This window comes from Bradyrhizobium oligotrophicum S58, assembly GCF_000344805.1.
GTDB lineage: Bacteria > Pseudomonadota > Alphaproteobacteria > Rhizobiales > Xanthobacteraceae > Bradyrhizobium > Bradyrhizobium oligotrophicum.
Window position 1 is genome coordinate 1,891,073 of record NC_020453.1, and the last position, 55,176, is coordinate 1,946,248.

General features: G+C 61.3%; 63 protein-coding genes (1 of these 63 running past the window's edge). 43 read left to right on the top strand and 20 right to left on the bottom strand.

Annotated elements, in window-relative coordinates:
* Positions 1–205: 205 nt before the first annotated feature.
* The 6 genes from S58_RS08010 to S58_RS08030 all read right to left on the bottom strand — a co-directional run bounded on the left by S58_RS08010 (position 206) and on the right by S58_RS08030 (position 4,294).
* Complete coding sequence (locus tag S58_RS08010; protein ID WP_377811992.1) at positions 206–1,345, bottom strand: tyrosine-type recombinase/integrase; 1,140 nt, start codon at positions 1,343–1,345, stop codon at positions 206–208.
* Positions 1,252–1,683, bottom strand: a complete 432-nt coding sequence (locus tag S58_RS39455) for a helix-turn-helix domain-containing protein (RefSeq protein ID WP_144058276.1) — start codon at positions 1,681–1,683, stop codon at positions 1,252–1,254. Before S58_RS39455 ends, S58_RS08010 begins: the two co-directional genes overlap by 94 nt.
* On the bottom strand, positions 1,680–1,883 hold the full coding sequence (locus S58_RS08015; protein ID WP_015664767.1) for a hypothetical protein: 204 nt from the start codon (positions 1,881–1,883) through the stop codon (positions 1,680–1,682). Before S58_RS08015 ends, S58_RS39455 begins: the two co-directional genes overlap by 4 nt.
* Positions 1,870–2,319 carry a hypothetical protein gene (locus S58_RS08020; protein WP_144058277.1) on the bottom strand — a complete coding sequence of 150 codons (450 nt, stop codon included), beginning with the start codon at positions 2,317–2,319 and terminating at the stop codon, positions 1,870–1,872. Before S58_RS08020 ends, S58_RS08015 begins: the two co-directional genes overlap by 14 nt.
* Before the next feature lie 37 nt (positions 2,320–2,356).
* Positions 2,357–3,511 carry a DNA polymerase III subunit beta gene (locus tag S58_RS08025; RefSeq protein ID WP_015664769.1) on the bottom strand — a complete coding sequence of 385 codons (1,155 nt, stop codon included), beginning with the start codon at positions 3,509–3,511 and terminating at the stop codon, positions 2,357–2,359.
* A gap of 99 nt (positions 3,512–3,610) precedes the next feature.
* Complete coding sequence (locus S58_RS08030; protein ID WP_144058278.1) at positions 3,611–4,294, bottom strand: LexA family transcriptional regulator; 684 nt, start codon at positions 4,292–4,294, stop codon at positions 3,611–3,613.
* Between the two features lie 280 nt (positions 4,295–4,574).
* On the opposite strand from S58_RS08030, the gene S58_RS08035 reads away from it, so the two are divergent.
* The 9 genes from S58_RS08035 (at position 4,575) to S58_RS08075 (ending at position 12,991) form a co-directional block, all read left to right on the top strand.
* Positions 4,575–4,949 (top strand): helix-turn-helix domain-containing protein, encoded by a 375-nt coding sequence (locus S58_RS08035; RefSeq protein WP_015664771.1) that lies wholly within the window; start codon positions 4,575–4,577, stop codon positions 4,947–4,949.
* Between the two features lie 57 nt (positions 4,950–5,006).
* Entirely contained in the window at positions 5,007–5,738 is a 732-nt protein-coding gene (locus S58_RS08040) for an ATP-binding protein (protein ID WP_244440728.1), read from the top strand.
* 41 nt (positions 5,739–5,779) lie between these two features.
* On the top strand, positions 5,780–6,406 hold the full coding sequence (locus S58_RS08045; protein WP_015664773.1) for a hypothetical protein: 627 nt from the start codon (positions 5,780–5,782) through the stop codon (positions 6,404–6,406).
* A gap of 111 nt (positions 6,407–6,517) precedes the next feature.
* A complete protein-coding gene (locus S58_RS08050) occupies positions 6,518–7,642 on the top strand; it encodes a hypothetical protein (protein WP_015664774.1) in 1,125 nt (374 codons plus the stop codon).
* A gap of 73 nt (positions 7,643–7,715) precedes the next feature.
* Positions 7,716–7,913, top strand: coding sequence for a hypothetical protein (locus S58_RS08055; RefSeq protein WP_144058279.1), 198 nt, complete (start codon positions 7,716–7,718; stop codon positions 7,911–7,913).
* Positions 7,913–9,856 (top strand): DEAD/DEAH box helicase, encoded by a 1,944-nt coding sequence (locus S58_RS08060; RefSeq protein WP_015664776.1) that lies wholly within the window; start codon positions 7,913–7,915, stop codon positions 9,854–9,856. Before S58_RS08055 ends, S58_RS08060 begins: the two co-directional genes overlap by 1 nt.
* A 12-nt stretch (positions 9,857–9,868) precedes the next feature.
* Positions 9,869–10,135, top strand: coding sequence for a hypothetical protein (locus S58_RS08065; RefSeq protein ID WP_015664777.1), 267 nt, complete (start codon positions 9,869–9,871; stop codon positions 10,133–10,135).
* A gap of 133 nt (positions 10,136–10,268) precedes the next feature.
* Positions 10,269–10,472 (top strand): DUF6511 domain-containing protein, encoded by a 204-nt coding sequence (locus S58_RS08070; protein ID WP_144058280.1) that lies wholly within the window; start codon positions 10,269–10,271, stop codon positions 10,470–10,472.
* Positions 10,473–10,483: 11 nt separating this feature from the next.
* Entirely contained in the window at positions 10,484–12,991 is a 2,508-nt protein-coding gene (locus S58_RS08075; RefSeq protein WP_015664779.1) for a bifunctional DNA primase/polymerase, read from the top strand.
* Positions 12,992–13,237: 246 nt separating this feature from the next.
* Here the strand turns inward: S58_RS08075 and S58_RS08080 are convergent, their stop codons facing one another.
* The 7 genes from S58_RS08080 to S58_RS08110 form a co-directional block, all read right to left on the bottom strand.
* Entirely contained in the window at positions 13,238–15,190 is a 1,953-nt protein-coding gene (locus tag S58_RS08080; RefSeq protein ID WP_042338973.1) for an AAA family ATPase, read from the bottom strand.
* A 388-nt stretch (positions 15,191–15,578) separates the two neighbouring features.
* Entirely contained in the window at positions 15,579–15,977 is a 399-nt protein-coding gene (locus tag S58_RS08085) for a hypothetical protein (RefSeq protein WP_015664782.1), read from the bottom strand.
* Between the two features lie 202 nt (positions 15,978–16,179).
* Positions 16,180–16,662: a transglycosylase SLT domain-containing protein gene (locus tag S58_RS35775; RefSeq protein WP_015664783.1), complete on the bottom strand. Its 483-nt coding sequence runs from the start codon at positions 16,660–16,662 to the stop codon at positions 16,180–16,182.
* Between the two features lie 11 nt (positions 16,663–16,673).
* Positions 16,674–17,021: an HNH endonuclease signature motif containing protein gene (locus S58_RS08095; RefSeq protein ID WP_015664784.1), complete on the bottom strand. Its 348-nt coding sequence runs from the start codon at positions 17,019–17,021 to the stop codon at positions 16,674–16,676.
* Positions 17,018–17,245: a hypothetical protein gene (locus tag S58_RS08100; RefSeq protein WP_015664785.1), complete on the bottom strand. Its 228-nt coding sequence runs from the start codon at positions 17,243–17,245 to the stop codon at positions 17,018–17,020. The genes S58_RS08095 and S58_RS08100 overlap by 4 nt, the downstream gene beginning before the upstream one ends.
* Positions 17,246–17,247: 2 nt before the next feature.
* Complete coding sequence (locus S58_RS08105) at positions 17,248–17,487, bottom strand: hypothetical protein (RefSeq protein ID WP_015664786.1); 240 nt, start codon at positions 17,485–17,487, stop codon at positions 17,248–17,250.
* A gap of 11 nt (positions 17,488–17,498) precedes the next feature.
* A complete protein-coding gene (locus S58_RS08110) occupies positions 17,499–17,909 on the bottom strand; it encodes a hypothetical protein (protein WP_015664787.1) in 411 nt (136 codons plus the stop codon).
* A 455-nt stretch (positions 17,910–18,364) separates the two neighbouring features.
* On the opposite strand from S58_RS08110, the gene S58_RS35780 reads away from it, so the two are divergent.
* Positions 18,365–19,219, top strand: a complete 855-nt coding sequence (locus S58_RS35780) for a hypothetical protein (protein ID WP_144058281.1) — start codon at positions 18,365–18,367, stop codon at positions 19,217–19,219.
* Between the two features lie 22 nt (positions 19,220–19,241).
* Here the strand turns inward: S58_RS35780 and S58_RS08125 are convergent, their stop codons facing one another.
* Positions 19,242–20,228, bottom strand: a complete 987-nt coding sequence (locus tag S58_RS08125; protein ID WP_015664789.1) for a hypothetical protein — start codon at positions 20,226–20,228, stop codon at positions 19,242–19,244.
* Positions 20,229–20,362: 134 nt separating this feature from the next.
* Here S58_RS08125 and S58_RS08130 point away from each other — a divergent pair, with 134 nt between their 5' ends.
* The 3 genes from S58_RS08130 (at position 20,363) to S58_RS08140 (ending at position 22,527) form a co-directional block, all read left to right on the top strand.
* The gene (locus S58_RS08130) at positions 20,363–20,740 is read left to right on the top strand and encodes a hypothetical protein (protein WP_015664790.1); all 378 of its coding nucleotides are present in this window, start codon (positions 20,363–20,365) and stop codon (positions 20,738–20,740) included.
* Positions 20,740–21,390 carry a hypothetical protein gene (locus S58_RS08135; RefSeq protein ID WP_015664791.1) on the top strand — a complete coding sequence of 217 codons (651 nt, stop codon included), beginning with the start codon at positions 20,740–20,742 and terminating at the stop codon, positions 21,388–21,390. Before S58_RS08130 ends, S58_RS08135 begins: the two co-directional genes overlap by 1 nt.
* A gap of 225 nt (positions 21,391–21,615) precedes the next feature.
* A complete protein-coding gene (locus S58_RS08140) occupies positions 21,616–22,527 on the top strand; it encodes a hypothetical protein (protein ID WP_042338979.1) in 912 nt (303 codons plus the stop codon).
* Between the two features lie 1,312 nt (positions 22,528–23,839).
* Here S58_RS08140 and S58_RS08145 read toward each other — a convergent pair.
* From S58_RS08145 to S58_RS08160, 5 genes are read right to left on the bottom strand one after another with little or no spacing between them, the layout of a single operon-like run.
* The gene (locus S58_RS08145; RefSeq protein WP_015664793.1) at positions 23,840–24,106 is read right to left on the bottom strand and encodes a hypothetical protein; all 267 of its coding nucleotides are present in this window, start codon (positions 24,104–24,106) and stop codon (positions 23,840–23,842) included.
* On the bottom strand, positions 24,103–24,609 hold the full coding sequence (locus S58_RS08150) for a hypothetical protein (protein ID WP_015664794.1): 507 nt from the start codon (positions 24,607–24,609) through the stop codon (positions 24,103–24,105). Before S58_RS08150 ends, S58_RS08145 begins: the two co-directional genes overlap by 4 nt.
* 15 nt (positions 24,610–24,624) lie before the next feature.
* The gene (locus S58_RS08155; protein ID WP_015664795.1) at positions 24,625–25,185 is read right to left on the bottom strand and encodes an antirestriction protein ArdA; all 561 of its coding nucleotides are present in this window, start codon (positions 25,183–25,185) and stop codon (positions 24,625–24,627) included.
* Between the two features lie 16 nt (positions 25,186–25,201).
* Positions 25,202–25,435: a hypothetical protein gene (locus S58_RS37360; RefSeq protein ID WP_015664796.1), complete on the bottom strand. Its 234-nt coding sequence runs from the start codon at positions 25,433–25,435 to the stop codon at positions 25,202–25,204.
* 3 nt (positions 25,436–25,438) lie between these two features.
* Entirely contained in the window at positions 25,439–26,170 is a 732-nt protein-coding gene (locus S58_RS08160) for a hypothetical protein (protein ID WP_244440729.1), read from the bottom strand.
* Positions 26,171–26,890: 720 nt separating this feature from the next.
* Between S58_RS08160 and S58_RS08165 the strand changes: the two genes are divergently transcribed.
* From S58_RS08165 to S58_RS08180, 4 genes are all read left to right on the top strand, one after another.
* Positions 26,891–27,490: a P-loop NTPase family protein gene (locus S58_RS08165; protein WP_015664798.1), complete on the top strand. Its 600-nt coding sequence runs from the start codon at positions 26,891–26,893 to the stop codon at positions 27,488–27,490.
* A gap of 3 nt (positions 27,491–27,493) precedes the next feature.
* A complete protein-coding gene (locus S58_RS08170; protein ID WP_015664799.1) occupies positions 27,494–28,066 on the top strand; it encodes a terminase small subunit in 573 nt (190 codons plus the stop codon).
* Positions 28,067–28,233: 167 nt separating this feature from the next.
* The gene (locus S58_RS08175) at positions 28,234–30,180 is read left to right on the top strand and encodes a phage terminase large subunit family protein (protein ID WP_015664801.1); all 1,947 of its coding nucleotides are present in this window, start codon (positions 28,234–28,236) and stop codon (positions 30,178–30,180) included.
* A 3-nt stretch (positions 30,181–30,183) separates the two neighbouring features.
* Entirely contained in the window at positions 30,184–30,414 is a 231-nt protein-coding gene (locus S58_RS08180) for a hypothetical protein (RefSeq protein WP_015664802.1), read from the top strand.
* Between the two features lie 189 nt (positions 30,415–30,603).
* Here S58_RS08180 and S58_RS36245 read toward each other — a convergent pair whose 3' ends face one another.
* On the bottom strand, positions 30,604–31,827 hold the full coding sequence (locus tag S58_RS36245; protein ID WP_083938534.1) for a GcrA family cell cycle regulator: 1,224 nt from the start codon (positions 31,825–31,827) through the stop codon (positions 30,604–30,606).
* A 365-nt stretch (positions 31,828–32,192) separates the two neighbouring features.
* Here S58_RS36245 and S58_RS08185 point away from each other — a divergent pair, with 365 nt between their 5' ends.
* The 26 genes from S58_RS08185 to S58_RS08305 all read left to right on the top strand — a co-directional run.
* Entirely contained in the window at positions 32,193–32,399 is a 207-nt protein-coding gene (locus S58_RS08185; protein WP_015664804.1) for a hypothetical protein, read from the top strand.
* Positions 32,399–34,018 (top strand): phage portal protein, encoded by a 1,620-nt coding sequence (locus tag S58_RS08190; RefSeq protein WP_015664805.1) that lies wholly within the window; start codon positions 32,399–32,401, stop codon positions 34,016–34,018. Before S58_RS08185 ends, S58_RS08190 begins: the two co-directional genes overlap by 1 nt.
* Complete coding sequence (locus S58_RS08195) at positions 34,015–35,310, top strand: S49 family peptidase (protein ID WP_015664806.1); 1,296 nt, start codon at positions 34,015–34,017, stop codon at positions 35,308–35,310. Before S58_RS08190 ends, S58_RS08195 begins: the two co-directional genes overlap by 4 nt.
* A 12-nt stretch (positions 35,311–35,322) precedes the next feature.
* Entirely contained in the window at positions 35,323–35,685 is a 363-nt protein-coding gene (locus S58_RS08200) for a head decoration protein (protein ID WP_015664807.1), read from the top strand.
* 38 nt (positions 35,686–35,723) lie between these two features.
* The gene (locus S58_RS08205) at positions 35,724–36,782 is read left to right on the top strand and encodes a major capsid protein (RefSeq protein WP_015664808.1); all 1,059 of its coding nucleotides are present in this window, start codon (positions 35,724–35,726) and stop codon (positions 36,780–36,782) included.
* A gap of 3 nt (positions 36,783–36,785) precedes the next feature.
* Complete coding sequence (locus S58_RS08210; protein ID WP_015664809.1) at positions 36,786–37,226, top strand: hypothetical protein; 441 nt, start codon at positions 36,786–36,788, stop codon at positions 37,224–37,226.
* Entirely contained in the window at positions 37,226–37,576 is a 351-nt protein-coding gene (locus S58_RS08215) for a head-tail joining protein (protein WP_015664810.1), read from the top strand. Before S58_RS08210 ends, S58_RS08215 begins: the two co-directional genes overlap by 1 nt.
* A gap of 1 nt (position 37,577) precedes the next feature.
* Positions 37,578–38,105, top strand: a complete 528-nt coding sequence (locus S58_RS08220) for a hypothetical protein (protein WP_015664811.1) — start codon at positions 37,578–37,580, stop codon at positions 38,103–38,105.
* Between the two features lies 1 nt (position 38,106).
* Positions 38,107–38,817, top strand: a complete 711-nt coding sequence (locus S58_RS08225; RefSeq protein WP_015664812.1) for a phage baseplate assembly protein V — start codon at positions 38,107–38,109, stop codon at positions 38,815–38,817.
* 54 nt (positions 38,818–38,871) lie between these two features.
* A complete protein-coding gene (locus tag S58_RS08230) occupies positions 38,872–39,285 on the top strand; it encodes a GPW/gp25 family protein (RefSeq protein ID WP_015664813.1) in 414 nt (137 codons plus the stop codon).
* Positions 39,285–40,145, top strand: coding sequence for a baseplate J/gp47 family protein (locus S58_RS08235; RefSeq protein ID WP_015664814.1), 861 nt, complete (start codon positions 39,285–39,287; stop codon positions 40,143–40,145). Before S58_RS08230 ends, S58_RS08235 begins: the two co-directional genes overlap by 1 nt.
* Positions 40,145–40,990, top strand: coding sequence for a hypothetical protein (locus S58_RS08240; RefSeq protein ID WP_015664815.1), 846 nt, complete (start codon positions 40,145–40,147; stop codon positions 40,988–40,990). The genes S58_RS08235 and S58_RS08240 overlap by 1 nt, the downstream gene beginning before the upstream one ends.
* The gene (locus S58_RS08245) at positions 40,974–41,672 is read left to right on the top strand and encodes a hypothetical protein (protein WP_015664816.1); all 699 of its coding nucleotides are present in this window, start codon (positions 40,974–40,976) and stop codon (positions 41,670–41,672) included. The genes S58_RS08240 and S58_RS08245 overlap by 17 nt, the downstream gene beginning before the upstream one ends.
* Complete coding sequence (locus S58_RS08250; RefSeq protein ID WP_015664817.1) at positions 41,672–44,890, top strand: DUF4815 domain-containing protein; 3,219 nt, start codon at positions 41,672–41,674, stop codon at positions 44,888–44,890. The genes S58_RS08245 and S58_RS08250 overlap by 1 nt, the downstream gene beginning before the upstream one ends.
* 4 nt (positions 44,891–44,894) lie before the next feature.
* Positions 44,895–46,010 (top strand): hypothetical protein, encoded by a 1,116-nt coding sequence (locus S58_RS08255; protein ID WP_015664818.1) that lies wholly within the window; start codon positions 44,895–44,897, stop codon positions 46,008–46,010.
* A 10-nt stretch (positions 46,011–46,020) separates the two neighbouring features.
* Positions 46,021–46,593, top strand: a complete 573-nt coding sequence (locus S58_RS08260; RefSeq protein WP_015664819.1) for a hypothetical protein — start codon at positions 46,021–46,023, stop codon at positions 46,591–46,593.
* A 90-nt stretch (positions 46,594–46,683) separates the two neighbouring features.
* Entirely contained in the window at positions 46,684–48,093 is a 1,410-nt protein-coding gene (locus S58_RS08265; RefSeq protein WP_015664820.1) for a phage tail sheath C-terminal domain-containing protein, read from the top strand.
* Between the two features lie 11 nt (positions 48,094–48,104).
* Positions 48,105–48,608: a phage major tail tube protein gene (locus S58_RS08270; protein WP_015664821.1), complete on the top strand. Its 504-nt coding sequence runs from the start codon at positions 48,105–48,107 to the stop codon at positions 48,606–48,608.
* A 77-nt stretch (positions 48,609–48,685) separates the two neighbouring features.
* Entirely contained in the window at positions 48,686–48,979 is a 294-nt protein-coding gene (locus S58_RS08275; RefSeq protein WP_015664822.1) for a phage tail assembly protein, read from the top strand.
* 17 nt (positions 48,980–48,996) lie between these two features.
* On the top strand, positions 48,997–49,137 hold the full coding sequence (locus S58_RS38375) for a hypothetical protein (protein ID WP_015664823.1): 141 nt from the start codon (positions 48,997–48,999) through the stop codon (positions 49,135–49,137).
* A gap of 1 nt (position 49,138) precedes the next feature.
* A complete protein-coding gene (locus S58_RS08280; RefSeq protein WP_015664824.1) occupies positions 49,139–51,736 on the top strand; it encodes a phage tail tape measure protein in 2,598 nt (865 codons plus the stop codon).
* 2 nt (positions 51,737–51,738) lie between these two features.
* A complete protein-coding gene (locus tag S58_RS08285) occupies positions 51,739–52,125 on the top strand; it encodes a phage tail protein (protein ID WP_042338985.1) in 387 nt (128 codons plus the stop codon).
* Positions 52,125–52,334: a tail protein X gene (locus tag S58_RS08290; RefSeq protein WP_015664826.1), complete on the top strand. Its 210-nt coding sequence runs from the start codon at positions 52,125–52,127 to the stop codon at positions 52,332–52,334. Before S58_RS08285 ends, S58_RS08290 begins: the two co-directional genes overlap by 1 nt.
* A gap of 68 nt (positions 52,335–52,402) precedes the next feature.
* Entirely contained in the window at positions 52,403–53,428 is a 1,026-nt protein-coding gene (locus S58_RS08295) for a phage late control D family protein (protein ID WP_144058491.1), read from the top strand.
* A 453-nt stretch (positions 53,429–53,881) separates the two neighbouring features.
* Positions 53,882–54,883, top strand: coding sequence for an N-acetylmuramoyl-L-alanine amidase (locus S58_RS08300; protein WP_015664828.1), 1,002 nt, complete (start codon positions 53,882–53,884; stop codon positions 54,881–54,883).
* On the top strand, positions 54,873–55,176 hold the 5' portion of the coding sequence (locus tag S58_RS08305; protein WP_015664829.1) for a hypothetical protein. The gene runs 203 nt beyond the window's last position; 304 of the gene's 507 nt are visible here — the first part of the coding sequence; its start codon is at positions 54,873–54,875; the stop codon falls past the right edge of the window. Before S58_RS08300 ends, S58_RS08305 begins: the two co-directional genes overlap by 11 nt.

A 55,176-nucleotide genomic window follows, 5' to 3' on the forward strand; every position in this document is an offset into this window, starting at 1 on the left:
AAGTACGGGGCGGGCCGTACGGCACGCCCGATACAAGACTTCCCGTTGAACCGAGCCTCCTCGCGAGATACCTCCGGGGAACAGAAGTGTAATCCGAATTTTTCGAATGAAAACAATGCACGGCGCGACCTTCACACGGTAGAGGCCCAAAGTTGATCCTGGGTGCCGACCACGACGAGTCGGGTGATTTATCTTTTCCTCGCCGCTACGCCGCTCGACGCGCCCGCCACTCATCATACGCACGTTCGCCCGCCACCCGCTCGGCCTCCTTCAGGGTCTTCGCTCGGCGGCCGACGAGCTTCACCGGCTCGCGCATCCAATCCTGATCGAGCCATTCTTGAATGGTCGGCAGCTTGTTAATGGCCTCGATCAACGGGGCCTGGGGGACGTGCGTGTAGTGTCGGCTCATATCGTCGGCGGCGTGGCCGAGAATCTGATCCTTCTTGTGCGGGTGGACGCCCTCGACCACTAGCTGGGTCGAGACGGTGTGCCGCGCGGTGTAGGGGGCCACGTCGAAGACATGGGTCCGCAGCCGGGCGGCGGCTATCCCCTTCTTCATCTGCCCGCCGTTATCGTCATAGACGGTGAACGGCTCGTTTTCCCAAGTCCGTACCAGCCGCCCTGGCCGGTTCTCGACCATATCGGTCAGCATCGGGACAAGCGCCTGGTGGATCGGGACGCCGCGCGGTTCCCCGATCTTGGACTTCGGCAGCGTGATCCAGCGGTCCGCCACATTGACCTGTGACGTATTCATTGTGAAAAGTTCGATCGGCCGCATGCCGGTGTAGAACAGAATCGTGAACACGGTCGCGTTGGCGACACCCAATCCCCTGATGAACTCCCAGGCGGTCCCGTAGGGCACTGGATAGGAGCCGACGCGCTTCGGTCCGAAGCTCACGACGTTTGTCCCCTTCGGCTTCTTCGGCCTGATCCAGCGCTTCGGCTGTGCCCACTCCATCCGCTCGGCATGCGACCAAATTGCGATGAAGGGTGTCCATAGCTGGCGGTTGAGTGTGTCGGGCCGGACGTTCGGATAGAGCGTCTTGCCGATCTCATTCATCTGCGCCTGCGTGATGTTCTTCAGCGGAACGCCTATGAGGTGCGACATGAGGCCGGACCATTTTCCGGTCTCTTCATCGAAGGTGCCAAGGAAGCGCGGCGACCCACCGTTCTCCAAATAGGACTCCGCAGCCGCATCGAACGTCACCACGGCCTTCTTACCGTGAACCTGTTCGTCGAGCAGTTCCTTCTCTAGTTTGACGCGGAGACCTTCGGCCGCCGCTTTGTTAGTAGTTTTTGTAGATTGCCGGATTTCGTTGCCTTGGGCGTCCGTCCCCCGGATGATCCAACTGTGGTGATCCTCCCGCCGCCACAAGTAGAGTCGCATGATGACCTCATTCTATTGAAGATAGTGACGATGTCCGCTTCGATGAACCGATAGTCGCGGCCGACGCGCGCAGCGTTCGGCAGATGCTTGGCAACCAAGCCGTAGAGCGTCTTGCGTGAGACACGCAGCCGGACCATCACGTCAGCAGTCGTAAGGACGGTCTCGAGTGGCGTATTGTCGTTGGCGTGCTTCACTGGGGAGGCGCTCAGACTTCGGACTGACGGCAAGCTTTCTAGCGAATGTATCCGTCGAGTCAACGGATAAGACTGACAAAAAACTGATGCTTCTCGGGTCACGCAACATCCAAAGTCGGGACGGTGAAGGTGGCGCGCACCTTGCGCACACCGGCGATCACGTCGTCGAGGCGCATGGTGATCTCGAAGGAGCGGAAGCGCGCATCAAGCAGAGCGTAGGACACCGAGTCTGCGTCGGGCTTCGCGCCGCGCGAGACGGCAGCGGTGATCATCTGCGCGGTGGTCGGATCAATGGACGACATCTGTGGGCAATTCCTGCAAGAGAGCGTGTTGATCAGGATGGACGGCGGGCCGTTCCTTCCGCCGCGACTTGAACCGAACCTGCTTGATCGCGGAGGGGTCGCGGAGGAAGGGGAAGCGCTCGTGGATGCCGGTGACGATCTCGATCAGCGCTGTGACCGTCTGCGGCATCGTGAGGCCGAGCTTGTCGGCAATGGGCTGAAGCTCGGCGCGGACTTCCTCGGGCAGAGCCTTCGCGCGGGGCACCGCGACGAAGTCCCAGCCCAGAAAGCCCAGAACGGCTTCGAGCGACTCCAGACCTGGCTTGTTCTTGCGACGCCACGCCTTGATTGATGCACGGCGAACGCCCGAGCCCTCCTCGGTCTCGTCATAGGTGAAGCGGAGGCGAGCCATCTCCGCGAACACCAACTTCACATGCGGGCCGACGCGGTCGGGCATGGTGACCGTACGCCGGTTAGCCCGATCGCGCCGGTGACTAGTCATGCTTCGGACCCGCAGCCATCTCGGTCGAGGTGTTCATCATGCCGATCGCGCCGATCAGCTCGGGCTCCTCTTCGGCTTGGAAGAGCACACGGCGATTCGTATGGTCAGGGTGGAGGGCGACGGTGGCGACCTTGAACGCGCCCAGCATCGTCTTCAGGTACTGACCGTTGAGGCCGAAGGACGCCACCTCGCCGTTGATGTCAGCCTCGACCACATCAACGCCGCCGCCGGTCTGACCGCCGACCGCCACGACGAACCCTTCGTCAGACCCGGCGCACTGAAGACGGTAGCCTTGATCCTTCAGCGCAAATGGTTCGAGCAGGGCGACCGCGCTGGCGCACGCGTCACGCTCCAGCTTGATACGCGTCTCGCTCGGGTTAGATACGAGCGGCGTGTAGTTGGGATAGGTGCCGAGCAGCAACGAAGAGCAGAAGCGCGTCGTGTCGGTCGAGACGAAGATCGAATGCTCGTTGATGACGACTTGAACGTCTTCGGCGGCGCGGAACAAACGGATGATCTGCGACACGGTCTCGGCACTCAAGATAATGCCGGGCCGACCGCTGCTATCCACGGGCATACCTTCGGCCCCCTCTGGGGCCGGGATCGAGGTCATGATCAGGATCATGCCAGTGGTGCCAACGGCCGCAAGGCGCTTGCCGGTGATATGAAAGAACACGCCCTGCATCGGCGAGCTGGGGACGGTTGATAGTTCGGTGGCGGTGTGACCGAACAGCTTGACGAAATCCGATCCGTCGATTTTGAAGGTCGCGCCTTCCTCCCGATACTGCCGGGCAGGCCAGTCCTTGGCGGGCAGGGTCGGGAAGCTCGTGCGGGAGCGGCCTGCCTTGACGATCATCTCGTGCTTGGAATCGTCATAGTCGATCGTGACCTCGACGCCCTTCGGCAACCGGTCCACGACCATCTTCAGCTTACCAGCGTCAACGGTGGTCGAGCCTGCGCGCTCTATGGCGCACTCGCCTGACGCCTCGACTTGCATGCTGAAGTCGGTGGTGGCGACGTGCAGCATGCCGTCGCGTACGATAATGCGCGCGTTGTTCGCAATGACGGCGGGCGAGTTCTTCGGCGCGCTGGATACGCCGCGTGTCACGATCTCCGCGAGCTTGTCCCGATTGATCTTCAGTTTCATTGGCGACATGGTCCGTTGCCCCTCCCGTGAGCTGTAACGGACCGTATTTATTTATATCCGTTAAGTCAACGGATATATTAGGACGCTCAGGGCTGCTGCCTAGCCCAGCTCGCAGCTTCCTATGATGCGATCCAGTGCCTTCACTTGGGAGCGAGGCAAGTCGACGACTGTGCCGTCGCCCAGCATGCGGACGGTGATCTTGTCGATCGAGATCGTCACCACCTCGCGGATCGCGACCCGGCCGTCCGTTTGATGCACCACGGCAAAGCCTCCGTGCCCAACTTGCTTGTTGGGGTTGACGATCACCACCTCGCCAACTCTGAAGCGAGGAGCCATGGTATCGTCGGGCACCGCGATGCAATACACGTCATTGCTCAGCGGCATAACGAAGGGCGCTCTTCGCGAATCATTCAAAGCGAAGAAGCCATCGGGATCGGTGAGGCCTGTCTGGTAGAGCGTGATGGACTTCATCACCAGGGTGACGGGCTCAACGTTCTGAGGAAGTACGCCAGTTGCTGCAGTTCTCGGGGTGTCCTGCTCGCCGACTAGGTACGCATAGTCGCAATCCAAGACCGGAGCCAACTTCGTAAGTCCCTCTCTAGTTGGGTTGAGGGACTTCCCGGAAAGCAGATCATTCAAATAAGAAAGACCGAGCCCAGCTCTACGGGAAAGTTCATTCCGTGAAGTCTTCAGGCCCAAAACGCGCTCTTCAACGCGCTCTTTTATGGTTTCGAGTTTTGGATGCACCCGATGCTTTCGGCCGGGCTGCACAGCCTTCGCCATAGTTCCATTCCCCGTACGACCGAAGCTCAATACCATATTCGCGGTCCTCATCACTTGTAGACATCGCCTGCCAATATCCAAAACAATTTCAAAGACTAACGTCGCCGGATCGTTCGCCGCTTTGTCGAACGTCGCAATTCACGGTGTTTTATCCGTTTTATCCGTTGACTATCTGAGTTGCGTCCGTTAGACAAAGTTCAGCCGCATCAGCGGAAACTCTCAATCGATTCGGCATAGAGCCGGAAAATCGACGGATGTCAAGCGGCGGCGACGGACATAAATGACCGAACTATCGAAGCAGGAGCTTGTGGTTAAGGTTGCCGCACTCACTGCCACCATCGAAGACATGCGTCGCTCCATGGTCCTCGCGGCATCCCTGCCGGCGGGGTGGAGGCTGACTCCCAAAGAGCGCGACCTGTTCCTGGCCCTGATCTCGAACGAGACGGTCACGAAGCCCATGGCGATGGTCATCCTCTACGGAGCCAATCAGGACGGCCGCGAAACTCATTCCGTTGATGTCTTCATCTCGCGCATCCGTCGCAAGACTGAGGACCACTCCGTCACCATCGAGACCATTAATCGGACCGGCTACCGGCTGGTCGACCGGCTCGTATGGGCGAAGACCTTGAAGCTCGACACTTGCGTCGCGCACTAACCGGGGAGCCTAATGGCAATCTCACTCAAGAGCATCAAAAAGAAGACCGCTGCCGAGTTGCAGCCGATCTTCACGATTTACGGCGTTCCGAAGGTGGGCAAGTCGTCGCTCGCCTCTGAGTTTCCGCGACCGATCTTTATCCAGACCGCCGAAGGGGAGAGCGTTCCTGCGGGTGTCGTCGCCGAAACGCTCGAGGTCCGCAACTACGCCGAGTTGTGCGAGGCGATCACGGTGCTCGTCTCGGACGAACACAACTACGGAACCGCAATCTTCGACTCGACGACCGGCCTGGAGAACATCATCCGCGCAGAGGCTTGCGCTCGCAACGGTTGGAAGAACATCGAGGACCCCGGCTACGGCAAGGGCTACAAGATCGCCGCAGGCATTTTCCTCGAATACATCGACGGCATCATGACCCTGCGTCGTGAGCGCAACATGTCGATCGTGCAGCTCGGGCACTGCGATATCTCGCGCTTCGACTCGCCCTCGACTGACCCATATTCGCGCTATCGCATCAACCTCCACAAGGATGCCGCCGACATCGTCGAGGCGAACAGCGACGTGATCGCGTTCGTCAACTTCAAGGCCAGCATCAAGAAGGTCGATGCGGGCTTCAACAAGCAACTCACGCACGCCGAGGGCGGTGGCACCCGTTGGATGTTCCTCGAAGAGCGTCCCAGCCACATTGCGGGCAACCGCTTCGGCATGCCCCATGAACTCCAGTACCGCAAGGGTGAGGGATACAAGGCGCTCGCCAAGTACCTGCCGCCGGCACGGGAAGCCGCCTAGCACCCATTCCATCAGCGCCATAGCATCCAAGGGAGCATCAAGTGGCAGACTTCGGCGTAAACCTCAACGACGTGGACGCGGCGAATAGCAACGCGTCGGGCGGTGGCGGTCCCATCATCCCGCGCGGTCGCTACGGCTTCCAGATCGTCGAGGGCGAGATCAAGCAAAACTCGAAGAAGAATGGCGACAATTACGCGTTCAAGGCCGAGTGCACCGACGAAGGCCCGTTCTTCAAGTCCTTCGTCTACGGCACGATCGTCCTGTCGAACCCGAGCGCCTGGGCGCAGAACAACGGCCACGCGCAGTTGCAGGCGCTCGGCATGGCAATGGGCTTCGGCAAGGGCGAGTTCACCAACACGGACATGGCGCTCTATCAGCCGTTCGTCGCTGACATCGACATCGAGATCTACAAGAAGGACGGCCAGGACAAGGAACGGAACGTCTTCGCTGCGTTCATCCATGAGGGTAACGCCAACACCGAGCCGCCGTCCGAGAAGGCGCCGGCGGCGCCCGCTGGGAACGACAACAGCCGCGCGCAGACCAGCGCGGCGAACACCAGCCAGCCCAACCCCTCGACCGCACGCCAGACGCAGAACGGCGGTTCGGCTCCAACCACGGGTGGCGGTGCCGCTGGCGGACGTGCAATGCCTTGGAAGCGCTCCGCTTAAGGTGCGCTGACCCTTAGCCGGGGCTTCGGTCCCGGCTTCTACATCTCCCTTTCCCAACAGACTGCAGTCTGCCCAACGCGCCCTTCGGCGCGAACGATAGAGGCTTGCCCGATGGCCGAGTTCCCGGTCCTCCACAATCCGACGACGGCCGCGATCTATGAGGCGTATGCGAAGTCCCGCGCCCAGGCTTGGGACTCGATGGGCATCTCGATCTCGCTGCTCGGCGAAGAGTGCGAGCGAGCCCTTTGGTACGCGTTCCGCTGGGCGTCGAAGCCTGAAGTCATCGACGGCCTGAAGGCGATCACCTTCGAGACCGGCGAGATCGAAGAGACGCGTCTGCTCAACGCGCTGCGCATGATCGGCTGCGAGGTGGACGAAGTCGATAGCCGAGGGAAGCAGTATCGCGCCAGCGCGATCGCCGGTCACGTTCGCGGCAAGATGGACGGCAAGGTGCTCGGTCTCCCTGAAGCGCCAAAGACTTGGCATGTCGTCGAGTGCAAGTCGATGAAGGATACCTATTGGGAGAAGGTGAAGAAGCACGGCGTTCGCGAGGGCTACTTCTCGCATTGGGTCCAGCTCAACACCTATTGTCATCTCTTCGGCTTCGAGCGCGGCCTTTACATCTGCCGGAACAAGAACACCGGCGAGGTCTACAGCGAGCGCATCCACACCGACCACGCGGAGGCAATCCGTCTGCTTCAGCGCGCAGAGCGGATCGTCAACTTCGCGAACCCGCCGATGAAGCTGCACAACGATCCGAAGACTAAGGCCGCCTTCAAGTGTCGGGCCATGTGTAGCCACAAGGCGATCTGCCAAGACGGCGAGTTCGCACGCGTGTCGTGCCGCTCGTGCCTGCACGCAACGCCCGAGCACTTCGGCGATGCCGCGTGGTCCTGCTCACGGTGGGGAAAACCGCTCACGCTCGTAGAGCAGAAGGCCGGATGTCCGGCGCATCTCTTCGTCCCGACGCTCGTACCCGGCGAGGTCGTCGATTCCGACGAAGAGGAGGAATGGGTTCTTTACACGCTGCGCGATGGCCGTGAATGGCGCGACGGCTCCAAGCCGGCGACGCGCTACTGGCACCATGCCGAAAGCTGCTCGGTCTTTGCGACGCAATCAGACGAGCCAGACCCCCGGGAATGCGGCGGCGCTGACGCGATGCTGGTCGAGGAAATCACGGCCGAGCAGTTCGAACAACTCAAAGTTCACTACGCAACCGGGGAAAACCATGGCTGACTTTTCGCATCGCGTTCGCTTCGTCGACGCAACTCATCGCGACTGCAAGTTCTTCCTGCCAGGGGAGTCGGGCATGTTCGGCTTTGTCTGCGGCGCGCCGTGCGGCGAGGGTGAATCGTTCTGCGAGTGTCACTACCGGCAATGCTTCAAAACGCTCACGCCGGCCAGCCGCACGATCGCCCGGTACGATGACGTGATAGTCTGCGAGATGCAGATCGACGACTCCGAGCTGGAGCTGACGGAGCTGGTCTCCGGCGGGGCCATGCACTGATGCCCGTCGACCTCCGCGATTATCAACGCAAGGCGTGTGACGCGCCTTATGAGTACTGGTCCGAGAAGCCCAGGGGTAACCCGCTGATCGTGGTCCCGACCGGCGGCGGCAAATCCATGATCTTGGGCACGATCTGCGAAGAGTTCATCGGCTTCGAGCCGACGACGCGCATGATCATGGCAACGCACGTCAAGGAGTTGGTGCAGCAAAATTTCGAGGAGTTGCTTGGCATCTGGCCGTTCGCACCGGCCGGCGTCTACGCGGCTTCGCTGAAGCGCAAAGAGGTGCACAATCAGATCACCTTCGGCAGCATCCAGTCGATGTTCCGCGTGGCCGAGAAGTTCGGCCGCATCGACGTGCTGCTGATCGACGAAGCGCATCTCGTGCCGCCGGACGAAGCGGCCATGTACGGCAAATTCATAAAGGCGCTGCGCGCGGTCAATCCCGACATGCTGATATTGGGGCTGACCGCCACGCCTTACCGGCTCAACTCGGGCATGCTCACCGAAGGCGACGACGCGCTGTTCGATGACATCATCTATGAAATCTCGATCAAAGAGCTGATCGACATGGGCTACCTCTGTCCGCTCGTCTCGAAGGCGACGCAGACGGTGTTCGATCTGAAGGGCGTCGGCCGGGCTGGGGGTGACTTCAAGATCGGTGCGCTCCAGGCTGCCGTGGATAAGCACCCGGTCACGGAGGCGGCAGTCAAGGAGGTGATCGCGTTCGCGAGGAGCAACGAGCATCCGCGCAAGTCGTGGCTGTTCTTCTGCTCGGGCGTCGATCATGCCCTGCATGTCCGCGACGAAATCCGGCGACACGGCTATTCATGCGAGGCGATCCACGGCGACACCGATGACGGAGATCGTGACCGGTGGATTAAGGAGTTCAAGGCGGGCAAGATCACGGCGCTCACCAACGCGAACGTGCTCACGACCGGCTTCAACGCGCCGCGCACTGATCTGCTCGCGATGCTGCGACCGACCGAGTCGACGGCGCTGTACGTGCAGATGGTCGGCCGTGGCACGCGCTGCATGGGCAAGAACATCCACGAGTCGATCCGCAACGGAAAATCTGACTGCCTGGTTCTCGACTTCGCGGGCAACGTCCGGCGGCATGGTCCGGTGGATCAGGTGAAGGTGCGGAAGCCTGGTAAGGGCGGCGGCGAAGCCCCGGTCAAGGAATGTCCGGAGTGTCACTCGCTGATATTTGCGGGCCTGCGCGAGTGCCCGGATTGCGGCCACGCCTTCGAGCGCGATGTCGAGAAGAACATCAAGCAAACCGCCGACGCGGTGCCGATCCTGTCCACATCGAAGCCCAATTGGGTGAAGGTCAACCGGCGCACGTTCTATCGCCACGACAAGCCGGGCGGCACCCCCAGCGTCCGCGTCGAGTATGTGTGCGGCTTCACGGTGCACAAGGAATGGATTTGCCCGGAGCACAAGGGCTTCGCGCGCGTCAAGTTCGAGAAGTGGTGGAAGGAGCACGGTGGTGGCGACGATGCGCCGTTCACGATCAACGACACGCTCTCGGCGGCAGGCAAGAAGGTGCTGCGCGAGACGACGGAGATCATGATCCGCGCCAACGGGCGGCACTATGAGGTGATCGGCCGCAAGCTGGGAGCGCCCGGCGAGTTGACGCAGGACAACTTCGTCTCGGTCCAGCCCTCGCGTGAGGAGATCGTCGCGCAAAACTATGAACTCAACGGGAAGCCGGAAGAGGCGGCCCGCTACCGCGCCCAGGTCGCGGCCAGAGCGACCGCGAACGACAACCAGCGCCCGGCGATGCCCGGCACGAGCCGCGTACCGGCGGCAAAGGCGTCGATGCCAGGGCATGCGAAGCCGGTGACGCAGCTCCGTACGAGCGGGGAGCCCAAGGCCGACAGGGACGTGTTCGCCGGCACATGGGGCAAGCAAGACCTCGACGATGACATTCCATTCTGAGGAGACGGGGAAATGAGCGCACCGAAACCAAAGCGGCTGCTTCGCCGCAATGAAATCTATCAGAAGCTCTCGACGTACTGCGAGGCGCAGGGCTACCGCTACGAGCCCCTGATCGGCGGTAAGCATCATTACATTGAGGTCTACATCGGTGACGGCAGGCGCGTGCGAATGATCTTTTCAGCAAGCGCCAGCGACCATCGCGCTGCGAACAATGCCCTCACGGTGCTGAAGCGTCTCATTCGCGAACGTCAGGCGAGCAATGACAACAACAAGGTTTGATCCAGAGCCCGTGTGCTGTGGCGTCTGTCGCCGGCTTGCGGTGGGGATCGGCTATGCGCCTAAGCAAGGCAAGCCGGTGCTTTGGCTCTGCACGGACCCGACGTGCATTTCTTTGGGGGAGAGTGTTTTCAAGATGGCACCGAAGACTCTTAGTGCTCACGAGCTGTTCGCGCTTGACGAAGCTGGCGAGGTTGCGGGGGCTTACCTCGAACGCATCGGCAAGTTCGACTTGACGCAGTTGTCTGAGGCCGAGTGGATGGAGTTCCTGAAGACGGTCCTCAATACCTACGGCGAGCGGATGCGCGCTCGCTTGCTCGATCACGCCGCTCCGTTCTGAAGGCCGTCGTTATGTCCGAATCTCCGTTCGCCCAGGTTGGCCCGATCCTGTTCGAAAAGGGCTACTCGCCGATTCCGATCATGCCCGGCAATAAGGTGCCAGGCCTCATGGTTGGTGACGAATGGCGCATGTTCAAGGGCTGGAATGAGTTCTGCGTTGAGCGACCGTCGCAATTTCAGATCAACCAGTGGGCCAAATGGCAGGACGCGGGCGTCGGCATCGCCTGCGGCCGTGGCTTGATCTGCATCGACATCGATCAGGAAGAGATCATCGAGCCGTTGCTTGCGATCCTGCCGGTGTCCTACGTGCAGAAGAAGGGCCGGAAGGGCATCTCGCTCTTCTACCAGGGCAACACGGACGCCATCCGCTCGAAGAACTACCGGACGCCCGATCGTGTCGGCCTTGTCGATCTCTTGGCCGAAGGTAAGCAAACGGTGCTGCCGCCCTCGATCCATCCGGATACTGGCGAACCCTATTATTGGTGGACCGACGAAACGCTGCTCGATGTCGGCCTCGCGGCGCTGAACGAGCTGCCGAACGACATCGCCGACCAGATCGGCGAGGTGCTGCGCGCGTTCGGCTATGACCCGGACGGCGACCGGGCAGCCGACCCGGCCGGTTCGGATCACCCGGACACGTTGAGCAGCCACACCTCGAACTTCTTCCGCAAGCTCAACGAAGACGCGCTGGCCCGGATCGAGGCATGGGCACCGAAGCTCAAACTCCCTAAGGGGCGGTTCCTTGGCCGTGTCTATCGTGCGGTGGCTCCGTGGCGCGCCTCGGGCTCGGGCCGTGCCATGAGCCGCCGCTCGGCGAACCTCTCGATCTCTCCGGGCGGCGTTGAGGACTTCGGCACCGGCGAGAGCTTCACCGCGCTCAACGTCGTGATGAAGACGTTGCAGATCCCCGACTCCGAGTTGGACGCGGCCGTGCAGTGGCTTGGCGGCTGCCTTGCCTATGACTTTTCGCCGAACATCACCCTGACCATGGGGCCGAAGACGCTGGCGATCCTGGCCGAGCGCGAGGCCCGTGAGCGCGGCGAAGAGCCGCCGGTGCGCTCTGCGGTCGAGGAGGCGTTGACGCCCCCGCCGCACCCCGAATGGCATCCTACGCCCACCCCGGCGGTCGCAGAAAGGCCGACCGGCGGCGACCTCACCGCCTACGCCGCCGCACAGCCCAGCGCGCCGGCTGCGGCTCCTGCGGAGGCCACTGTTGGGCTGGTGGAGGAAGAGGAGGTCAACGCACCGGCGACGCCCCCAGCGCCATCTATGGCCGAGCTGGAGGCCCTTTGCCGTGGCATCCCCGGATTGGTCGGCGAGCTGGTCGAATGGATGGCGTGCTCGTCATCGAGCCCGTCGCGGCCGTGCGCCCTCGGGCCTGCACTGCTTTGGGTCGGGACGATCGCCGGCCGCCATCAGGCAGGGCCGACCGATCTGCGCACCAACCTCAACGTGGTGACCCTGGCACCGCCCGGCTACGGCAAAGACCACGCGCGCCAGGCGCTCTATCGGCTGGCGACGAAGACGGGACTGTTCCGCTTCATGGCCCCGGAGAACTTCCTGTCGGACTCCGCGCTCCGCAAGACGATCGAGCAGAACCCGGTCATGATGTCGATGATGGACGAGTTCGGCGGCTTCATCGGCAAGATCATGGATCGTCGCGCTGGCGCGCATCAGTCGAACCTGCGTCACATGATCCTCCAGCTCTTCACGACCTCCAACAGCGTCTATACCGGCGCCGCAGCCGCCCAGGAGCAGGCGACGCCGATACATCAGCCGTGCTTCTCGATCTATGGAACGACGACGCCGCATGACTTCTGGCCGTCGATGTCCGGCCGGGGCGTCGGTGACGGCTTCTTGCCGCGTTGGCTAGTGCTGCCGATCTCGGGCAAGCCGTTGCTCGACCAGCCGGTGACGCAGCCGTATCAGCCGCCGGACCGGATCGTCGAGGCAAGCCGTGCCGTGTTCAAGCTCTCGCGCCGTGGTGCCAACCTGCCGGACATGGCGTCGCAGCCGGTGGTCAATCCGATCGTCGCCGAGTGGGGCGAGGACGGCTTCGAAGCCTTCAGGTGGTATCGCGGGCACTTCGCGAAGTGCTCCGAGGAGGCGAGCGAGGACAGCAAAGTTCTGTGGACCCGCTCTATCGAGATCATGCTGCGGATCGGCCATATCGTCGCGATCGGCATCAACCCCGAGCGGCCGATGCTCACGGACGAGCTGGTCGATTGGGCGGGGCGGCTCACCGAGCTTTCGACCAAGTCTTGCATTGTCGAGATGAAGGACCGGCTGGCATCGAACGATAAGCAGGCGGAATATCTGTTCGTGCGGCGGCTGATCAAGGAAGCTGGTCAGGCCGGGATTACCACGGTGGCGCTGAAGCAACAGATCAACGGGCTCTTCGACAACGCGCGTTACGAGTCGATCATCAAGCAGCTTCAGGACGCCAATCAGGTGAGCGGCCGCATGGGAACCGGGCCTCGCGGTGGCCGTCCAACGTTTCGCTACTACGCTGCCGCCTAGGCGGTGACCCCATAAACCTGCAGGGGGCGGATGGTTTGCCAAAGTCCGCTTTGCGCCGTTCGCGACCAATTCCTGCAGCGCATCTGAATGACCCGATGGTCAACAATGCACCTCGCGTCGAAGTCCGAGAATGTCCCCTAAGAGCGACGAGCTGACATCACAAGGCGGTCCAATCAACCATTGTCAATAGTGCGATCTGAGCGCGATGCGGTAGATAGTGGCGACATACAGAGCCCGTATGGAACGTCAAGGTGGCGGCAGGAAAATGTCCTCCAGCAAATCGAATGCCTCGACTAAACGTTGATAGTCGACCTCGGGCATATCCTTTGCGTGCGCGTCTATCCTATAGTTATTGACGGCGTTTAAGGCGTCTGAAATCTGGGTAGATCGATCGTGCTGACTACGTCGTACAAACTTTAGCAGCTCAATTAGATATAGCGGGCTGTTGTTCCTTGAAAAGGCTTGCCGTCTATTTAGCGAACCAAGTTTGATTTGCCTGTCTTCTGAGAGGCATGCCTCCACACTTTTTGTCCATTCGCTAGGCTCTAGCTTCTCAGCCCAACGGTAGAGCCAGCTTCTGATCTCTTGCTCGAGGTTGTTTCGACGTTTACTTATATACGCCCATTTCTGCTCACGAGTCGCAGAGTTTGCATGGTTTAGACTCTTTCGAACGGTGTCAGCAACGGCGTCGAATGCAAATTCATAGTCGTCTTGGCGTCGAATAACCAGTCCGTAGCCGATCAGATGTTCGACGTATTCGGGGGAGTATCCCACCATTTCCTTGAAGGTGGAGACCTCGCCGCGCGCGAGGTATTCAAGCATTGCATACTCGTCCGGGTAAAACGCATTCAGATTGCTCAGAATCTCCTTCATATAATTCTGAAGGTCTGAGCCGGCTTCTTGCTCGGCCTCATTGCATGCAACGATCGAAACCGTTCGTGGTCGGCTTGTTGGTGTCCTCTTGTGGATTTGGCTGCATAATTGGCGTGTAAAAAAGGGATGACCTCCAAATCGCTGATAAATATGCGAGAGAACGCTCGCATCAAAATCCAATCCCATAAAGTAGCCGAGTCGCGTTATCATTTCCCTCGTGTCTGCTTGAGTGAGCATGGGAATAAACGTCTTTGGTGCGAACAGGTAGACCGGGTTTGCTATTCCATTGAGCTTGGGCAATTCGAATAGGTGCGGGTTGGTGCCGACGAAGCAAAATGTCATCTTTCTTTTTTTTGCGTTCTGGAAGAACGATCTGGCTATTTGCCAAAAAAGCAACGCATCTTCTTCCGTTCGCCAATGCGCGGACGCGGCTGTCTTCGGTGAGATATTTTCTATCTCATCAAAAATGAGAAGTACGTCGTTTCCCGCAGCATTCAGCGCGTCATTCAGGTGGCGTTGGAACCCTGCAGAGATTTGGTCGGGTGTGTTGCCCAACGAGATATTTATCTTCTTGAGGTTGAGCTGCTGGCGTACGTCTGCCACAATTTGTTCGAGCAGTGCTCCATAGCGCTTTGCATGAACCGCTGGGTCCTGGCAATCGATCACGATGGTCTGGCAACTAGATGCTCCCGATCGCCTTTGAATGGCGTAGATCGTTGAAGTCTTGCCGCTCTTTCTTAAGCCAAAGAGCGCGCTGTTTTGTCCAGACTTGTGTAAATCGATCACATTGTCGACGATAGCCTTTCGTCCGAAGAAAAAATACTCGTGCTTGAGCGGGGATTGATATCCGAATAAATCTCGGATGAGATAGTTTCGCCGAATTGCGTTGAATAGAAAGTCGTCAGTTGCGGAATGAAAATCGTCGTAACGGTATGGGATGACGACGGGGTATTCGATGTCTTGAAGGAGATAGTGCCTAATGCTGTTCTCTATGTCGCGGTCACGGCTGATGAGAAATCGGAAAGAGCGGTCGACCCGGACATCATCAAACTGGTCGCACGTTAGGTCAAACGCGCGTAACGTTCGGGCTTCAAAGGTCTCGTAATCGGCGAACAGAACCACAATCTCACGTTCCACATTCAACGCGGCGGAGACGCCCTGGGCGGGTCTCATGAGGAAGGCTCGGTAGTTGCTATTTCCGACCTGCGTCGGCGCGGCGGCACGTGTGATGTAAAAGTGGCCCGCCAGTCTCATTATGATCTGGCGTTCTGCTAGGGTGAATGCGCTCAGTTCAAAGTTGGAATTGACGCCCGGATAGGTGGGCATTTGACGCGCCTCCCCAAAACTTCACTATTATACCACTATATGTTGTGATATTGAAGCAATGAAACTCCGGCGGCAAGAGCGGAGATTGGTAGTCAACAGCTCCAACTATTCGGACTCCCTTGGTTGGGGAGGCGTGGCCGATGTCCGCTGGGGGGGGCTGAATTTAGACGCCGGTGACTCAGTCGCAAAGGCCGGCCTTGGGTCATTCGCTGCCTCCTTCAGCCATTGGCAAGTCCGGCGACGTCCGCGTTGCTCTGAAGGTAGGGGTAGGTCAGCGAACGAGGGTCTCATAGTAAACACGCTCCTGAGGGTCCGGTGGCGCCCGATCTGTATGCGCTGAGAAGAGAAGCCCGCTGAGGCGGGCTCTCAAGTACCTTGTGGAGTAGGATCAGCCGTCTTCATCGGTCGCGGCCGCTACGGCGGACTGGACCTCAATACTGCTCGGCAGGCCGTCGAAAGTAAGCCTCCCGGCCTCGGTTGGCCCGGGCGCATCGAGCCACAAGTGCGGGATGGGCGCAGCATTTTCAAAGGCAATCGCCTTTGACGTAGAAGTGCCTTTCACGGCCGAAATCACCGGCGCTTCATAAGTGAGGGCGGACGCTCCCATCAACACGGCGCAGACCAGGGCAATAAGCTGTGTAAGGTGGAGAAGCCTCGACCGGCTCCCCTCTCTCGCATAGTGGCGTAGTGCGGTGGCGCAAATCTGACTGTCTGTCGGCCCCAGCAACGTCTCTTCAGAACTACTAAGCGCAATGGCCAAGGCCAGTGCGTCGCCCTTGCTAGTCACTTTAGATCGTCTCCTTGAGCCGACTTTCGGTCGGCGTGCCCACGGTGGCCAATGCCCCAGATGATTGTCGAAGTATAATAATACCGTGATGTATTTCCGTCGAACGACTGCCCGTCAATTAGAAACCCACGGAATTGGTTGGGAAGGTTATGGAAACGTGTCGGCGCAACTCGGGTGCCTCACAGTGCAGCCCACGTGAGGGTCAACGAGGGGTGGAATGCAGCCGCGGCTGTTCGGGTTGCCTTCCAGTCTCCGCTGCACCACTCGAACGCAGGTTGGCCGCACGCAGAACCTTGCGACCATAGGCAGTGCAGACCGGCCGCCCATAGACGCCGCGCTGGTAGAGGCTGATGCCGGCGCACCCAACGCCGCCACGACTGATAGCGATCCTTAGATAGCGAAGCCCCGCGCGCAGGCCGGTGCTGCAATCGTACAGATCCCCTGTGACGCCAACGGACCGCGCGGTGGCCGGCTTGACCTGCATGATCCCGCGCTCACCGGCGCGGCCAGTGAGGCGGCAGTTATAGTTGCTCTCCACGCGGATGACAGCATGCACGAGGCTGGGCGCGAGCCCGTGCTGGTCTGCGGCGGAATTGATCAACTCGTGCAGTCCAGACCCGGCGAATGCAGGCATGGTGGTGGCGATCACGCTCGCGGCAGCGAGCGCGCTGATAAGGCGCTTCATTCCCAGTTCTCCTAAGCCGCGATCTCTTCGCAAGCGAAGCGACGGGCCTCGTCGCGGCGACGCTGATTTTGCTTGTGCGTCACCATTTCCAGATGATCCGGGTTCACGCAGCGGCGTGTCCGGCAGCGATGATCGAGTTGCTTGCGGGGAGGGATGGGACCATGCTCGATGACGTACATCACGATATGGACGGCCATGGTGCCGCCATCGAGACACATCCTCGGATAGTCTTTTCCCCGCCCGTTGCTCCCCGACGTAGGCCCCGTCCAGATGTGGCAGGGTGTATCGAGCACCGTCCCTTGAACGACCTCGAGGCGAGACATCACCTTGTCTCGGATGCGTTCGCGGCGCGTGCTCATTTGGATAACCCCAAATGCGCCTCCTGCCGCGCCTGCCGTTGCTTGAACACCTGAATGTGGTAGGCGCGATTGCCCGGCGTATCGGCCGTCGCGTGGTTGACGCGCGAGAGCGCCATGCGGGGCAGGCCGTCTTCGGTCCACGTATGGAGCAGTTCGGTGAAGGGATGGCCGTTAACGGCCAGCCGTGGAACGATCTTCACGTCTACGTTGGTGAGCACGCGCATGATCAGGCGGCTTCCCGATTGCTGGTGACGCCCAGGGCGGCCAGCTTCTCGTCCACGACCGCGATCTGCTGCTCGAAGACCAGCCTCATGTCGGGCAGCATGCGCTCCGTAAGATCGGGCCGAATGTCGTTGCTCTCGATCCTGACGCGGGGGCGGGAGCCACGCGTAACGGAGGCGAGGCTGGACAGGTAGGCGCGTTCCTTGATCAGCTCCGCGACGGCGGCGAAGTCACTCAGTTTCATCGGTGCCACCCTCAACCGAACAAGACGTTCTGATCGGCGTGGACAGCGGGAGCACGCTTGATGCGGCTGACTCCCCGCGTGGCGGACTTGGAGGGCTTCAGACCTGGCTCGACGGCGGGCAGAGCCACCTCGGTCTCGCGATCCTTGTGGCGCAGAAGGTGAGCTGCCATGCCGCTGGCGTTCGGACGGCGATCCTTGGTCTTGACCAGCACACCGGACTTGACCAGCTCCGTGCAGCGGGGGTGGATCGCGAAGGGCGTCTCGCGCAATCGATCGGCGATCTCATCAGCGGTCATCCTATAGCCGGAGAGCATCAGGTTCTCGATCGAGGCGCGTAGCATCTTGGCGCGCCCGGCGATCTTCTTCCCGGCATCCTTGGATGCCCCGCCGCCCTTCGATCCAGGCGTAGTCGGATAGGTCATAGGCAAAGTTCTCCCGTTCGCGCAGAAGGCGCGCTTCCAGACCAGCGATGTTTGGGTGGTGTCCCTACCTGCCACCGAGTCGGCGGCTTCCACTGCCAAGACGTATATCCGTTATATCCGTCAGGAAAGAACTTTGTGATGGATGTAGCAACGTCAAGCCGTGGATAAAACGGGGGAGGGCGTTCCGGGTGACCTTCAAAAGGTCCGTTATAGGAAATGCCAAAAGTCGCAAATTATAGGAATAGGTTTCGCGGAAAACCTCGGGGGTTTCCGGCGAAACCTTCCGCTATAGGGGTCGCAGAAAAGGGGTTTTTGAGGTTTCGGGTTCATGATGTAAGAATCTAGTATTCTTGTAACTTACTTATATCCGTTGAAGTCTCAATAAGGGTGGAGTTATAACGTAGAAACCCGAAACCCCGGAAACCCCTCCGCGACGGACATAAGAACGGATGAAATTGAAGGACGAGACGGCGCTGTGGGTGACCGCGATGGGCGGCATGGCGTTGCCAGCGGAGGGGATGACGTTGAGCGCCTTCGGCGCGGCCCTGCGGGTCTCACCAGATCGGGCCGAGAAGGCAGCTCGGTATCTGCACCGCAAACGGCTGGTCTTCGTCTCGAGGCGGCTCGGCCATGTCCGCGTCCTGCCGGTGTCGGCCAAGCGGCTCCGTGGTCGGCCGAGCGGCGTGATCCCGGTGGGACCGAAGCTCGACCTCCGGCTTGTCGGGCTCCTCACCGAAGCGCATCCGATCTTCCTGTCGGTGAAGGAGATGCGCCGGGACATGCCGAGCGACTGGAGGGATCGCCCCGAGCTGCGTGCCGAGCTGTCGGACGGCATCGCGGGACAGAGCGATCGGATCATGAAGCTCTGCCGTCGCTTCTTGGCCGTCCACGGGACGCACCTAGCGGGGCTCCGTGAGGCGCTGTGGCTCGATCAGGCGGACATCATGCCCCTGATCGCGCAACGGCACCCAGCGCTCGCCCTGGGCGGCCCTGATGCCCTTCCGGCTCCCGTGGTGGACAGCCAGGCCAAGCGGGTCTCGAAGAACCTGAGCCATCAAGATCGCGTCCTGGCGTATGTCCGCGGAGCGGGGAAGAATGGCATCACGGTTTCCGACATCAGCTTCAACTTCGGCAACCGGCTGAAGCGCCCGGTGCTGAACGACATCGTGGCGACCCTGGAGAGCGTCGGGCAGGTGATCGTGGTCGAGTGTCGCACGGCATCGCGCGGTCGCATGGGCGTCCGCCTGTTCGATCCGGCGCACGGGGAGCCCGTGGTGCTGCCGAACGGTCGGCTGGTCGCGGTCGAGTGAAATCTCTCTCCGATTGTGATGCCTATCGCTTTGTCAGCGAGATAAGGCTGGATGGATCAAATTCCCAATAGCTAGTCTCGTCAGTCTGCATGATGTCATAATAAGATCGGTCTCCAATTAGAACCGGATACATCCACCATGCTGGAGGGCCCAGACAGGACGCGACGAGATAGGTTTCGTCAGGGCGGTCGGTCCTCTCCTTTACCAGCGGCAGATATGTATCCGTGATGAGGTTGATATTCGTGATCTGAATGTCGTTCTGCTCCAGTACTAAGATGGTTTTCGCGCCTTCATTGGCCTTCCAGGCGGCCAGTTTGGGGAACTTCTTATCGATGGCGACTTGCATGCGCGCCGCGCGACGCTTCTCCATGTCGTCTACCAAATGTCTAATCTCGAAGTATTTGCCCGGGAATATGGGTGGCTCGTACCGGATCAATACTACATCACATGGTACGCCGGTCGGTTTCGTAGGACCCGCGATATTCCCACTATGATCGGGAAATGTTGGTTTCGGGATGGTCGGCGCGGTCTCTTTCACCCAAGTGACAATAGACTGTTGAACACGCGCCAGCTCAGCGGGTTTGAGACCATCGAGCGTATTGATCGGCATGTTCAATTGAAAAAGGGCGTCGGTTCCGAGGGAGTCCTTTAGCGCATTTGATATTGGCGCAAATAGCGTCTCGGTCTGGGCTTCCATGCGTATATGGCCGTCGAAAGGCTCGACGACAGTATGTTCGAGGGCATATAACTGATCGCCCAGCGTGAATGCTAGATCGACGGGATGCTTGTGATTTTCCGTTTCAGGCCAGCGAAGATTGTCACGCGTGCGACCTTCGCGCTCTTCGAGACGTTTGACCATCGCGTCGCAAACTTCGCCTTCGTAGCGAGTAAGCAAAGGACTCGGTTTACGAGGTTTCTCCAATTGCGATCGAAGCATCGCAGCGAGGGTGTTCGACTCGCTAATTGTCAATTTCTCAAGTTGATCCACAATTTTCGATAGATCTCGCATCGGCCAATAATTCCTTCTCCCAAAATCCGCAGTGATTTCCAACGATAGCGCACGGTTAGGTAGTTGTCAGGTCAAGTGTGGACGGTTGCCGGATTGATCTCGTCCGGTCCGATGATCTGCGCGATGCTCGGGCGATGGAAACCCGTATCGTCAACAGCATCCCCGAGTGGCGCTATCAGGCAGCCGTCATTGCCCGCCTCCACGACCTGGAGGACCGTGGCTTGCCCTTCACATGCGCCGGTGACATGAACCGCGCGAAGCGCGGCCGTCGCGAACGTATGGAGGCCAAGGTCACCGGCATGACCGCCGGTGAGGCCGACGTGCGGGTCTACATGTTCGGCGGCCGTCTGCTGTCGTTCGAGCTGAAGACACCCACCGGCTCGCGCTCGAAGGCGCAGAAGGATCGGCACAAGAAGCTGATCGCGCTCGGCTTCACTATCGTCACGCTGAAGGCTGACACCCCTGAAGAGATGGCCGACACGGTCGAGCAGATCGTGCGGGACCACATCTGATGCAGCTCACACTGAAGCTCGACGACGCGGAGTGGCGCAAGCGCATCGAGCAGTTGCGCACGAGCAGCGTCAACACGGCAACGGCGAAGGCCCTCACGTTCACCGCGAAGGACGCCCAGGCTGCCTTGAAGGCCGAAGTGCCCGGCCTCTTCGTGCTTCGCCGCAACTGGATTCTCACGGGCATCCGCATCCGGCCTGCCAACGGCAATAAGCTCACCGCCGTCGTCGGCTCGATCGACAAGTACATAGAGCGCCATGTTGTCGGCGCTGGCGCGGACAAGCACCCCGACAACAAGCTGTTGATCCGCAGCAGGCGAGACCCATCAACCGGACGACTCGCCACCGGCGGCATTCTGATCAAGCCCTATGGCTCGATCGCGAGCGCGCCGATCCATACGGTGGTGCGCCGCCAGTTGAAGCGCATGGATGGGCAGAAGAGGAAAACGTTTCAGGTGAAAGGCAAGGACGGGAAAGTGTTCATCGTCCGCCGCAAGGGGAGCGCAAAGAAGCCGCTCCAGACCCTGGCCGTGCTCCAGAACGAAGCGAAGGTCGCGAAGGTGTGGGACTTCAGGGGCACCGTGTCCGGCGTTGTCCAGGCACGCTTCCCGCGTCACTTCTTCCGCGCAATCCTCGGCGCATCGAAGCGCTAGCGACGGGAGCTGGCAAGGCTCTTCAGAGGAAGAAGTCAAAACCACACCAAACATCGGATCGGCGCAAGCCGTGTCCGACCTTTGGCTTCATCCAAAAGTAGGCGAAGGCCTGGCCAATCCGTAGGAGCGATTTTGCCCAACAGGTTGTCGGCCCTGCCGAGTGCCTTCGAAAACATTGTGCCGTCCCCACAACAAAGGTTAAGATTGCCGAAGTGGGTGGGAAGCATGGAAGCACACATACCATCTCTCGGAGAGTCTATCACGCAATTGATGGTGACGCTGCTTGCGTCCGCAGCAGTGTTGTCGGTCCTCGTGTTCTCGCTGATCATCTTACGTAGAAAGGGTTGTGTCGCTGAAATAAATGTTATTTGGTATGCGTTTTCGCTTGTCTTCTTACTGTGGTGGTGTCTCCAGTTGGCTTTTCATCTCGATATTTTGCAGCAGCCATTCGATGATGAGTTAGGAGCGCAGTATAATGCGACAATGGTAGAAATAAAACAGCTTCCTGACATAGAAAAAAACAAGTATGACTCCCAGGAGCAGATGCGCTTGGCGGGGCAGCCGGTTGACGATGAGTTCAAAAGAAGAAGGCAGCTTGAGCAGAAACTTGCGGATCTCGGGCGCAGATTAGCCGACGGTGAACCTTGGACGGTACGCTATGTCCATCTAAAGGTGAGGGAGTATCTAACGGACACTCGCGCCGAAATCGGCGCTGTTGCCATATTCCTTATAGTCACCGTAGGGCCTCAATTGATGAACTATATTCTATCAGGTCTATCTGGGTGCGCAGCGACGCCGCGATACGTTTGGCAGTTTGAAAAAATTGCGATCTGGAGTCTAATTAAATTCTTGGCGGCATTCGGTGGTCTACTTGTTGCAGACGCGCTGAGTTTTTACCAAGTAACCTTGTTTCGCGATGCAAGGGCCAAGTTGATAATCTTCATCGACTATGTCAGCCACTTACCCTGGGGGCTAGGCGCCGTTGCGCTAGCGTTTGTAACTGCTGTGTGTCAAGTCTACACATTGGAGGCCGCTCAGGCGCTCGGGAGTGCTTGGCAACAAAAGCCGGGCTCGCTGCCAATTCGGCTTCATAGGTTTTTCACAAGAAATGTCTCACAGACAAGAAACAAGTACTGAAGAGACATTGGCCCGGCACACTTCTTGGAAAGGCTGACGCGCGCTCACCGAAAAAGTTCGCCGCCCCCTCCGTTGCGCGACATCGTTTCGCGTGAACCGCGCGGGATCCACTTAGAAGCGTTCTCGCGCGGGGAAAAATTTTTTTCGCAGGTGCTTCTCGCGGGAGATCGACTCCCCCGATTCCTCGATCCGGCAACTTCGATCGCTGGCACATGCCCGGCAACATTACTACGGCCGGATCGGGCTGAAAAATCCTTCTTACACGTCCAAGGGGTCGTCGGACCATGGGCGCTTTGGACGCCTCGCGCCGCGCCAGCGCGCGCCGCCTAGCGCGGTCCCGACAAACGGCCGCTACTACGGACCCCGCAACGGGACACGCGCCAGCGGCCTCCTAATGACTTCCTGCCCGTGGTCGCAAATCTCGCGCGGGACAGCGTCACAGCGCCCTAGCGGTTGCTGATTAGTCGCCATGGTGCGACGCCTTGTCACAGCCTTACGAACACGCGCGCGCGTTCGATCGCGCCGCAAACCGCACGGCGGACCGTCGCGCGCGCCGCTATGGCCGCGCGTCATCGGCTGATTCCCTCCTATCGATCGCCCAAAGGCGCATAGCGAAACGGCCGCACAATCGAGGCGCGGCCGTTCTTCCTATTCGCTAGCTAGATCCTGCATGCGGCTGATAGCGGGAGTCCGCGTTTGAGCATGACAAAGAACGGGGCTTGTTCGTCCGGACGGCGGACTAAGAGCGCGTCAAATCCCGCGCGAACCGCTGGCATGCGAGAAAGCAGGTAAGCAGGCTTTCCCCAAACGCAAAACGTGGTCCCGATATCTTCGGACGGTGCCGCATAGGCGGGACAGGCGAGCGCGACCAATGCCGCGCAAACGAGATGCTTCATTCCGGTGTCCTCTCGACTAGGCCGCGCCGTGCGGCCTTCCCAACGCCTTAAGGCGGGTAAGCTTGCGCTACCCGCCATAAAGCCGAGTTAGGATCGTGCGAGCCATGTTTGCGTCGGCTTGCGGCAAACCTTCGGGCTTCGCTAGGCGAGTACCAAAAGATCATGCCGAACGTTCCGCGCCACGCGCGACCGGCTGACACCGCGTCGTCTTCAGCCTTCCGAAGTGCCGCGCTCGTTTGGGTATCAGCCGATAGCAGCCGCAAGCCTTCCGGCTCATTGGCTAGGGCAGTCTCTAAATCCGAGCGGCGAACGTTGCCGTAGCCGTTCGCAATGGCCCAATCGCAGAGCGCCTTAGACGCCGCATCCCATTTCTCGCGCGCGCGCTCGCAAAGCTTGCGGTGTGACAGTCCCATGGTTCAGCCTTTCACGCCATGCGCGTAAATGATCGTCAGGTTACGGCCGTGCCTGTCTCGAATGCAGACATGCGCGTTGTCACCATCGAACCACCATGCACTACCCGCACGATCGAACGCCTTCCTCCAGCGATACGGCAGAGCAGCGCGGACCGCGTCGTTATCGGGGCGATACGGGATTCCCGTGTCATAGAAGCCGACCAAACCGGCTTCTTTGGCGGGTACGGTGCAGCCCTTGAAGCCTGCACCATTGATCCGAAAGCTGATCATGCCAGATACACCTTTCCATCGTCGCCAATGTAGGAGTCGCGTTCGGGGAAAGGATGCGCGCTAGCGCGGCTTTTCCAGCCGCAAGCGTTGCTCAAAGCGTCGCCGATATCGCCGAGTCCACGGTCCCAAAAGCCGACACCGTGACCGTTGCGCGAATACCAAAAGTCGTTACCCGCGCGCTCGGAGTCATAGCTGCCACGTTCCCCGCCATGTTCATAAGCGGCGTCTAACAAATCAGCGTGCACGCGCTGGAAAGCCTCGCAATCGGCAATGATTGCGGCGAGCGTTTCGGGCGCTAAATCATCAAAGCCTGGTGAATCCCCGCCAACAAACCGCGGCTCCATGGTCGCGGTGTCGATAGCGACGGACGGCATGTCGCGGTCGCTTTCGTCACAAAGCTGCTCCTCATCCGTAAAGAAGAGCGCTTCAATATATCCGCGCGTGAACGCGTCAAGCTTCTGAAAGGCGCGGTAGTCGTTCACGTTCAAGACAAATTCTGGCATCGGTCCACGTCCTAATTAGTGGTTCCAAAAAATGTAAAGGTCGCCGCCGTCATTGCGGATTCCGCTGAGGTCGCCGCAAGTTTCAAATTCGCGCGCGATGCTGTCCCAATCGATATGCGCTTGCAGCCATTCGGGAATGGCGCGCATATCTTGAGTTTCTTCTGTGAACTGCTCTGCGAAGTCGCGCCAAGTATCGTATTTTCCGCGATAGCGGTCTGATATGAAGCTTTCCGCGTCGCTTGCGTTCGCGTCGCTCATTGCCTCGCGAAGAACGGCAAGCGGAATGTCGTGTTCTTCGGCAACTTCATTGATTGCGAAGATTTCCGCGATTTCGGCGAGTCCCGTGTATTCCTCTAGCTTGCCGAATCCCTCATGATCATGAATCGCCCATTCTTCAGCGCTCAGAACAAATTCGCCTGTTTCGGGATGCTTCACTTTGACATTTGGGAAAGGCGAGGCGCGCAACATGGCGTTAATTGCATCCTGCATTGCGTCGATATCGTCCGACGCATCAACCCAAACGCCATGCAAGCGGCCGTTGTTATAGGAGGCGAGGCAAGCGGCATAGAATCGCATTGGTGGAGTCCTTATTTCAAAAAATCGGGCGGGATTGATCAGGCGAAACCTCGCAAGAGACGACGCGAAACACCGCGAGTCCCTTGCCGTGTAGTTCCGTGATTTTTGCGCGTGTCAGCTTGCAGGCGAGGCGCGCGCGGTTGGTTGCGCGCTCGCATGCCTTTTCCGCGTCGGCTGCAAACAGCGTAATGTGCCAGTCTGTGCCCGTGGAAAGACGGCGGACCGTGACGTTAAAGCGAGTGTTAGGCATGGCTTAGGACTCCCATGCCGGATGCGAGCCGAACGCGTCGAAAATGCCAGCGCGCTCTTGCCGTGCTTGCCCGATGCTTTCGAGCAAATCAGCAACCGCACCGCGCAACGCTTTGCACGTTGCGGGACCAAACGAGCGCATACGGGGCTTTAGTTCTGCGATCAAAGCGAGGCATTGCTTACGCTCGCCGCTGATATGGTCCGCCAATTCGTCGAAACGAGCGCGCGCGCTAGTGACGCGCTGATAGTCGCGTTCGGCAGCCGCGTAACGGTCCGCCAGATGGTCCGCCCAAATCGCGGCCGTGGTTTCGTCTTCTGTCGCCTCAAACGACACAATGGCGGGACCATTGTTGTACGGGTCCGCGATGCCAGCCACTAGCAGCGCGCGGCCGTTGCGGGAGGGCAGGCGGAACACAACACCGCGCGCCTTTTCGCCCATGCCTTCGTCATCAAGAAACCATCCCGTATGACGGACTGAACGCGGCGCGATGTTGTCAGCGAAGCCGACAAAGCGGAGTCCGTATTGGTCGGGAGTCTCAATCCAGCGGCAGAAATCCCCGCCAACCTTGAAAGGCGCGCCAATGGTCGCGGCGGGGATGAAAGAGGGATAGCCAATTCCCCATGCCTTGCCGCTGGCGACATTGGCGCGCGCCCAATGCAGCGCGAAGCCGCAATCACGAGTCGGATAAGCGAGGCGCATTCTGCGGTATTCGTTCAAGAGCGCTGAATCGAGCATTAGGCTTCCGTCCGTTGGCTTGGCGGGACTGTCCCGCCGTTGTCCGTCATTGGCCATACAATTCAGCGGACCGTCAAACGGAGTTAAGGGACAAAAACGGCCGCTACCGGCCTTGGACCGGATTACGAGGGCAAGGGCACCCATAAAGCGAGCGCGCGGGCAAAAAAAGCGTATGATAATCAGTAGGTTATGGATGATTTGCTGCGCGTTTAGCGCCTCGCGATCTTTGGCGCGCTAGCGTCGCGCTTTGCTGTCGCCGTAATGAGCTAAGTCATTGGACGAGCGTCATAATCTGGAGTCTATCATCGGCTTTTCAACAGCCCGATTGGCGACGATCCGCAACCGGTGGTAGCGGCGATTTCATCGCTTCTTACGTCCGGACAGTAGATTTGTCCTTTTTGGTTGGTACTTAAGAGAAGATTGTTCTTTTGAGCGGTGCAGAGAGGGTATTTGGGTCCTTCCAGGGCGGCCCCCAGGGCGGGTGACGCGCGACCTCGACACACCTCTAGGTGCAAAGTTTCAAAAGGCGGTTGTTGTTCCTGGGGCGTCGTCGTCAGTAGGATCCACCGGCGCGCTGCCGACCTTCCATTTTTACGACTTTCCGGCGGATAAAAGTCCAAGTCGCCAGTTTTTTGTCCGCCGCGACGAGACGGATACTAAAACAACCTCGAAGGAAGGTTTCTGGTCTGAGACCGTATGCCCCCAACGGAGCATCGCGTCATGATCGTCATCGGCATCAAGGGATTGATCGGGTCCGGCAAGACCACTGCGGCTCGGTATCTCATTGAGCAACACGGCTTCGTGCGCGGCCGGTTCGCTGGCGCGCTGAAGGACATGCTGCGCGCCTATCTGGCCTATCGCGGCTGTGATCCGGCGACGATCGACCGCATGGTCGACGGCGACCTGAAGGGAAAGCCCAGCCGTTGGCTGGGCGGGCAAACGCCCCGGCACGCCATGGAATGGCTTGGAGGCTCGGGCCGCGACTCCATGGGCGAGGGCTTCTGGATCGGTGCGGAGGCGGACAAGCTTCAGGCCAATAGCCCGACCCGTGTCGTCGTCGAGGATGTCCGGCATGCCAATGAAGGCGTTTGGATCGGCGAGCAGGGCGGCGTCGTGGTCGAGGTGGTCCGGCCTGGCCAGCAGCCCCAGGATCACCGCACCGAGCGCGCCCAGGCCGCGGTGAGGGCGGATCTCGCCATCATGAACTATGACGGCGACCTCGCCTCGACCGAGCGGCAGATCGACACCGTGGTCCGCGACCTCATTGCGAAGGGCGTTGGGCCCGGCTTGCCCCCGATGCAGACACAGCCGGTGCGGTAACGCATGGGCACGATCGTCAATCGTCAAGAACTGGCGGACATTCTCGGCTACTCGCTTCCGACCATCAGCGCGTGGACGGAAGACGGCATGCCGGTGAAGTCCCAGGGCAGCCGTGGCAAGCAATTCGAATATGACACGGCAGAATGCGTGAAGTGGCTGCTCGCTCGCGCGCGCGGGGAGGCCAAGGCGAAGACGGCCGCGACGCTGCATGACGCGGGTGAAGACATCACCATGGACAAGGCGCGGCTCCGCAACGAGATCGCGAAGGCGAAGCTGTCCGAGCTTGAGCTAGCCCAGGAGATGGGCCTGGTCCGGCCGATCGACATGATCGTGAAGGTGCTGAGCAACGAGATCGCGAACGCTCGCGCTCGGCTGCTCGGCATCCCGTCAAAGCTACGGCCTGCGATCCAGCTCGAAGTCGGCTCGCCCGAAGGGACGAAGACTCTCGTGAACGAGGTCGAGCGGCTGATCCTCGAAGCTCTCAACGAAATCAAGTCTTACGCCGATGTGCCGCTCGAAGAAGAGCCGCATGCCGAGCCGCAAGACGAACCAGAAGTGACCACCGATGACGAGTAGCGAGTTCAAGCCTTCTTGGATGCGGTGGCCGCCGAATAGTTGTGAGGTCTGCACCGGCTGGGAGAAGCAGGACGACTGGATCGGAGTGTGTCGCCGCCCGGAGTCCATCCATTGCGGCGAGCGCACCGACGCGCGGCAGCGCTGTTTTGAATACAAGCGCAAGGCCGATGTCTGACGCCATTGCCGTCTTGGCCGAGTACGGTGCCGATGCCGCGTATGAAGCGGGGCTTCGCGCCCAGGTGCGCCAGATCATTGCGCAGAGCTTCAGCCCGCCGCCGGACCTGACCGTCTCAGAATGGGCGGACGAATACCGCGTGCTCTCGCCTGAAGCGTCGTCCGAGCCCGGCAAGTGGTCAACGGCCCGCGTCGAGCCGTCGCGTGGCATCATGGACGCGTTCGCCGATCCCGACATCGAGATCGTGACGTGCATGGTCGCCGCGCAGACGGTGAAGACGGAGGTCATTAACAACGTCGCGGGCTATCACGTCCACCTCGACCCGTGCCCGATGCTGATCCTGCAACCAACGTTGCAGATGGCGGAAGCATATTCGAAGGATCGTCTCGCACCGATGATCCGTGACACGCCCGAGCTCTCCGCGAAGCTCGGCAACGCTGCGCGCGATTCCGAAGACACCATCCTCCACAAGAAGTATTCAGGCGGCCATATCACGATGGCGGGCGCGAACTCGCCCGCGTCGCTTGCGTCGCGTCCGATCCGCATCCTGCTCTGCGACGAGGTCGATCGCTATGAGGCGAGCGCCGGTAAGGAAGGCGACCCGGTATCGCTGGCGATCGAGCGCACCACCACGTTCTGGAATCGTAAGATCGCGCTGGTCTCGACGCCGACCATCAAGGGCGCGTCGCGCATCGAGTCCTCCTATGAGGAAAGTGATCAACGGCGCTTTTTCGTGCCGTGCCCGAAGTGCGGCCACATGCAGCATTTGCAGTGGAAGCAAGTCCGTTGGCCCGACGACAAGCCGCTGGAGGCTCGATATCACTGCGAATACATGGACTCCGAGACCGGCGAGCTGTGCGACCACGCGTGGAGTGAAGCCGAGCGGCTGAAGGCGATCTCGCGCGGCGTCTGGATCGCCACGCGCCCGGAGGTGAAGGGCCATGCGGGCTTCCACCTCAACCGTATCGCCTCGCCATGGCGTGCGCTTGGAGAGATGGCGCGCGACTTCGTGCTCGTGCGCAAGCATCCCGAGCGGCTGAAGACCTGGGTCAATACCCGGCTTGCCGAGACCTGGGAGGAGCGTGGGGAGCGCGCGAACCCGGACAGCATCTATGGCCGTCGCGAGGAGTATGACGCGGCTGTCGTGCTGCCGTTTGGCGTCGGGACGATCACCGCGTCGGTCGATATTCAAGATGACCGCGCCGAGATCGAGTGGTGCGGGTGGGGAGCCGACGACGAGTCATGGTCGCTGGATTACCAGGTCCACTACGGCGTGCCGAACACGCCCGGCTTTTGGGAGGTCATCGACAGCGCATTGCTGCGGACATTCCAGCACCCAGCGGGTGTTGAGATGCGTGTCGAGGCGTCGTGCATTGACTCGGGTGGTCACTTCACGCAGCACGTTTACAACTTCGTGAGGACGCGCATGGCCCGGCGCGTCTACGCCATCAAGGGCATCGGCGGCCCTGGCCGTCCGATCTGGCCGGTGAAGGGCACGGTTAACAAGGCCAAGAACGTCACGATCTTCGTCCTGGGCGTCGATCAGGCGAAGGACATGCACTACAAGCGGCTCGAAATCAAAGAGCCGGGTCCGGGATACTGTCATTTCCCCCTGGCCGAGCACTATGACAAGAAGTATTTCGACGGTTTGACGGGCGAAAAGGCGGTTCTGAAGACTGACAAGAAGGGCTTCACGGTCAAGGAGTGGCATAAGGTCCAGCAACGCAACGAACCGCTCGATCTGCGCGTCTACAACATTGCGGCGCGGCTGTCCCTTGGCTTAAACATGGAGCGACGGTTGATGGCGCTGCGTGTGGCGGCGGCGAATGCGATGAATGCGGCCCCCAAGCCGATTACGGTAGTCGAGGAGACCGTCCAGGCAGCCCCCCACGCATTTCCCGGGCGCCGTCGCGTTCGCAGCCGTGGCGTTGAAAGATGAAGGATGTCCGGCAAGATGGGAATCTTTACGAGGGGCGACGATCTTCGTGATGCCCGCGCCAAGCCGGACGAAACGTGGAAGCTCGGCGGTGATCCGCTGACGGCCCAAGAGCCTGTTCATGCCCTCGGCCTCTCCGAGAAGCATGGGGCCGGCCACTTCTACAACATGGAGAAGTGGCAAGCCGGCCGTCTCGGGTGTGATCAAGATGCCTCTGCGCATCCATCTCGCCGGTAGTGTACGGCCGGACGATGTTACGATCCATAAGGAGCGAAAGCGAGCGCGTTAACGCGTTTACTCATTTCCTGCAATTGAAGTAGCTGCGCAAATGGAGTGGCGCACAGGTTCGAGGAGCGGAGATCGCTTCCATCTATTTCCATCTTATGTAAGAGCACAACAGCGATGCGCATAATTTTGGGATTCACGTTATTGAAGGAAACGTAGGATCGGGTGAATCCAACCAAAAGTATCTGGGAATACGTCAACCAATCTCGCTATTGCGCCGGCTAATCCGGTAAGTTTTACGGCTCCGACTGTAGCTGCGGCACGCAGGATGCGCGTGCACCACAAAATCAACCGCGGCCCAACTGCTTTGCCGGCCTTTCCAGCGCTGTCAACTATACTTGGGCGAGCAGTCTTCCAAAATGCGGCCGCGGCGTCTCTAGCAAGAGTGCTCGATGCAACTCCAGCATCAAACAAAGCTTTTGCGCCCGCGAGCGCGATGTCCGCGATTAACTTAACGACATTGTCCATACTGGTTATTAAATCGTCGGCTAGCTCGTTGCTTCCCCTTACGACAATATCAAATGCTAGCAGATCCTCGCTGGCGTCAGTAGTGCCGGAAGGTAAGCGCTGTCTCAACCCATTTAGGGTATCCGGTAGTTGCTGATCGACTTGTTCCCGCGCATCTGGCTCGCAAAGCGCGTGAGAAAAATCGACCGAAAGTTCTAATGCGCGTTGGGTTTGTTCGCTAGTAAGCCGATCGCGCGAGGCATTTTGCTTGAATAGCCGCCACTTTGGGAATTGCCGAAGCGTGCGGTCGAATGCGCGTGTAACGGAGAGGTAGCGCCCAGAAAGTAGTGGGGGCCACTCGTCGTTTGCTGTTGCTGCGTAATGTTCGAGCGTCTCTTGCTCATGCCCGAGTAGAAATAGCACGTCCTGTGTGGGGCGGCCTGTAGGGATGCGATCGGAAAGCTTCTGTAGAAAGGAAATCACCCGCTTATCAATATTCGGAGAATGGCCAGCGTTGACCGCATGGGCGAGGTCTGCCGCAAGCTCCTTTAGCTGTTGGCGCAAGGCGCGCAATGCAGCTTTGATTGCTCGCTCGTCGAGATCGCTTTTGACCAGTCGAGTGGGGAGACTGAGTTTGTCCCGTCGTATCAAAGGCTCTATCGCTGCGGGCCTCAAGGTCGGAACTACTGGAGGCGGCTCGGCAACTTCCCCTGCACCAAATCTGCGGCTCCACCAGCCCGCTCGACGCGGGACTGGCGGCGGAGCCTGACGACGTTGAAGCCCAAGGCGGGCTGCTTTGCTAACGACCGCATTACGTGTGACGTTCCCAAGCTCTGCTGCGATCTGCGAAGTGGTCAGTCCTGCATGCCACATTTTCACAAGTTGCGCTTCGCGCTCGTCGGTCCACACTACTCCCATTCGCCTTTGCTCCCCCTTGAGATTCGCGTAAAAGGTGTGAGTGCGGTCCTCACTATCAATTCTAGATCTCGCAGAATCAACGCAAATGTCCTGAGGACGGGTCGCAAAAGACGCGGGACGCCAGTTGTTTACGCGCAGTCGATCATCAAGGTAAAATGGTATGCCTCGGGATTTGTCATCCCTCAAGGTTGCAATTGTCAGGTCATTCTAGGCACGGTGATAAGTTGATTGTCAAACTACAATACAAGAGATCGCTTTCCGAGCCCGCGCTGTAATCCGATCCATGAGCGTCTTTGAGTCTCGTGCGCCCAGATGGAGATCGGAACGATCTCTTTGCGAGCCGCCATGTCCCGTAGTTTCGGGGCATGGCAAAGAGCGTCGAAGAGCAGCTTGAAGAGACCCTAAACTCGATCAGCACGGTCGAGCAGAACGGTCAGCGCTACACGATCAAGGATCGTGAGCTCTGGCGCGCCGATCTGCGCCAGCTCGATCAACGCGCCCAGCGCCTCGAAAAGCAGGCCGCTCGGGCGAAGGCGGGCGGCATCAAGATTCAGCGGGTGGTCCCGCTGTGATGAAGCTTGCTGCCCCATCGTTTACCGACCGCCTTCTGGCGAGCGTCGCACCGGCCTACGCCACGCGGCGCTACCAGACGCGGATCGCCTTGAATCTTGCAGGCCAGTACGCTGGTGCCAGGGGCAACCGGGCGGCCCTGAAGGCGTGGCGTCCACATGCCGGTTCGGCCGATGGCGACTCGATCGGCGACCTGCCGGCGCTGCGCAGCCGCTCGCGTGACCTGAACCGCAACAATCCTATTGCGACCGGCGCGCGCTCGACCTCGCGGGCGAACATCGTCGGCTCGGGCCTCCGCGCCCGGTCAAAGATCAACCACGATCTGCTCGGCATCAGCCCGGAGGCGGCCGACAAGTGGGAGCGCTACACCGAGACGCTGTTCGACTTGTGGGCTCAATCGAAGCTCTGCGACATCTCGCTCGCTCAGAATTTCTATGAGCTTCAGGCGCTGGTCTTCAATACCGTGTTCGAGTCCGGCGACACGTTCGTCCTGCGTCGGACCCCGAAGCGCCCGAATGCGATCGTCCCGCTCGCGCTCAACGTGGTCGAGGCGGATCGCGTCGCGACCCCGACCGATAAGCAGGGCGACTATTACGTGCGTGACGGCGTCAAGATCGATGACGACGGCGCGCCGGTTGCCTACTACGTTCTCGACGACCATCCGGGCGACAACCCGAACTTCACCATCACTAACTATCGCGAGATTCCCGCCTTCGGCGCGAAGTCCGGCGAGCAGATGGTTTTGCACATCTTCGAGCGTCTGCGCCCCGGCCTGCATCGGGGCATTCCGCAGCTCGCGCCAGTGATCGAGCTTCTGAAGCAGCTCGACCGCTTCACCGATGCCGAGCTGATGAAGGCGGTCGTGTCGTCGTTCTTCACCGTCTTCCTGAAGACCGATGGGGACGACGGCCTGGCACCCGCCGTAGCGCCTGGGCAGCATCCGACCAGCGCCGACTTCTTCGGCCCCGGCGAGGTCACGATGGGACCGGGCACGGTCGTTGACATCGGGACCAACGAGAGCATCGAGACCGCGCAGCCGGCCAACACCGCGAACTTCGATCCGTTCTTCACGTCCGTCGTGCGCCAGATCGGCGTCGCGCTATCGATCCCGTTCGAAATGCTCATGCTGCATTTCACGGCGAGCTACAGCGCTTCGCGTGCGGCCCTGGAGATGGCGGCCATGTTCTTCCGCGATCGCCGGACGTGGCTTGTCCGCAACTTCTGCGCCCCCGTTTACGAGTGGTTCATGACCGACGCGATCAACGCCGGTCTGATCACCGCGCCCGGCTTCTTCGAGGACCCGGTCAAGCGTGCCGCGTGGCTCGGGGCGCAGTGGATCGGTCCGGCACGGATCATCCTCGACCCGCTCAAGGAATGGAAGGCCGAGACGGAAGCCGTGAACCTGGGCGCTCGCACGATCGAGGCCGTGATCATCGAGCGTGGTGGCGATGACTTTGAGCAAACGACGGCCCAACGCGCCAAAGAACACAAGGCGCGCGCCGCTGCGAAGCTCGAACCCGAGATCCTTGCGCCGTCCGGCATGGGCTCGCAAGTCAAGGAAGACGTGAGCGATCAGCCGGCCGACGAACCAAAGAAGGCGAAGAAGGCCGAGAAGAAATGACCATCAACGTCCGCAATCCGCTCATCTTCGACGCCGCGCTGACCGCCAATTGGGCTATCGACGAAGGCGCGCTGCGCCAGATGATGGATATCGCTGCGCGGGAAGATCGCCTCGATCCGCAGATGCTCGAAGCCTACCGCGCCCAAGAGCTGGCGCGGGCCGAGCGGGCCACGGTGCGTGACGGCGTCGCCATCGTCGACGTGACCGGCCCGCTGTTCAAGCGCGCGAACCTGATGACGACGTTCTGCGGCGCGACCGCATATGAGACCGTTCGGCGCGATCTTCAGACCGCGATGGACAACGCCTCGGTGCGCGCGATCCTGCTCAACATCCATTCGCCGGGCGGAGAGGCGGCGGGCGTTGCGGAGCTTGCCAGCGCGATTCACGACATCAGGGGCCGCAAGCCCATCGTGGCTTACGCGGGCGATCAGGCGGCCTCCGCAGCGCTTTGGACAGCCGTTGCGGCAGACGAGTTCTTCGTCGGGCCGACCGCGAGCGTCGGCTCGCTCGGTGTCGTGGCCGGCTATCGGGACACTTCCGGCCAGGATGCGGCGCGCGGCGTCAAGACCTACGAGTTCGTGTCGTCGCAGTCACCGTATAAGCGCGTCGATCTCAACACCAAGGAAGGCCGCGATCGCGTCCAGGCGCGCGTGGACTCCATGGCTGCCGTGTTCGTCGAAACGGTCGCGAATTATCGCGGCAAGAGCGTCGATCACGTTCTCGAACATTTCGGGCAGGGCGACGTCCTGATCGGGCAGGCGGCGGTGGCTGCCGGGATGGCCGATGGCATCGCGACGTTCGAACAGGTTCTCGCGAGCCTGGCTCGCGGCGATAGCCCGAAGGCGACCTTCGGATTCAACCCGGCCGCCACCGGCCAAATGGAGAGTGAGACTATGGACAAGACCCCTGAGCAGTTGGCGGCCGAAGCTGAAGCCGCCGCGTCGGTTGCAACCCCGAAGGCCGTCGAGCCCGCGACCGTCGAGACTGTGGACCCTGCTGCAGAAGCTCGCTCTGCCGAGCGCAAGCGCGTGACCGACATCATGGCCCTCACGCTGCCCGGCTACGAGGCCGAAGCGCAGAAGGCTATCGAAACGGGCTCTTCGGCTCACGAGTTTTCAGCAATCATCGTGGCTGCTGAAAAGGCCAAGCGCACCACGCGCGCCGCTGCCATCAAGGAAGATACCAAGGCGAACGCGGACGTGTCGCCCGCCGGCGCCAGCGAGTCGGCGACGGGCGACGATGCCGCCGTCAATGCAATTCTCGCGTCCTTCAAGGCCGCGACCGCAAACTAAGGAGCCGCAATAGTGGCGAAGTATCAGGACGAAGGCACGTTCATCCAGAAGACCTGGGCGCTTGGTCACTGGCGTGCGCGCAAGGTCACCGTGAAGGCCGGGGCGGGCAAGCTCGATGAAGCCACCGTGCTCGGCAAGATCGATGCCGATGGCAAGTACATCAAGTCGCTGAAGGCCGCGACCGATGGCTCGCAGACGCCGGACGCGATCCTCGCGGCCGCCGTCGATGCGACCGGCGTTGACGTGGAAGCCATCGTGTTCATCGCCGGTGAGTTCGATCAGCAAGCCCTGATCCTTGGCGCCGGCCACACCCTCGGATCGGTAGACGCGGTCTTCCGCACGAAGTCGATCTGGCTCGTAAAGCCGATGGGCTAACCGAAACAACCACGCACGATAGCAACGGAAGCCCCACTATGGACCTCTTTTCGACGACCGCCTTGAATCGCGTTGTGGAGGAGCTGCCGCTTTCGGCGTTCTTCTTTCTCAACACCTTCTTCACCACGACCGAGACCTCCGACACTGAGGATGTCAAGTTCGACAAGGTCAAGGGACGGCGTCTAATCACGCCGCTTGTCTCGCCGATCGTCGCAGGCAAGGTGATCCGCGAGCAGGGCTACAAGACCGCCTCGATCGCACCGGCATACGTCAAGGACAAGCGCGTGTTCGATCCGAACAAGCAGTTCAAGCGTCGCGCCGGTGAGAAGATCGGCGGCAGCCTGACGCCTGAGCAGCGGCTGCAAGCCTCGATCGCATTCGCGCTGTCGGAACAGCTCGATATGTGGACCCGTCGCCAGGAAGTCATGGCGGCCGAAGTTCTGCGGACCGGCAAGCTGATCCTCGAAGGCGACGAATATCCGCGGGAGGAGGTGGACTTCGGCCGCGCCGCCGGTGCCACCGTGGTCCTGACCGGCTCCGACAAGTGGAGCATCGGCGCGGTGAACCCGCTCGACGACATCGAGCAGTGGGGACAGGACATCTTCATCGAGTCCGGCCTGACTTGCCGTGACGTGGTCATGGCCTCCGATGTGTGGAAGGTCATTCGCGCGAAGATGGCCGGTCCGGACACCGACGCCGTGGCGAAGGCGATGCGTCTCCAGATCGACAACACCAAGGAAACGATCTCGGCGGCGCGTGCCGAGCTGGGTCCGATCCTGATCACCCCGGGCATCCGTCTGGTTGCGGTGTTCGGCGACTACCGTCTGTGGGTCCATTCCGACAAGTACATCGACCCACTCGATGGCACCGAGAAGGATGTGCTCCCGGCTGGTGAGATCGTGATGGCCTCCCGTGAGATCGAGGGTGTCCGCCACTACGGTGCGATCCGCGATCTGAAGGCGGGCATGCAGCCGCGTGCGTTCTTCGTCAAGTCCTGGGAGGTGGAGGACCCGAGCGTCCGCTACATCTTGGGTCAGTCGGCTCCGCTGATCGCGCCCTATCGCGTGAACGGCACGCTCGGCGCGAAGGTTCTGTAAGCCATGCCGCTGTACGAGGGGCTGGTGACGATCAAGCGCGGGGGGACTTACCATCCCCCCGGGACGATCCACGACTTCACGGAGCTCGACGCGAAGGCCCTCGGCCCGTCCCGCGTCCGGCTTGCGAAGGACCAGACCGTCGCCGCCCCGGCGGTCGCCACAGATTTCGCTGGGGGCCTCCCCGGCCTCGAGACCGCCGGTGATGCCCCCGGCGACGCGCCGTCCGCTGCTGTTGCCCCTCCCACTCAACAGGCGGACGGCGCGAGCCATGGCGTGTCTGAGATTATGCACGCGCTCGATCTGCTCGACGAGAAGAAGGACTTTTGGAAGTCCGGTGCTCGCGCAGGCAAGCCAAAGCAGAAGGCGGTCGAGGAGATCGTCGGCTTTAGCATCTCGGAAGCGGATATTGACGCCGCGCTTGCGCTGCGCGACGCGGGCATCTGATGTCTGTCGAGAGCGACGACGATCTGCTGATCTTCTTAGACCCCGACGAGTTCGGGGTCGAGGCGATGTATCTGGCGCGTGGCAGCGACGAAGCCCGCCCGGTTACTGGCATCTTCGATGACGAGGGCAGCAACTGGAACCCGAACCGCTGGAGCGGCACGGAGTTTCAGGCGCAGATGGGTGCAAGCATCACGTCAACCGGCCCGACCTTTCTTTGCCGCACGTCCGATCTGCTCAAAGGCGGCCGGAAGGGTGAGACCCTGACCATCAAGGGCCAGGAATACCGGATCGAGGACAAGCGGCCGGACGGCACCGGCATGTCCCTGCTTCTGCTGATGGCAAACGACTGAAATGGCGCATCCCCGGAAGCTCATTCGTGCGGCGTTCGTTGACCGGCTCAAGACCGCGCTCGACGACGGCAGCTATAGGACGCGTGCGCAGGGGCGCGTCTACAAAAGCCGCCTTGCCCCGATCAGCGAAGAAGAGCTGAAAGAGGACGGGCCTGCAATCCTTGTCTACGCGCGGATGGAAGAGACCAGCAAGCCGCAGGACTACGGCGTCGAGGGCGACGCCACGCACGTCGAGCGCAATCTCACGCTGGTCACCGAAGCGATGCTGCTCGCCGGAAACGAGGTGGATGACGCGCTCGACGACATGGCTGAGGCGATGGAGGCGGCGATCGACGGCTTCATGATCCCAGGCTTCGAGTCGGCGCAAATCAGGCTCATGGAATCCGACATCGACGTGGTGACCGAGCAGGTGAAGCGTCCGGTCGGCGCGATCGGTCTGATCTGGAACATCAGGTATCGCACCAACTGGCGCGCTCGCGCGAGCGCCAGCGATCAGGACGCGATCGAAGCGTTCCTGCGCGGGGAGTGACATGGTCAAGTTCCTGCGCGATCCCGCATACACCGGCGGCGTCTCGGACCCGGAAGCGACGGACATCGACCGGCGCGCCCAGGATGTCGTCAAGTTCGGCCGGGTGAAGAAGGTTGATTACAAGCGCTCGCCGCCCGCATACCGCATCGAGTTCGGTGACGAGAACGACGAAGATAATTACATCCTGACCGATTGGCTCCCGGCCACCGGCGGCCGTGCCAAAGGCGACCGCGAGACGCATTATCTGGAAGAGGGCGAAAAGGTCGCTGTGCTCGCGGAGGGCGGCGAGCTTTCGACGGCCTACGTCATGCCCGCAGGCCAGTACACAGAGCAGGAAGACGAGAAGGAAACGACCGATAAGGCGGGCGTCTGGAAAAAGGTCTTCAAGGATAACAAGGGCTCAATCTCGTACGACCGCGAGAAGGGCGAGTGGGTTATTGAGGGGATCGAGGACAAGGGCTCGATCACGATCAAAGGCTCGGGCTGCTCGATCGTGATGAAGGACGGCACGATCACGCTGAAGGCGAAGAACGTCGTAGTCGAGGCGGAAGAGAAGTTCGAGTCGACGACGAAACAGTCGCTGCACACCGCAAGCGCTTTCAAGACCATCGGCAAGACGTACCTGGGGCTCGAAGACAAGAACGACACGCCGCAGGACAAGGTCGTCACTGAAGCCGGACCGGCGAAGCAGACGTTCGCCAAGATCGGCTAAGAGGGGACTGCAACGGACTGTCGAGTAGCGCGCCGACGCGTCACGGTGCGCTCTATGGCGACGGTCAATCTCACCACGGGCGAGAAGTTGGAAGGCATCGACGATGTCTGGCAATCGATCGCGATTATTCTCGGGACGACCCTCGGGTCGCTCGTGATGGCCCGTGACTTTGGCTCGAAGATGCCGCGCCTTGTGGACCGCGCCGTGTCTCAGGTGACGGTGATCGAGTTCTATGCGGCCGTGCCGGAAGCGATCAATCGCATCAACCCCGAGGCGCTCATGGCTGAAGAGCCGCGCTTCCGCATCATCCAAATGGCGCTCTCTGACATGACGGACGAAGGCAACGCGACCTTCGACATCGACGGCATCTATTACCCGCGCGGTCATCTCGGCGACTACTCGGAAGCGCGGGATGCGCAGGGGCGCGTCGTGGTCTCGAACAACGTGATCGTTGGGAGTTACATCTGATGGATGCTCCGCTCCCAAATATCCCGTTGCCGGTCATCGAGCGCGAGCCCGCATTCGAGACACTGTTCAACAATCGCCTCGTGCAACTGCGTGGCCTGCTCGCCGACGCCGGCTTCGATTGGGACACGTACATACTGCGGTCCGACCCGCTCAACCGCTTCTGTCGGCACGCAGCCTACGGCGATCTGCTCATGGTCTCGGCCATGAACGACACCTTCCGGGCGACGCTCACTGACTTCGCCCAGGGCGCGGACCTCATCGCGTTGGCTTCGGACTGGAACTTGACGCAGGCCGATGGTGAGGCGATCGACGATCTTCGCCGTCGCCTGCGTGAGACGAAGAAGGGGCAGGGCGGCTTCACCGACAACTGGTATAAACGCCACGCGTTCGCCGCCGATCCGCTGCGCGTGGATGACGTTGGGGTTGAGGGCGACGCCAAGGGGGGCGTTCTCGTCTCGATCCTATCGAAGGACAACGGCGGCGTGGCGAGCGATGATCTGCTCGCGACCGTGGAAGCGGCCCTCAATCAGCCGGGTGTCCGTGGCGACAACGACCATATCACGGTGGTCCGCGCGGTGATCCTCACGGTTAACGTTGAAGCCGACGTATGGCTGCTGCCGGAAGCCACCAAAGAAACCACAATGGCCGCGTCCAAAGCGGCGCTTGTCGCCAACTTCGCGGCCGAGCGCCGCCTGGGTTGGGACTTCGCGTCCGACTTCGCGGTCGCGGCGCTGCGCACGGTCGGCGTGAAGCGCGTGTCGCTGGTCGCGCCCGCGTCAAACAGCGTCGTTGTGACGGCAGGCAATGAGGCAGTGGCGCTCGGAACCATCGAGCTCAATTACAAGGGCCGGGCCTACTGATGACCGACCTTGTCGATCTCGCGCCGCGCAACTCGACGCCGCTCGATCTCGCCGCCATTCGGACGGTGGACGCACGCTCGCGGCACGCGGCGCTCATCCAGGAGATCGCCGATATCCGCTATCGCGACGTGATCCCCGAAGACGTGCTGCCGTGGTTGCTGCGGCATTGGGGGCTCGAAGACGCGGCTGCTTTCATGGACGACCACCAACGCCTCTACGAGGAAGGGAAGCATTGGCAGGCCGTCCGTGGCCGTCTAGAGGCGTTCCAGATCGTCTTCGAATGGCTTGCCCTCAACGGCGAGCATGAGCGCGGCACGCACGGAGACGTGCGCTACGGGCTATTTCAGCTCGGTATGGATGACGAGCCCGAGCGGGCGACGCTGCTCAACCTGATCGGCCTCGCGGACCTCTCGAAGGGCGCGTCCTCCATCCTGGGGCGCGTCTACGGCGGCTATGACATCCGACCGGTGCGCCTCGACATGATGCGCCTCGACGGCGCGATGTTCGACGATTGGTCCGGGGTCTACCTCGAAGGTATCGAACCGAAGCTGTCGTTCGGTCGCTTGCACGGCGGGGAGATCGACTTCGGCGCGCACACCTCGGGCGGCACCGACGGCCTGGTGTCCGGGACCGCGCGCTTCGAAGAGGGGTTCGTCCTCGACCGTTCGCAGCTCGACGGCGCAGTCCTCGAACCCTCCGTCGTCGCGATCCAGGCGGCCTTGTCTGGCGAGACCATCGATCTCGGCAACGCGGTTTGGATGCCGTGGTCCAGCGCCCGCTGGGGCCAGTCTTGGAACTTTGAACCATTCATCATCTACGGAGGCCCTGATGGCACTTCTGGTTAATAGCGGTCGGGCCGGTCTGGCCTCCGCTCTCAAGGCTCGCCCGATGTTCTTTGCCTGGGGGCGTGGAGCGTCGTGGTGGGGCGCGACCGACGTCAAGCTCAAGACCTTTGCGGGTTCTCCCGAACAGTTCACGCTTGACCATGCGCCGGTCGCCTCGCTCGTGGTGAACAGCCAGGGCAGCGCGCAGACCTATCAGTCGCCCGGCGACTATCTTTTCGATCCGAACACCGGCGTCGTGACGCGGGTCAATGGTGGCGCGATCCTGGCGGGTGCGACCGCTCAGGCGCAGGCCGTCTATGGCACGCCGCCGTTGAGCGCGAGCGATGGCGCGCTGACCGGCGAGATCGGCCGCCGGGCGGCGTCGTCGGTCGAGTTCGTCATGCCCGATCCAAACGGCAACCTCTACACGCCGGGTGGCGATCGGTGGTCGGTGTCGAGCACGGCCACACGCTACCTGTACGTCGCCACGCAGTTCGACTTCCTTGAAGCCGCGACCGAGACAATCCGTGAGGTCGGCATCTTCGTGGACAGCGTGCGCGCCGCTGGCGTGCCTGAAGGGCAACTGTACTTGACTCCCGAAGAGGTCGCCGAACCCGGATACTTGCTTCTGCTCGACCGCTTCGCCGGTATCCCTCGGTCTCCGAGTTCTCGGCAGGGCTTCTCTTACGTCTTGGTGATCTAGTGGCAGACGCTCGCGACCAACTCCCGGCCTATATCAACACATTCAACCCGACGAAGGGGTACCAGCGTCTGGCGGCTCACTATGACCGCTTCCTGACCAGCAACGAGATCAATGTCATGCAGGACATTGAGGCGAACCGCGTGAAGGGCATCGCCGACGCTTTCTGGCGCGATGGTTCGCTTGTGAGCGGTGGCGCCATCGTGCTCGGGCCGATAACCAACGGCACGGTCGAGGCACGCTTGGCTGCGGCGAAGGTCTACATCCGTGGCTCGGTGCACGACATCGAAGCGCGCAACATCACCATCTCGGCCGTTGGCACCGTGGTCATCGGCATCCGCCTGCGCACCTACACTGTGACCTATGAGCAGGACCCGACGCTCAAGGGTCTCGCCCCCGGAACACGCGCTCAGGGCGAGCCCGGCGCGTCGGCTTTGGCGATGCTGGGCCGCTGGGGCTTTGAGGGCGACGGCGAGGAGGGCGACTTCTTCCCGATCTATACGATCAAGGACGGGACGATCGACACGCCGACCGAGCCGGGCATGGATGATGCCTGGGCAAACCTGCTCGCGCGCTATGACCGTGAAGCTCACGGCGGCTATGTCGTCGAGGGCTTCAATGTCAAGGCGCTCGGCCTCGACGACACCGGCAGGCAAGCCTTCACCATCTCGGAAGGCACGATCAACGTCTACGGCTACAAGCGCACCCGGCCTGCCTCCGCGCGCCTGCGTGTCGCCGAAGAGCCCGAGATCATGGCGATCGACGACGAACCGCACGCAGTCAATTCCGGCACGCAGACCATCAAGGTCCGTTACGCGCCGATCGCGGCTGTGAAGGAAGTCACCATCATTGCCGAGAAGACCGTCACGCTCACGCACGGCACTTATACCGGCGTCTCGGACACGCTGCCCGATCCGACCGTTCTCTCGATCCGGCAGGTGAAGCAGGGCGCGACCGTCTATGCGCCGACTGCAGACTACAAGCTGACCGGGGCGGCCGTTGACTGGTCGCCGAGTGGTGCCGAGATCGCTCCGGGCTCGACTTATCAAGTCACGTATCGCTACCTCACGAACGCGACGCCGGCCTACGTCACGCGCGATACGTTCGACATCACCGGCGCGGCCGACGACACGACCGCATTCGTGAAGTATGACACGAAGCTGCCGCGCTATGACGCGATCGTCGTCGATCAGACCGGCTCGATCTCCTACCTGAAGGGCATTAGCTCACTCTACGCGCCGCAGCCGGCGACCGTCGCACCGACGCTGCACAAGCTGGCCGATGTCTACAACAATTGGGGTCTGGTCCCAACCGTGAAGCAGGTTGCGACCATCCGCATGCCGTTCGCCGATCTGCGCAGCCTCGAAACGATGGTCGGCGATCTCTACGCGTTGGTCGCCGAAGAGCGGCTTCAGCGCGACGTGGACCGCAAGGAGGTGTCCTCGAAGCGTGGCGTGTTCGTCGATCCGCTGCTCGATGATGACATGCGCGACCAGGGTCTTCCGCAGAATGGCGCGATCTTCGGCGGCCTGCTTTGGCTGCCGGTGATTCCGACCGTTACCATCATGCCGCTGTCCGCGACAACGCTCGCGTTCACATCTGAGAATGTCTTCGAGCAGCGCCAGATCACCGGCGAGTCGAAGATCAATCCTTATGCGTCGTTCGCCCCGCCGCCGACCGATGTCACGCTTGATCCGTCCGTGGATTTGTGGACCGATACGCAGAACGTGTGGACCTCCGTGTTCACGTCGCGCATCGCGTGGCAGCGCACTGGCTTCGCCGCAGGGCCGCTGATCGGCACCACGACCGAGACGACCGCCCGCATTGTGAACAGCGCCACCGTCGCGGAGGAGACGATCCGCCAGCGCTCGGTCGGCTTCATGATCCACAAGTGGGGCTATAACGAAGTCCTGAAGAAGGTCAAGTTCGACGACATCGACGTGACCCCGGCGAACGTGCGTGCGGATGGAAACGGGACCGTCGTGTCGTCCTTCCAGATCCCGGCAGGCGTCCCGGTCGGCGTCAAGCACGTTGCTTTCGAGGGCATGGGCGGCTCGAAGGCCGATGCGCTTTATACGGCCTATGGGTGGCTGACCACGATCACCAACGAGCGCACCGTCGTCACCACCTTCTGGTATAGCGCCGACCCGCTCGCGCAGACCTTCCGCTTGAGCGAGCCGCGCCAAGCGCTCGGCGTCGATGTCAAGTTCACCAAGGTCGGCGACAAGAGCAAGCCGGTCCGTGTCCAGCTCCGCGAAGTCGAACTCGGTATCCCGACCGAGCGCGTCGTCGCGGAGTCGCTGATCGACATGAATACGGTCAAGATCATCGATCCGCTTTCGGTCGCTCCCCGCGTGGAGGCCGATTGGACCTATGCGGCGTTCTCGCGCCCAGTGACCCTCCGCGAGGATCGCAGCTATGCGATCACGCTCTTGACCGACGACGCGACCCACTCGGTTGCCATCGCTGACCTGGGCGGCTTTGACCAGATCAACGGCTGGGTGACCAGTAACGCGTTCCCGCTCGGCACCTTCCTCGACGGTTCCGACTCTCGCACCTGGCTGCCGAAGCCTGGCCGCTCGCTGGGCTTCCGCCTGCGCTGCGCGAAGTATGCGCCGGCGACTCGCTCAATCGAGGTCGGCACGCTCGATGTCGTGAACTGTTCGGACTTGATGCCGCTGATCGCGGCCGAGCGTCCCGAAGGAACGGCGATCGAGGTCGAGTTCGAGGCTCCGGACGGAGCGAAGTATATCACTGCCCCGGCCGTGAATGTGTCGCTCCCCGTGTCGATCACCGGCACGCTGAAGGTCCGCATGCGGATCACCGGCACGCCCAGCCTCTCCGCCCTCATGCTGCCGTTCCTGCAAGTCGTCGTGGGCTCGATCCAGCCGACCGGCGACTACATCACGCGCGCCTTCGAGGCGGGAACCGACTCGAAGGTTCGGCTGATCCTCGACGTCTATCTGCCCTCGACCTCGACCTTCGAGGCCAAGATTCAGACCGGCATCAACGCGGGCTTGCCCGTCTGGTCGGCGGCGAACGCGCTCACGCTCGAAAAGGCAACGCCGCTCGGCGATGGCTGGGAGGAGCGCCAGTACATGCTCGACCACGTCTCGGTCAGCGCGTCCCGTGCCTACGTCAAGATCGGTGGTGGCCCGGCTGCACGCGCGAACGTCCGCAACATCCGCGCAGTCGCAGTCAAGTCCACCACGGGGGCGTAAGAATATGGCGGGCGAAACAACGCAACGGGGATACCCGCTGCCCAACCCCGACAACGTCGCGCGTGAGGATGCGACCCGCATTCGGAATGCGATCGCCCAGATCAGCGACGATTTGACCGCGCTCGAAGAGCGCAACGTGGTGGCTTCTGAGACCGCGTTCGGTAGCGTCCGCCTCGCGTCGGCGGCGGAAGCAACTGCTGGCACGGCCAGCGACCGCGTAGCCACGGTCAAGCGGACGAAGGACATGATCACGTCGGCGCTGACCGCGATCTCGACCGCCATGATCGCTTTGCAGGAAGCGGTCAATGGCAGGATCGCGGACAACGAGGCCGAGGTCAACCAGGCGGTTGCAGACCTCAACTCGTCCGTCGCAACGCAGCTTCAGAGCTTCACGGCGACGCTCGCGACGAAGTTGGACAAGGCCGGCGGTGCGTTATCGGGTCCATTGGATATCGATCGGGCGGCAGGAAGCGTGCTCGGAATCTCTGGCAAGGTCGGCGGTAAGTTCCGCTGGCAATTCGCGATGGGCGACGGGGGCGCTGAGAGCGGCTCAAATGCCGGCTCCAATCTGCAGCTCAATCGCTTCAACGACGCCGGGGAGATTGTTGGTACGGCGATCGGCATCAGCCGCGCGTCGGGCAATATCTCGCTCAACGGTGCGGTCGCGCTCACGGGAACCTTTGGAATCACGGTTGGCGGTGGTGCTTCGTTTGGAGGTGATACGGTTGTTAGCGCGCGGCTTGGTGTTGGTGGCGCAGTTCCGGGCAGCCTAAATCCGGGCGACTTGAATGTCATGCGCCCCGGTTCTCCGACGACCGGCGCAGTGTTCTTCGGAAACTCAGGGAGTAGGTACATTTTCTTTGATGGCAGTACCTATCAGCTCGGCGGCCTTGGCACGATTTGGACCAGCGGCAACATTGGATACCCTGTCACGTCCTTGCGGGCGGTCTACGCGGGAGACCTCGATGCAGGCAGCCTTCCGTTCGGCTCGGGCGTGGACAACTACGGAACCATGTGTGTGGTGTCAGGCATCTTCACGTCCAACTCTTCGGGGAATACACGGTATCGGTTCCGCTATCACCAATTCGCTACGCCGCAAGGCTGGTACAACTTCAGCTAGGAACAACGCAATGCAGATCATCGATCAAGGTCAGTGGGTCGCATATGTCCCGAATCCATTCCCGCCCGATCTTGCGCTCAACACCGCGTTCGCGAAGCGCGAAAGCGACGGGCGTGACTGGTACGACGCGCTCTATGGTCCGACGCCGCTGTTTTTACCCGACACCGTGAAAGCGACCGTTTGGCCGCTGCCAAATGGTGATTGGCAAGTGCAGGCCGTGGACCGTGACGCGACCCGTATCTTTCCGCCTGGTGCGCGGGTCATCGAGATCGCGGACTATGCCGGCGCCGATCCATTCGCCGATTTGAATGGCAAGAAGCTCGACTTTGGCACCATGACGTTGTCGGAGATTCCTGTCGTTCTTACCGTCACGCCCAGGCAGATCAGGCTCGCCATGTCCGCGGTCGGCGTGCGCCAGCAAGTCGAGGATTACGTAAAAGCGGCTCCGCTCGACGTACAGGATAGCTGGGACTATTCCACGCAATTCGTCTCCACGGACCCGATGGTCGTCGGGTGCATGACCGCGCTGGGCAAGACGAGTGCTGACCTCGACTCGCTGTTCCGGCTCGCTATGACGCTCTGATCTGAAAGGCTATTGGAACGGTCCCGACAGCTAAGCACGCTCTTCCTACGGTGCTCTCAATCCCAAAGCTTCGAGGGTTGAGAGCACACAATGTCCCTTACCGACTTTCTGCACGGCGTCGAGACTGTCGTCGTTGATTCCGGCCCCCGGCCGATCCAGACCGTCCGATCGTCCGTCATCGGATTGATCGGCACCGCACCCGAAGCGAATGAAGTCGCATTCCCGCTCGACTTCCCGGTTCTCGTCAATCGTCGGCAAGCCGCCGCCATGATCGGCAAGACCGGAACCCTGCCGCAGGCGATCGACGCAATTTACGATCAGGGTGGCGCTCTGATCGTCGTGATCCGCGTCGCCGATGCCGAGCAAGAGAACGCGCAGCTCTCGAAGGTGATCGGCGGCGTGGACGCCGAGACCGGCGCCTTCACCGGCGTTCACGTCCTACGCGCGGCGGAAGCCGAGTGCGGCGTTGCGCCCATGATTTTCATCGCGCCGGGCTTCACGCATCAGCGCCCGATCGGCGTGAGCGGCCACACCGTCACCGCCCAGGGCAACGGCTACACCCATGCCGAAGTCACCTTCACGGGTGGCGGCGTCGGTGCGGTGCTCCCGTCCGCGACCGTGATCCTCACCAACGGCAAGGTGACCGGCCTAGACTTCACGTCTCTCGGCTACGGCATTGTCTCGCCCGTCACTGCACAGATCTCCGGCGACGGCGTCGGCGCGGCGATCTCGATCCAGACCGGCGCTTCGGCGAACCCGGTGGTCGGTGAGCTGAAGCAGCTCGCGGACGCCATGAAGGCGCACATCATCGCGGACGGCCCGGCGACCACGGACTCGGCCGCGTTCTCCTACCGCAACGATCACGGCACCCGCCGCGTCTATATCGTCGATCCCAAGGTGTCCGGCTGGTCGGTGAAGACCAACACCTATGCTATCGAGCCCGCGTCGCCGCGCGTCGCCGGTCTTATCGCCCGCGTGGACAACGTGTCGGGGTTTTGGGAGTCGCCGTCTAACAAGGAAGTCTACGGAATGGGCGGCATCTCCCGGCCGATCGACTATGCCTACGGCGACAAGAATAGCCGCGCGAACATCCTCAACGAAAACCAGATCGCGACGTTCATCCGCGACGACGGCTGGTATCTTTGGGGCAACCGTACCTGCTCGGCAGACGAGAAGTTCGCCTTCCTGTCCGTGTCCCGGACGGCCGACATGATCGATATCTCGATCGCGAAGGCTCACCGCTGGGCGGTCGATCGTTCCATCACCAAGAATTACCTCGACGACGTGACGGCGTCCGTCAAGGCTTATATGAGGCAGTTGAAGACCAAGGGCGCGATCCTTGGCGGCGACTGCTGGGTCGATCCGGAGTTCAACACGGAAGCCGACATCACCCAGGGTCACGTGACGTTCTCGTATGACTTCACCCCGCCGTATCCGGCCGAGCGCGTGACCTTCCGGTCGCATCTCGTCTCCGACTACATCCGCAACCTCTTCGCATAACGGGGAAAGAGATGATCCCGCGCGTACTTCGCAACTTCAACACCTTCGTCAACGGGACCGGCTGGGCCGGTCGCGTCGCCGAAGTCGAGCTGCCGGACTTCCAAGTGAAGACGGAAGAGTATCGCGGGGGCGGCATGGACGCCCCCGTCGAACTCGACATGGGCCTGGAGGTCATGACTGCCAAGTTCACCTTCGGCGAATACAATACGCAGATTCTCGGCCTGTTCGGCAACATGGACGGCAACGCCGCGCGTGTGCAGCTCCGTGGTGCTCTCCAGCGTGACGGCGAGACGGCAGTGGCGATGGTTGTCGATCTGCATGGCGGCTTCAAGGGCAACACCCTAGGGAGCTGGAAGGCAGGTGACATGACGCAGAACGAGGCCGAAATGTCGCTTCGTTACGTCAAGGTCCAGATCGGCGACACCGTCGCGATCGAGATCGACGTGGACAACATGATCCGCATCGTCAACGGCGTCGATCAACTCGCCTCGATCCGGGCAGCGATGGGCATATAAGGCGACGAGACTAGTCCGTCTGCGCACGAGCGCAGGGGCTAGTCTCCTTGGGCGAACTCAACGGGAGAACGGACACTGTGAGCGACGACGAAGACAAGAAGCAGCCCGACATGCGGGCCGAAGCCAAGATCACCCTCGACTTTCCGATCGAAGTGGAAGGCCAGAAGTATTCGTCCCTGACCATGCGTCGGCCGAAGACCAAGGACTCCAAGAAGGCGGCGAAGTTCAAGGGGCACGACGCAGACCGGGGCGTTCTGCTCTTGGCCGATCTCTGCGGCGTCGCTCCGAACGTGATCGACGAGCTCGACGAGTACGACGCGAAGAAGCTGGGCGATCAGCTCGATGCTTTTCGTGGGGGTCAGTCGAGCTAGGCGATCTTCGCAAAGCGATGCTGACGCTTATTCGGCTGACCAAGGGCGGCATCACCATCAGCGAAGTCGAAGACATGTTCCTCGACGAGTTTTACGAGTGGCTTGAAGCGGCGACTGAGCTTCAGGCCGACATCAACAGGGCTATGAAGGCAAAGTAGGATGGCAACCGGCTTCTCGGTATTCGTCAATATCGGTGGCAAGGTCAGTCCGAGCCTCAACGCCGCGGTGAGCGCAGCGAAGACCCAGGTCAACGGACTTGGGGCTTCGCTCGCTGCCATGGGCGCGCGCATGAACGCGCCGTTCATGGCTGTCAACAAGCATCTCGCCGAGACCTCGAAGCGCATGGCCAAGGTCCAGAGGACCGGCCGCAACGCCACGTTCGGCGTGACGGTGCCTGCCGGGCTCCTGGGCGTCGAGGCGATCAGGGCCGCCAACGAGCGCGCGAAGGCGGGCAATACGCTCGAAGCCATTGGTCTCGACGGCATGACGCCCGAGCAGCGGAAAAAAGCTCGCAACGAGATTGTCGCCTACGCCGACGCTATCGCGGCGAAGTACGGCGACGCGACCGAGATCATGAAGACCTTCAACGAGCTTCTGAAGGCGGGCTTCAGTGTTGACGCGGCAAAGGGCGCAATCGAGACCGTCATGCAGGGCGCGGCGACAGCCGAAGACATGAGCGGCGCGGACCTTGGCGGTTACGTCACGAAGCTCGCGACGCAGTACAAGCTCGGCATGAAGTCCACGGAGGACGCGGCGGCGAGCACGCAACGCATCGTGGACAACCTGGTGTATGGCGCACTGAAGACGAGCGCGAGCACGAAGGACATGGCGCAGTCGTTCCGGTACGTCGGCGCAGCCGCTGCCGCGGCTGGCAACTCCGTCGAGCAGACGAACGCCATGATCATCGCCATGGCGAAGGCGGGCATCCTCAACTCCGAGTCCGGCGTCGCGCTGCGCTCGGCCTATGTCCGCATGGTCAAGCCAACCAAGGCAGGCCGGACCACGATGGCGAGGCTCGGCCTAAATTATTCGGACTATGTGAACCAAGGCAAGCGCACCGGGGCGAACATGAGCGCTGGCCTTGCGGCGTCGGGTTATGACATGGACCCGAAGGTGATCGACAAGGCCCTCGACGCGAACAAGGGCTCGCCTGAGAGGCAGCGTAAGGCGATCTATGACGCCGTGGTTGCGAAGCTCGGCTCCCAGGGCGCGCAGGACATGAGCGCCATCATGGAGGCGGTCGATGACACGTTCACCACGGCCGGGTCCGAAGTTGATCTGCTGAAGCTCGCGAAGGATCTGAAGTCCAAGGGCGCGACGCAGGGCGATCTCGCCAACATCTTCGAGGGCCGCCAATCCGTTCGTATGTTGGCACTGCTTTCGCAGAACCTCGAAGAAATTCTTAAGGACGTAACCGAAGACGTCAAAGGCTACGCCGCGAAGACCTGGGAGGTGTCCTATCAGGGTCTGCCGAAGTCGATCCTCGAACTCGATTCGTCCTACAAGAGCCTGCGCAATACCCTGACCGAGCTGGTCATGCCCGACATCCTCAATGGGATGAAGTGGCTCGAAAACCTGATGAAGGGCATGGCAGCTTCGTCCCCCGGCGTGCTGAAGACGGGTGTCTATCTTGCCGCTGCGGCTGCCGCCGCCGGTCCGCTGCTCTATGTGCTTGGCGCGGTCGGCCGGGTGGCCCTGCTCGCAATGCGCGGGCTGAGCGCGGCCATGATGTTGGCGCTCGGTTCAGCCCGGCTGCTGGTCGGCGGAATCGCGTTGCTGTCGAGCAGCCTTGTCCGTGCCGGGGCCGTCATGCTGGCGCTCGGCGCACGCACGCGGGTCGCCCTGGCCGCGATGTCCATGCTGCGCTGGTCAACCATTGCGCTCGCGGGGCTCTCGGTGGCGGGCGGCGGCCTGATGGCGTTCGGCAAGGCGGTCTTGCTGTTTCCCGTCACGGCGGTCCGCGCGATCGGTGTCGCGATGTGGGGCCTGGTTGCCAACCCGGTCGGCCTGATCATCACGGCACTGGTCGCCGCGCTGACTGCGCTCGGGGTGTGGGTCTACAACAATTGGGATGGCCTCAAATCCTTCTTCGCGGGCTTCGGTGAGGGATTCATGAAGGGCCTTGGCCCGGCCGGGGAGGGCATCAGCAAGCTCGCCAGCGGCCTCGGTAGCGTCGTCAATTGGATCGGGCAGTTGCTCGGTCCACTTGACGAGAGTGGTGCGAAGTGGCGGACCTGGGGCGAGACGGTTGGCGGTGTGGCAGCCGAAGGCGTGAACAAGGTCATCGCGGCCATCTCGACTTTGGTGGGCTGGGTCGGGACGGCGATCGAGAAGATGATGGCGCTGGGCAGCGCGATCAAGGGTGTATTCAGCAGCGGCCCGAGCACGAAGGGCTGGCTCAACTCGGGCGACCCGTCCAACCCGATCGCTGGCGCTCGCGCTCTGGGCGGCCCGGTGAGCTACAGCAAGCCGTACCTTGTCGGCGAGCGCGGTCCCGAGCTGTTCGTCCCCGGCGCGAGCGGCCGGATCGAGACCAACGCAACGCTGCGCCGCCTCAACGCGAGCGGCGCGGCTGCGGTTGCCGCGTCGTCTTCAGCGGCGGGTGCGGGCGGAATGGTCTCTCGGTCCCAGCGCGCGGAGGTCAACATCACCGTCAAGGGCGGCGATCCGGCTGAAGTCCGCCGGGCAGCCGAAGAAGCCGTCTATGCCGCGTTCGCCCGGCTCGAATCCGAGCAGCGCGGCCTCTTGAGTGATTGATCATGCAAAGCTCGGTGATGCTTGCGCTTGGCGCATTCCGCTTCTCGGTCTCGACCGCCGCCTATCAGAAGTTCGAGCGGTCTTCCGAATGGCGGTGGCCTCCCACGGATCGCATCGGCATGGCCCCAGCCAAGCAATACGTCGGACCCGGGGAGGACACGATCACCGTCGATGGCGTGATCTTCCCGCAATATCGCGGCGGTCTGCGGCAGATGGATATGATGCGCGCGCAAGCCGGTCTCGGGCAGCCGCTCCCGCTGATCACCGGCTTCGGCCGCTATCTCGGCTTCTACTGCATAGAGAAGGTTAGAGAGAGCATGGACACGTTCATGTCGGATGGCGCTCCGCGCAAGATCGAGTTCACCGTTGAGCTGGGGGCCTATTCCTGATGGCCGAGACCTACACCACCATGGAAGGCGATACCGTCGACATGATCGCCTGGAGCCGGTTCGGCGTCACGCACGGCGCGACCGAAGCAATCCTGCGTGCCAACCAGGGGCTTGCCGCAGCCGGGACGCGCCTGCCGCAGGGCTTGACCATCGTCATCCCATCGTACAGCCCGAAGAAGGTCTCGGCAGCCGCGAGGATTTGGTCGTGACGCCTGCCGCACGCGTGGTCCTGGACGGGAACGACATCACCGCGAACCTGATCCCGGCACCCTTCGGCATGCCGCTGCTCGGCGGCGGCGTTGGCATCCCAGGAGGGTTGGTCCCAGGGATCGGTAACGGCGGCGGTCCGCTGCTCTCGCTGACAATTCAGGACAACGAGGGCAAGAAGTCCGACTCGTGCGAGCTGGAGTTGGACAACCGCGAGTACATCCCATCACCAGGTAAAGGCTCGAAGCTCCAAGTATGGCTCGGCTTCGTCGAGAGCGGCATCAACTTTATGGGCTCGTATCAGATCGACTCATGGACGAAGAAGGGGCGTCCGAAGATCATGACCGTCTCGGCGAAGGCCGCCGGGCTGACGACCGAGATCAAGGCCCCGAAGTCGCGCTCATATCACGAGAAGAGCATCGACGAGATCGTGCAGTACATCGCCGGGCGCAACGGCCTGCGTGCGATCGTCGCCGGTGAGCTGGGCAGCATCAAGCCGGGGCACCTCGACCAATCCAATGAGTCCGACCTCAACTTCCTCACGCGCCTCGCGGGCCGCGTCGGCGGAAACTTCAAGCTGGCGAACGACACGGTCATCTTCAACAAGGCGGGCTCCGGGCAACTCCCGGGCGGCGGCGCGGCCCCGACCTTCATGCTTACCGAGACCGGGCAAACGGATTGGGACTGCACGGGCTCAACGCGCGGCGACTACGAGTCGGTCGAGGCGGCGTGGCACAACATCAAGAAGGGCGAGCGCGAGTGGGTCAAAGCGAGCGGGGCAGGCGGCGGGAGCGGTGGCCGCAACGGGCCGAAGCATCGCGTGCGCAAGCTCTTCAAGACCAAGGAAGAAGCCGAAGCCCAAGCGAAGGCGACCAAGAGCGCGCTTGCTCGCGGCGAGAAGGTGTTCGCGGCGAGCTTCCCAGGCCGGACCGAGATGTTCGCCGGCGCTGGCCTCACGGCGGTCGGCTTCGATCCTGATTGCGACGGCGGCTACACCATCAAGTCCGCTACGCACACGCTGAATAGTTCGGGCCTCAAGACGCGCATCTCATGTGAGACGGCGAGCGAGAACGGCGATGGGTGGCGCAACGGATAGATAAGCGGCATAGCCACACTTCGACGTTTATTGTTCATTAATCTGGGAATCGTTAGTATCTTCGCATCGGCGTATCAAGCTCTATGCTTGCAACGCAGGTGTTTGAGTGCCGCAATGGCGGCCGACCCACCCCTGGGAACAGCGGCTTTAAATCCGTTGCGCGCACTCATGCTTGATATTGTCGGCTTGGTTACCGCTGTGGTAACCGCTCTCACCGCCCTAATTGGGGCCGCTGCCTTGCTTGTCCGAGCACTTGAGTTTCTCGTTCGGAGCATCGGACGGCTGAATCAGTCATTGCGAAAGCTTCGCAGCGAATTTCGCACTCGGAGTCTTCCGAAGCGAGGGCATAGCCCTGCCAGATTGCGTGCCAAGCGACCGCAGCCAAGCAAGTCGCATACGATCGATATCTGAATAGAATCTGAAGTCTGCGTTGGTCATTCGTGAAGCGGAATATTGTGGGCGTCCGATAAGGACTACCGAAACGGTCCCGCCAACTACGCGGCTAATAGCCATGATGCTCCCCAACAACCGGAGAGCACCATGTCGATCAGTATCAAGAAGGGGTTCGGCTATCGTGACGGGTCACCGTTCCCGTTCAAGAAGAGCCCGAACCACGGCGGCGCTCTGAAGCCGCGCTTCATCGTCATTCACGATACCGCGTCTGGTCTCAAGGACGACGGCGACATTTCGTGGCTTACTAATCAGGCGGCGAAGGTCTCCGCGCACGTCGTCGTGAGCCGCGAGGGCAAGATCACCCAGCTCGTTCCGTTCAACGTGGTCGCATGGCACGCCGGTCAGTCCCAATGGAAAGGGCTGAAGTTCATGAACAGCTACGCCATTGGGATCGAGATCGATAACCCTGGCAAGCTTCAGAAGGTGTCGGACGGCGTCTATAAGAACGACGTCTGCACGATCGACACGAACGAGAACCCATCGCTGAAGGTCGAGTACGCGAAGACGGCGGCTCACGGTGCGGGCTATTGGCTGCACTACAGCCCAGAGCAGATCGCGGCCGTCACCGATCTGTGCTTCGCGCTCGCGCAAGCGTTCAAAATCGAGGACATCATCACGCATTGGATGATCTCCCCCGGCCGGAAGATCGACACCAACCCGCTATACCCGCTCGATCAGTTGCGTGCGTCTGTGCTGCCCTACAAGCCGGTCGGTCTTATGGGCACGCTGGACGGCGGCGAGCGGCAGGACAGCGACGAGTCCGGTGAGGAGCACGTCACGCTCGAACCGCCGTGCGACGTGCAAGACGAGAGCGCGACGAAGCCCGGCAAGCTGAAGGCGTTCATCAAGAGCAAGCTCACGGCGGGCACCGGCCTGTTCACCGGCCTTTCGCTGTCGTCCTTCACGGGCCTGCTCACCGACTGGAAGGTGATCGTGGCGCTGGGCGGAGTGATCATCGTGGGCCTGGGCGTGTGGTTCTGGATCGACCGCGATGATGGCTAAGCTCGCTCAGTCGATGGCCGACAAACTCGGCTTCGGCGATCTGCTTTGGCAGATCGCCACTTCAGATGGCGTCCTTTTGCTGGTCGCGGGGCTGATAGTGATCGCCGCGCTGGTCGGTCACTTCCCGGTGCTCTCAAAGCTTTCGGCACTGCAACAGTACGTCATCCCGGCAAAGCTCGCCGTGTACGCCGTTATTTTCCTGTTCGCGTTCCTTCTCGGCTTCCGGACGGCCGACGATCGGGCAGAGGCGAAGGCGCTGCGGGCCGATGTCGCGAGGAAAGCTGAGGTGATCG

What these genes read in the sequence shown, in the direction of transcription:
- S58_RS08015 (WP_015664767.1), bottom strand. Translation starts at nt 1,883, where the DNA reads ATGTCGTCCATTGATCCGACCACCGCGCAGATGATCACCGCTGCCGTC.
- S58_RS08020 (WP_144058277.1), bottom strand. Translation starts at nt 2,319, where the DNA reads ATGCCCGACCGCGTCGGCCCGCATGTGAAGTTGGTGTTCGCGGAGATG.
- S58_RS08025 (WP_015664769.1), bottom strand. Translation starts at nt 3,511, where the DNA reads ATGAAACTGAAGATCAATCGGGACAAGCTCGCGGAGATCGTGACACGC.
- S58_RS08030 (WP_144058278.1), bottom strand. Translation starts at nt 4,294, where the DNA reads ATGGCGAAGGCTGTGCAGCCCGGCCGAAAGCATCGGGTGCATCCAAAA.
- S58_RS08035 (WP_015664771.1), top strand. Translation starts at nt 4,575, where the DNA reads ATGACCGAACTATCGAAGCAGGAGCTTGTGGTTAAGGTTGCCGCACTC.
- S58_RS08050 (WP_015664774.1), top strand. Translation starts at nt 6,518, where the DNA reads ATGGCCGAGTTCCCGGTCCTCCACAATCCGACGACGGCCGCGATCTAT.
- S58_RS08055 (WP_144058279.1), top strand. Translation starts at nt 7,716, where the DNA reads ATGTTCGGCTTTGTCTGCGGCGCGCCGTGCGGCGAGGGTGAATCGTTC.
- S58_RS08060 (WP_015664776.1), top strand. Translation starts at nt 7,913, where the DNA reads ATGCCCGTCGACCTCCGCGATTATCAACGCAAGGCGTGTGACGCGCCT.
- S58_RS08065 (WP_015664777.1), top strand. Translation starts at nt 9,869, where the DNA reads ATGAGCGCACCGAAACCAAAGCGGCTGCTTCGCCGCAATGAAATCTAT.
- S58_RS08070 (WP_144058280.1), top strand. Translation starts at nt 10,269, where the DNA reads ATGGCACCGAAGACTCTTAGTGCTCACGAGCTGTTCGCGCTTGACGAA.
- S58_RS08075 (WP_015664779.1), top strand. Translation starts at nt 10,484, where the DNA reads ATGTCCGAATCTCCGTTCGCCCAGGTTGGCCCGATCCTGTTCGAAAAG.
- S58_RS08080 (WP_042338973.1), bottom strand. Translation starts at nt 15,190, where the DNA reads ATGCCCACCTATCCGGGCGTCAATTCCAACTTTGAACTGAGCGCATTC.
- S58_RS35775 (WP_015664783.1), bottom strand. Translation starts at nt 16,662, where the DNA reads ATGAAGCGCCTTATCAGCGCGCTCGCTGCCGCGAGCGTGATCGCCACC.
- S58_RS08095 (WP_015664784.1), bottom strand. Translation starts at nt 17,021, where the DNA reads ATGAGCACGCGCCGCGAACGCATCCGAGACAAGGTGATGTCTCGCCTC.
- S58_RS08100 (WP_015664785.1), bottom strand. Translation starts at nt 17,245, where the DNA reads ATGCGCGTGCTCACCAACGTAGACGTGAAGATCGTTCCACGGCTGGCC.
- S58_RS08105 (WP_015664786.1), bottom strand. Translation starts at nt 17,487, where the DNA reads ATGAAACTGAGTGACTTCGCCGCCGTCGCGGAGCTGATCAAGGAACGC.
- S58_RS08110 (WP_015664787.1), bottom strand. Translation starts at nt 17,909, where the DNA reads ATGACCTATCCGACTACGCCTGGATCGAAGGGCGGCGGGGCATCCAAG.
- S58_RS08125 (WP_015664789.1), bottom strand. Translation starts at nt 20,228, where the DNA reads ATGCGAGATCTATCGAAAATTGTGGATCAACTTGAGAAATTGACAATT.
- S58_RS08130 (WP_015664790.1), top strand. Translation starts at nt 20,363, where the DNA reads ATGGAAACCCGTATCGTCAACAGCATCCCCGAGTGGCGCTATCAGGCA.
- S58_RS08135 (WP_015664791.1), top strand. Translation starts at nt 20,740, where the DNA reads ATGCAGCTCACACTGAAGCTCGACGACGCGGAGTGGCGCAAGCGCATC.
- S58_RS08140 (WP_042338979.1), top strand. Translation starts at nt 21,616, where the DNA reads ATGGAAGCACACATACCATCTCTCGGAGAGTCTATCACGCAATTGATG.
- S58_RS08145 (WP_015664793.1), bottom strand. Translation starts at nt 24,106, where the DNA reads ATGATCAGCTTTCGGATCAATGGTGCAGGCTTCAAGGGCTGCACCGTA.
- S58_RS08150 (WP_015664794.1), bottom strand. Translation starts at nt 24,609, where the DNA reads ATGCCAGAATTTGTCTTGAACGTGAACGACTACCGCGCCTTTCAGAAG.
- S58_RS08155 (WP_015664795.1), bottom strand. Translation starts at nt 25,185, where the DNA reads ATGCGATTCTATGCCGCTTGCCTCGCCTCCTATAACAACGGCCGCTTG.
- S58_RS37360 (WP_015664796.1), bottom strand. Translation starts at nt 25,435, where the DNA reads ATGCCTAACACTCGCTTTAACGTCACGGTCCGCCGTCTTTCCACGGGC.
- S58_RS08160 (WP_244440729.1), bottom strand. Translation starts at nt 26,170, where the DNA reads ATGCTCGATTCAGCGCTCTTGAACGAATACCGCAGAATGCGCCTCGCT.
- S58_RS08165 (WP_015664798.1), top strand. Translation starts at nt 26,891, where the DNA reads ATGATCGTCATCGGCATCAAGGGATTGATCGGGTCCGGCAAGACCACT.
- S58_RS08170 (WP_015664799.1), top strand. Translation starts at nt 27,494, where the DNA reads ATGGGCACGATCGTCAATCGTCAAGAACTGGCGGACATTCTCGGCTAC.
- S58_RS08175 (WP_015664801.1), top strand. Translation starts at nt 28,234, where the DNA reads ATGTCTGACGCCATTGCCGTCTTGGCCGAGTACGGTGCCGATGCCGCG.
- S58_RS08180 (WP_015664802.1), top strand. Translation starts at nt 30,184, where the DNA reads ATGTCCGGCAAGATGGGAATCTTTACGAGGGGCGACGATCTTCGTGAT.
- S58_RS36245 (WP_083938534.1), bottom strand. Translation starts at nt 31,827, where the DNA reads ATGGGAGTAGTGTGGACCGACGAGCGCGAAGCGCAACTTGTGAAAATG.
- S58_RS08185 (WP_015664804.1), top strand. Translation starts at nt 32,193, where the DNA reads ATGGCAAAGAGCGTCGAAGAGCAGCTTGAAGAGACCCTAAACTCGATC.
- S58_RS08190 (WP_015664805.1), top strand. Translation starts at nt 32,399, where the DNA reads ATGAAGCTTGCTGCCCCATCGTTTACCGACCGCCTTCTGGCGAGCGTC.
- S58_RS08195 (WP_015664806.1), top strand. Translation starts at nt 34,015, where the DNA reads ATGACCATCAACGTCCGCAATCCGCTCATCTTCGACGCCGCGCTGACC.
- S58_RS08205 (WP_015664808.1), top strand. Translation starts at nt 35,724, where the DNA reads ATGGACCTCTTTTCGACGACCGCCTTGAATCGCGTTGTGGAGGAGCTG.
- S58_RS08210 (WP_015664809.1), top strand. Translation starts at nt 36,786, where the DNA reads ATGCCGCTGTACGAGGGGCTGGTGACGATCAAGCGCGGGGGGACTTAC.
- S58_RS08215 (WP_015664810.1), top strand. Translation starts at nt 37,226, where the DNA reads ATGTCTGTCGAGAGCGACGACGATCTGCTGATCTTCTTAGACCCCGAC.
- S58_RS08220 (WP_015664811.1), top strand. Translation starts at nt 37,578, where the DNA reads ATGGCGCATCCCCGGAAGCTCATTCGTGCGGCGTTCGTTGACCGGCTC.
- S58_RS08225 (WP_015664812.1), top strand. Translation starts at nt 38,107, where the DNA reads ATGGTCAAGTTCCTGCGCGATCCCGCATACACCGGCGGCGTCTCGGAC.
- S58_RS08230 (WP_015664813.1), top strand. Translation starts at nt 38,872, where the DNA reads ATGGCGACGGTCAATCTCACCACGGGCGAGAAGTTGGAAGGCATCGAC.
- S58_RS08235 (WP_015664814.1), top strand. Translation starts at nt 39,285, where the DNA reads ATGGATGCTCCGCTCCCAAATATCCCGTTGCCGGTCATCGAGCGCGAG.
- S58_RS08240 (WP_015664815.1), top strand. Translation starts at nt 40,145, where the DNA reads ATGACCGACCTTGTCGATCTCGCGCCGCGCAACTCGACGCCGCTCGAT.
- S58_RS08245 (WP_015664816.1), top strand. Translation starts at nt 40,974, where the DNA reads ATGGCACTTCTGGTTAATAGCGGTCGGGCCGGTCTGGCCTCCGCTCTC.
- S58_RS08255 (WP_015664818.1), top strand. Translation starts at nt 44,895, where the DNA reads ATGGCGGGCGAAACAACGCAACGGGGATACCCGCTGCCCAACCCCGAC.
- S58_RS08260 (WP_015664819.1), top strand. Translation starts at nt 46,021, where the DNA reads ATGCAGATCATCGATCAAGGTCAGTGGGTCGCATATGTCCCGAATCCA.
- S58_RS08265 (WP_015664820.1), top strand. Translation starts at nt 46,684, where the DNA reads ATGTCCCTTACCGACTTTCTGCACGGCGTCGAGACTGTCGTCGTTGAT.
- S58_RS08270 (WP_015664821.1), top strand. Translation starts at nt 48,105, where the DNA reads ATGATCCCGCGCGTACTTCGCAACTTCAACACCTTCGTCAACGGGACC.
- S58_RS38375 (WP_015664823.1), top strand. Translation starts at nt 48,997, where the DNA reads ATGCTGACGCTTATTCGGCTGACCAAGGGCGGCATCACCATCAGCGAA.
- S58_RS08280 (WP_015664824.1), top strand. Translation starts at nt 49,139, where the DNA reads ATGGCAACCGGCTTCTCGGTATTCGTCAATATCGGTGGCAAGGTCAGT.
- S58_RS08285 (WP_042338985.1), top strand. Translation starts at nt 51,739, where the DNA reads ATGCAAAGCTCGGTGATGCTTGCGCTTGGCGCATTCCGCTTCTCGGTC.
- S58_RS08290 (WP_015664826.1), top strand. Translation starts at nt 52,125, where the DNA reads ATGGCCGAGACCTACACCACCATGGAAGGCGATACCGTCGACATGATC.
- S58_RS08295 (WP_144058491.1), top strand. Translation starts at nt 52,403, where the DNA reads ATGCCGCTGCTCGGCGGCGGCGTTGGCATCCCAGGAGGGTTGGTCCCA.